Origin of the sequence: Streptomyces sp. NPDC001717 (assembly GCF_042892775.1) — a bacterium.
In the GTDB taxonomy this organism is placed as follows: Bacteria; Actinomycetota; Actinomycetes; order Streptomycetales; family Streptomycetaceae; genus Streptomyces.
Genome location: NZ_JBIAUK010000002.1, coordinates 109,377 through 165,261, shown reverse-complemented (window position 1 = coordinate 165,261; position 55,885 = coordinate 109,377). Strand labels below are relative to the sequence as shown.

Sequence of the window (55,885 nt, the reverse complement as noted above, 5' to 3'; positions counted from 1 at the left end):
TCGCGCGGCTCGCAAGGACGCTCCTGACTTCGGCCGCCGGATCAAGGAAGCCGTCGAGCGGTCCTGACCCGGCGGCGGCCGAGACGGGGTCGCGGTCCTGTCGATGTCGAGCTGATGGCCAAGTTGCCTTCCCTGGGCGGGCGATTGCACCACAGGCCACCCCATCGTTCCACCTGAGGAGTCTGCGATGGACCTGCGTCTCTCGGGCAAGGTCGCTGTTGTCACCGGTGCCGGCAAGGGAATCGGCCTCGCCGTGACGCAGGCACTCGCCGGCGAGGGCGTGAACGTGGTCGCGGTGGCGCGCGGCATCACAGGACCGCTGACGGACCTTGCCCCGCAGGTACATCCCGTGTCGGCCGATCTCACCACGGCGGAAGGCTCCGCATCCGCGGTCGAGGAAGCGGTGTCCCGGTTCGGCGGACTGGACATCCTCGTCAACAACGTCGGCGCAGTACACCCCCGTCCGGCCGGGTTCGCATCCGTCACCGACGACGACTGGATCCACGCGCTGACGATCAATTTCCTCTCCGCCGTGCGCACGACCCGGGCTGCCCTGCCCCACCTGATCGCCCGCGGCAACGCCACTATCGTCACGGTGAGTTCGGTCAATGCGTTCCTGCCCGATCCGATGGTCATCGACTACTGCGCAGCCAAGGCGGCGCTCACCAACTTCTGCAAGGCCCTTTCCAAGGAGGTCGGTCCGCGCGGGGTGCGGGTCAACACGGTCAGCCCCGGGCCGGTGTCCACGTCGCTGTGGCTGGGTGACGACGGTGTCGCTGCGACGGTCGCGAAGGCGTCCGGTGGAAGCCCTGAGGACATTGCCCGGATCGCCGCCGCGCAGTCCGCGACCGGCCGGTTCAGCCTCCCGCAGGAGATCGCCGACCTCGTTCTGCTGCTCGCCAGCGACAGGACGGACAACGTCACGGGGAGCGACTTCGTCATCGACGGCGGCCTCGTCCAGACGCTCTGAACCCCGCAGGGCCCTCGAAGACCCTGACGAAACGCGGCGTCACCTTCCCACGCTCACGCTCGTGTTCGGGGAAGACCGCACCTGATGATGCCGGGTTCGGCCGTCGGCTCCCCAGATCCCCCGGCCTGCGGCGAGACCGGGGCGGGGCCCGGCTGGTGAAGGCGAGGGCGTGCTCGTGGAGCTCCCGCTCCAGGACGCCGACGGGCTGCCCGTCGACGAAGACCTGGGCAGTGGCTCCCGTGGCGGGCGCAGGGGTCAGCCTCCGACGTGGATGCCGGGGCGGCGAGCCGGGTCGGGTTCGTTCTTGCGGATGATCTCTCGGGTCACGGGCGCGGTGTCCCCGCGCCCGAGGAGGAAGTAGCGGAACATGTGGGTCAGCGGGCTGCCTTCGGCCCAGGCGAAGTAGCAGTGAGGTTGCACGCCGGTGGTGTCGCGCAGGGCGAGGAGGATCGCGGCGATGGCGTTCGGGGCGGCGGGGGCTTCGGCGCGCAGGATCCGGTAACCGTCCACCTCGACCCCGCGGACGGTGAGGGTTTCGCTGAAGTCCGAGGGGTCGACGACGTCGATCTCCACGAACATCACATCGGCCCGACCTGGTACCGGGTTGTCGTGGCGCTGTTCGCGTTCTTTGTAGGCGTACTCGGCGCCGTCGCCTGCCTGGCGGCGGTTGGCGATGATGTTGATCGCGTTGTCGTGGGCGAGGGTGTCGGTGACGAACTGCCGGGCTGCCGGGTCGAACACGATGCGGTCGGCGCGCAGTTCGGTGGTGCGGGAAACCCGGGAGATCAGGGATACCGCGATGATTCCGGCGATGAACAGGCCGGAGATGGTGATGCCGTCCGGCTTGTCGATGATGTTGGCCACCAGCGCGTAGAGCAGCACCGCGGTGAGCAGGGTGAAGCCGGCGGTGGTCGCGCGTTGGCGGCGGCGCAGCGCCGAGACCGTGACGGCGAAGGCACCGGAGACCATCATGGCGAGGATTCCGGTGGCGTAGGCACCGGCCTGGGCGTTGACATCGGCGTCGAAGGCGAAGGTGATGATGACGCAGAGGGCCGTGTACACCAGCACGACCGGGCGAACGGCGCGGCCCCATTCGGGGGCCATGCCGTAGTCGGGCAGGTAGCGCGGGACGATGTTGACCAGCCCCGCCATCGCGGAAGCGCCCGCGAACCACAGGATCAGAATGGTGCTGATGTCATAGACGGTGCCGAATGCTTCCCCCACCTGTTCGTGGGCCAGGTAGGCCAGGGCACGGCCGTTCGCCGCGCCACCCGCTTCGAATTCCTTGTGCGGAATCAGGACCGTGGTGACGAAGCTCGCCGCAAGCAGGTAGATGCTCATGACGGCCGCCGCCGTGGTCAGCAGCTTCCGGGAGTTGCGAATGCGGGACTGCAGCCGCTGCTCGGCGTCCTCTCCCTCCGCGGCGATGAGCGGCATCATGCTCACCCCGGTCTCGAAGCCCGACAACCCCAGCACCAGGAGCGGGAAGGCCAACAGCGCAGGCCCGGCCAGGTCGCCGAACCCGCTTCCTCCGTCCACGAGCGCGTCGGTCCACGCCGACCAGGCGCCCGGCGAGGTGGCGACCTCGACGGCGCCGGCAGCGATGGTCACCGCGTTGAGCAGCAGGAAGACGGCGACCAGAGGGATCGCGACGCTGACCGCTTCGCTGAACCCGAGCAGGAACACACCGCCGAGCAGCAGCAGGAGCGCCACCGTGATGGCGACCTCGTGGCCGTGCAGGGCCTGAGGGAAGAAGGGGTTCTCCACCACGTGCACGGATGCGTCCGCCGCGGACAGGGTGATGGTGATGATCCACGAGGTTGCCACGAAACCGAGCAGGACCAGGACGAACAGCTTGCCCCGCCAGAACGGCAGCAGGTCCTCGAGCATCGCCACCGAACCGGCTCCGTGCGGACTCTCGCGGGCGACGCGTCGGTACATCGGCAGCATCCCCAACAGGGTCAACGCCACGATCAGCAGCGTCGCCAGCGGTGATACCGCGCCGGCCGCGAGCGCGGCGATCGCGGGGACGTACGCGAGGCTGGAGAAGTAGTCCACCCCGGTCAGGCACATCACCTTCCACCAGGCGTGCGGCTCGCCGTGCCCCTCGCCGGCCGCGGGCCCGACCGGCTGCACCCGATGGCGCAGCAACCACTGCCCGAGAGTGCCGGTCGGCGTCTGCTGGAGAGCGGGGCTCTCCACCACTTCCGGCACGGCCAGATCGTTCACGTCTGTCATATCCCCCATCAACCCTTCCAACCCGCCGAGCCCACCGGCTCGATGGGCCGGCAGCGATCACCGAGTATGGGGTCTGCCGGCGTCGCAGCTGCCGTCGGGGTTCCGATGAGCGGCACCACGCGCCCTGACCAGGCTGTTCGGACCGGCCGCCGACGTCGTCCCCCCAGCCACGCGGGTACCGGCATCAGGGGCTGGGGCCATCACCCCCGGGTTCAGGGGTGCCCGCCGTCGCGCCGCCGTCGCGGGGTTGCTGCTCGTGCGGACGACGACCCCGTCGTCCGCCATGAGGGGCAGCAGGGTCTGCGTGAGGAAGCACGGTCCCTTCAGCAGGACCCGGGTCAGCCGGTGGTCGAAGTCGCCCTCACGCATGTCCTCGCACAGCGCCATGTCGGCGGACCCGGCGGCGCTCACCAATGGGCGGGCGTCGGAATCCGCCGCGAGCCGTGGCAGGTACCGGTACGGAAGCCGACGGGCTGGAGCCGATGGGCGCCACCGAGCGGGCCGGCTTCGACGCCGGCCTCGTGGCCACGCGATCCGGCTGCTGCGCGAGGCGCGGGGCCTGGCCGACCTTGCCGGTGCCGCTTGTCAGGGGCGGGTTGCCTGGATGGTCCAGGTCGCCGAGGCGTAGAGGACGCCCTGGCCGGTGTCATGGGCGGTGAGGGTGGCTCTCAGATCGTCGACGGCGCGACGCCGTCCTTCGGCGTCGAGGCCGTCGAGCATCCAACCGAGCAGGCCGAGGGTGAACCGCTCCGCGTCGTCGGCGTTTTCACCGAACCACATCGCCTCGCTGCGGGGTTCCAGCCGGACGTCGGTGAATCCGGCGGCGCCGAGGACGGCCCGGACCCGCTCCGGGTCGGAGAGCGAGAACGGTCCTGGGGTGCCGGGTGAGGGTGTGGGCAGGGGGCGTCCGGCGGCCAGGGCCCGGGTGAACGAGAGGAACCAGTCATTGCCCGTCGGAGGCTGCCACACCAGCTGTACGAGACGTCCGCCGGGCCGAAGCGCGCGGCCGATGTTGCGGAAGGCGGCGACCGGGTCGGCGAAGAACATGGTCCCGGTGCGGCTGACGGCCAGGTCGAACGCCGAGGCGGGGAAGGCATGGATCTGAGCGTCAGCCTGTACGAAGTCGGCGTTGTGCAGCCCTTCGGCTGCTGCTCGCTGCCGCGCCACCTTCAGCATCGGGCCCGACAGGTCCACGCCCAGGGCCCGCCCGTTGGTCGCCCGCCGCGCGGCGTCGCGGGTGATCTCGCCGGTGCCGCACCCGATGTCCAGCACCCGGTCGACGGCGGATATCTCGGCAGCGGCAAGGAACCCGGCGCGATAGGCGCGCACCGCACGGTCGAACCGATCGGCGTGCTCGGCCCAGTACGTACCTTCCTGCCCGTCCCAGGCCCGGGCCTGCTCGATGTTGGACGGATCGACATGAAGAGTGCTGATCATGGCTGCCACCGCCTATACTGGGCATAATAGTCCCAAAGGGACTATTTACCGGATTACACCCCTGGGGTGGCGATGTCAACGGGTCCGGCGCTCACCACCACGTCCTACGCGATCCTCGGCCTGCTCTCCGTCCGGCCGTGGAGTACGTACGAGCTCGCCCGGCAGATGGACCGCAGCCTGGGCCGCATCTGGCCCCGAGCCCAGAGCAAGCTGTACGAGGAGCCGAAGAAGCTGGTCCGCCTCGGCCTGGCCGAGGCGTCGAAGGAGGCGGTGGGACGGCGCCCGCGCACCGTCTACAGCATCACCGCGGCGGGGCGGCGCGCACTGGCCGAGTGGCTGCAGCAGCCGGGCGCCGGGCCGGTGCTCGAGTCCGAACAACTGCTCAAGGTGTTCTTCGCCGACTCCGGAAACCGCGCCGACACCCTGGCCACCCTCCACGCCGCCCGGAACTGGGCCGAAGAGCGCAACCACGGCAACACGGCCGCCGCGCAGGCCTACCTCGCCGGCCAAGGCCCGTTCCAGGAACGCGCCGCCCAGACCGTACTCGTCGGCCGTTTCCTCACCGACTACTACCGACTCGTCGCCAAGTGGGCCGAGTGGGCCACCGCCATCGTCCAGCAGTGGCCTGACCATCCTGCGCAAGCGGCGCCTGACCCCACGGACATCGCCGAGACGCTTCGGCGTGCGAGCTGGAGCGCCACGGACAACGAGTGATCGTGGGCGGGGCGTCGTCCTGGCGCCCGAGGCCCCGTCATGCCGCCGGGCTGCCTCTACAGGTCGAGTTCGGCGACGATGGCAGCGTGGTCGGAAGCCTGATCGCCGGGTCCGGTCACGGTGTCGAAGGGCGTGCCGAACTCGAAGATTCCACGCCGCTCCACCTCGACTTTGTCCACCTTGGCGAACAGCTCCGGCGAGAACATCAGGTAGTCGATCTTGTCGTCGGGGTCCGTGCACTTCCCATGGGTGCCGGGCGGTCCCTGGTAACTGTCGTGGGTCATTGCGTCCTTCAGGCTGGTGGCCTCGAGGAAGCCGAGCGGCGGGCTGCCCGGGGTGTCGTTGAGGTCCCCTGCGACGACGACATGGGCCGAGCGCTGGAGCGCGGCCTGGTAGAGCTGGGCGACGCGTTCGCCCTGGAGCTTGCGCTTGTCGGCGCCTCCGCCGCCGCGCTTGCTCTTGAAGTGGTTCCCGAGGAGCCAGAGCGGTTCGCCATCGATGTCGATCTCGAATTCTGGGCAGTCCCGGCTGAAGATTTCCCGAGAATCCTTCTTGTCGAAGATGTGCGAGCGTATGGAGGTGATCGGGTACCGGCTGAACAGCCCCACGTCGATGCCGCGAACGTCGTTTCCGTCGATCAACATATTGAACGGATATGGTTCCGCTTCGAACCGGCCTGCCAGCACTTGTTCGTTGAAGCGGTGCAGGGTGAGCCGGTCCTCGACTTCGACCGTCAGCAGTATGTCGGCGTTCACCTCGGCGATCACCCTGGCGGTGTTCTTGACGGCGTCCCAGCTGAGGTCGCCCGTGACCAGTTCGGCCCAGCCGACCCAGGCGGACCGTCCTGTGACCTCGGCCCTGACCTCGATGTTCATGCCTTCGCCCTTGAGCAGCCGGGCCCGTCCGCGTGGCTCGTTCACCAGGATCGTCTGGGTGGAGACTTCCTGGGAGACGTCGACGCTGTGCTTCTTGAGGAGCTCGATGATTTTTGTCTTGTCGTTGGCTGTGTACGTGTCGTGATCGAGGATTTCGACAAGTTTCCTGAAGTCTTCTAGTACGGCATCGCGTACAGGGCCGTTTCTGATACCGAAGACGGTGGGCCTCCGGAAAAGGTTTTCACAGTTGAAAGTGGCTATGCGGATTCCCATGGCCCCTCCTCACACATCCGATTCTCCGGCGGCGTGCCATGGCTGTCGAACGGAGCAGGTCTGCTCCGGGGTGCAGTCCCGGGGCCTCAGCCGCGGAGCGGGCCGTGGCAACGGTTGTCTGCCGACCCGACGCGTGGTGACCACCGAAGGCGGCATCCCTGGATCGTTCTGACCCGGACGGTAAAGGCCCAAGGTCACCCCGAGCACCCGGTCGAGGCGGCCCGCGCCGGCTTCGCCGCCCTTCAGGGCGCTGACGACATCCGTCGTCTTCGTCTGGGCCGCACCCTCATCCTGGACGGCAAGGCGTAACACGCTGTTCGGGCTCCAAGATCACCCCGTGGTGGCTTCCGGCGGGTCCCGGTGCGAGGGTCCTTTCAGGCGAAACAGTGCCGAGCAGCTCAGCATCGCGCTGGCCCCGCCCGATAACTGAGGGTGGAAAACCCGGAGACCCCGCCGCCTCGGGAGGCACCATGGCAGACCCCGTCGTCAGCTCCGCCCCGGATTTCATCCCCCATGCCGCTGAACCCGTCAGGGAGCACCTGGCCGCGGCCGCCGCACTGCCCGACTTCCTCGCGGGCGCCGGCACCCTGACACTGGCTGAGCGCCGGCTCATCGTCGACCAGGCAGTGCTCATGCTTGATCAGAACTACGTCCACCTGCCGCTCAAGGCTGCGATGCACGCCGTCAACCCGGTGCAGCGGCTGCGGCTGCTGCGCCGCCGGCTGGAGCGGCAGACCGAGGAGACCAAGCCCCCGGAGTGGCTGTTCCACGCCGAGATGTCGGAAATCTTCCATTCGGTGCGGGACCTCCACACCAACTACCTGCTTCCCGCCCCCTACGCAGGCAAGATCGCCTTCCTGCCGTTCCTTGTCGAGCGGTACGAGGACGCCCAGGGGGAGCACTTCGTGGTCACCCATCTGGCCGAGGGTTTCTCCGCCCCGGGCTTTGAACGCGGCGTCGAGATCACCCACTGGAGCGGGATCCCCATCGCCAACGCCGTCGACCTGCACGCCGCTCGGTTCGCCGGCAGCAACGCGGCCGCTCGCCGCAGCCGGGGCATCCAGTCGCTGACCGTACGGTCGCTCGCCATGCACCTGCCCCCGTTCGAGGAGTGGGTGACCGTCAGCTACGTCGATGCCGACGGCACGGCGCGCGAGCTGCGCGAGGTCTGGCGGATCGTTGACAGCCGCCCGAAGTTCGTCACCGGGGAAGCCCCGTCGGGCCTCGCGCAGCCCGTGGGCCTGGACCTCGACATGGACGAGACCAACCGTGCCAAGGTCATGCTCTTCGCACCGAAGGTCGTCGCCCGCCAACAGGCCCTCCAAGCGGGCGATGCAGCCCCTGAGGTCCATGCCGGCGAGATCTCCACTTCGCTGCCCGACGTGTTTCGGGCGCAGGAGGTCCAGACGTCGGTCGGCCCCTTCGGCTACCTCCGGATCTTCACGTTCCACCACCCCCCGCAAGAGTTCATCCCCGAATACCTCGATCTGCTCGGCAAGATGCCGGACCAGGGATTGATCCTGGACGTCCGCGACAACGGCGGCGGCTACGTCATCAACTCCGAGTTCGCCCTGCAGACCCTCACCCCACGCCACATCACCCCCGAGCCGGCACAGTTCGTCAACACCCCGCTCAACCTGCGGATCTGCCGCCAGAACCCGGAGGAACTGGGCGCCTGGCTGCCGTCCATGGAGCAGGCCCTCGAGATCGGCGCGACCTACTCCAGCGCCGTGCCCCTCATCTCGGATGAGATCGCCAACGAGATCGGCCAGCAGTACTTCGGCCCGGTCGTCCTGATCACCAACGCCCGCTGCTACTCGGCCACCGACATCTTCGCCGCCGGCTTCCAGGACCACCAGATCGGCCCCGTACTCGGCACCGATGAGAGCACCGGCGCGGGCGGCGCCAACGTCTGGGAGCACAAGGACCTGATCAACGCCCTCAAGAACGATCCCGGCACACCATACGCGCAGCTGCCCAAGGGAGCCGGCATGCGGGTGGCGATCCGCCGTACCCTCCGCGTCGGCGCCAACTCCGGCACGCCGGTGGAGGATCTCGGGATCACTCCCGACGTGCCGTACCGGATGACCCGCCGGGACCTGCTGCAGGGCAACGCCGACCTGTTCGAGAAGGCCGGGCAGCTCCTCAAGAGCCTGAAACCGCACGCCGTGTCCATCACGAACGCAGCCGCGACCGACGGTGTCCTGCGGCTCAAGGTCAAGGCCACCAACATCGACCGGCTGGACGTCTACGTCGACCAGCGCCCGCGCGCCTCCCTCGACCTGTCCGACGGCCAAGCCGACGTCACCGTCCCCGACGCGGCCGCCGCCCGCTCCGCCCGCGTGGAAGGCTTCGCCGGCGGAGAGCTCGTCGCCAGCAGGACCGCGCAGCTCAACTAAGAGGTTGCGGTGAAGTCAGCTGCTGATCCTTTTGCCGCCCGAACCGCGACCGGCGAAGTCGGCGCGGGACGGGCAGCGCCCTTCACCGCATCCGCTCGCCTGCCTTTCGGGTCATCCCATCCCTGCCCTGGTGTGTGCGCCGAGCCAGTCCTCGTCGAACGCCTCACCGGCATCGGCCGAGAAGGGCAGCCTGCTCCTTCTTGAGTCGCCCCGAACTTGAGTCGCCCCGAAGCGCGTCGTGGCGTACTCCTTCAGCTCCGGTCCCGGGAACTGGATGACGGACTTGCACGCGCCGAACTCGCCCCATGCCCAGCGCGCCGCAGTGATCTCGTAGCCCGATACGTGGGCGCATGGTTGGAGCAGGACGGGCGGCACCTCCTCCCCGGATCAGCGGATGTTGCAATCAGTCGCGGACCAGGTTGGTTGGCCATGGAAGTTGCGATATACGCGGATTGTGGTGCCCGCGTTCGCGGGGGCAGCGATCCGACTCGCTGTCGTGTTCCGGGTGAGCGACGGTTTACCTGCCACGTTGGGCCACTCGACAACGTCTCGGGTCCACGAGCCCGTGCCGTTCGGCTTCCACCAGAAGTGGATTTCACCGTTCGCAGCCTGCGCAACGATCGATGACGTCGTACCGTCGTCTGCGATCTGGGGGTCGCCGGCGTTGCCCACGGACTGTGCAGGGCTCACTTGAGTCCAGGGCCAGCCGGGGCTCCCGTGCACGTTCCGGTAGTACCGCACACCGTTGTTCACATCGCGCGCCACGATCGCCGTGGAGGTGCTGTCACGGGCGATCGTCGGGTCTGAGGCAATCGTGCCGGCAGAGGCGACCAGATCCTGCTGCCACACGGTGTCGCCGTTTCGCTTCCAGTAGAAGTACAAGCTGTTGGCGGTTCCCCGGACAGCGATAACGGTGGTGGTGCCGTCCCGGGCGATCGAGGGAGCTCCTACGGCGAAGTCCGACGCGACCTGCTCCTTGGTCCAGGCCGGGCTCCCATGCATATTCGTGTATGTATACAAGTGCCCGTTCAGATCCGTGGCCGCGATCACTGTACTGGTGCTGTCCCGGGTGATGGCAGGGGCCGAATACGTGGTGTACTCGCCGGCAACCTTCTGGGATGTCCACGTCGGGTTGTTGTGCAGGTTCCAGTAGAAATACAGGCTGTTGTTCGGGCCCTGAGTTGCAATCACCGTGGCGGTGTTGTCGCGGGCCAGGGCAGGCGCGGAGTGCGCGCCGGGTCCCGGTACTGCCTGTCCGCGGCAGATCGGGTCTCCGTCCAGCTGGTAATAGAAGCGCAGCTGGTTGCCGTCGGCGTAGGCCAACGCGGTGGCACCCGCACTGTAGGTGATCGGCGCGGGGGACGTCGCAACCGCAGCGGCACCCGATCCGACACTGATGAAGAGGCACATGGCCGCCGCGCTCGCGATGCGCCTGGAAAGAGGTTTCACGAGAGCCCTTTCGCAAGGTTGACTGCCCAACTGCGAGCACCCGTCCGCCACAGCCGCCCTTCAGTGAACGCCAAGTTCGAGACGCGGGGCAGGGAGCGCGGAGGCACCCGGGCGCGCACGGGGGCGCGCGGAGCCCGTTCTGGCCGGTCTCCTCGGCGGCCATGGTGGACTCGCCACACTGAGTCACGGATCGGCAGGTGGGGACGGTCATGAACGGCCACGGACGGGCAGGGTGGAGAACATGAGCCCGGAACCGAGGCTCAGCCCGAGTGAGGCTGCCTCAGTCAGGGGCGACCTGATATGAGTTGATCATGAATGCTGAGACACTTGACCCGATGGAACGCCTGCTCGCAGAACGGGCTTGTGAGCGGCTGGTCGTCGAGTTCGTCCACCGGCTGGACCTCGGGGACCCGGGCTCGGTGGCGGACCTCTTCACGCAGGACGGCACCTGGGAATGGCCGGCCGGTGACCGCCGCATCTCGGGTCGCGACGCCTTGCGCACCTACTTCGGCAACCGGCCCGCAGACCGACTGTCACGCCGTATATGCACCAACATCCTGGTTGCCGTGACCTCCGCGGACACCGCCTCCGCCACCACCTACTTCACCACGTACCGTGTCGACGGCTACAGCGAGGGCCTCATCCCGCCGCGGCCCCCGGTTCAGGTGGGGCACTACGAAGACACGTTCCGCAGGGTGGACGACACGTGGCTGCTCACCACGCGGACTCTCTTCCTCGCCTTCGCCGGTCCCACGGAACGCCTCGACGGACCCGGCCAGCCATGAGAAAGGCTCCCAGCCGACCGGCCGTCAAGGGTCCGGCGCCACGAAGAGTGACACTCCGCGAAACTTGAGCCAGAGCCCGAAGTCGTGAACAAGGCCGGGCTGCCGTACCTGCTGCCCCGCCTGCACGCTGCGAGGGCTTTCGGCGGCCGGCCTGAACCGCGCGCGTCATACGCGGCGAGCCCCGGAGCGCGATGGTCCCAAGGGCGGGACAGCCCGCTTCCGCCCGACCTCGACAGGTTTCCCGGCAGATCCGGTGCCGCCCAGCTGACCGGGGCTCCGCGCTCCGCTGCTGCCGGCTGTTGTAAGCGGCGGTTCCGTGACGGCCTTGTCCGGCCCCGAGAGCCGCAAGGGCGGCCCATCACGTTGCGAGGGTTGACACGGCGCCGATGGGGCAGGGGCTGGGACCGGGGGATCGCCGGACTGGAGAACCTCCCACGACCAGGCCGCAATCGCGCCCTGCGCACGGAGAAGGACCCAGCCGGAACACGAAGGGACCGAACAGCACGGCCGGTCGCCCGACGTCGACTCCACACACACGCAAGACAACGCCGGCGCCCGCCGTCGCCGGCCAGGGGCCCAGGTCCCCGACCTGGACCCTCATCGTTGGTCCGGCCTTTCACCAACCGGCGGGCTCTAGCGCGGCGGTGTCGGCATCAGTGCGAGGCCCACCAGGTCGAGGGGGCCGCGACGGTGTAGCCCATCGACTCGTACAGCGGTCTGCCCAGCTTCGACGCGGTGAGCGTGAGCGGGAGGTCCGCAAGGGGCGCGAGGGAGCCGAGCATGACGGCCCGCCCCACGCCGCGTGACCGGAAAGACTGGGAGGTCGCGATCCAGTAGTGGCTGCCGATTCCGTCGTCCACGACGCTGACGCCGGCTCCCACGGGCACGCCGTCGTGCTTGGCGACGAACACGTCCACGCCCGGCTGCTCGATCAGCGCCGCCGGGAACAGCTCGCCGGGGCGGTACGGCTCGAATCCGGCCAGCTCGAAGCCCTCGATCACGATCCGCTCGGCGGCTTGAAGGTCCTCGGTTTGCCGTGCCCGGATCACCTCCAGTGCCGGTTCACCGACCGGGCCGGGGGGCCGCAGCATGACCGGCATTTGCCAGCTGCGCAGGTCCAGGTGGCTCAGGTCGGTCGAGCTGAACGGATCCTCGATGTTTGCCGGGCCCGGGGCCCGGCGTACCAGCTCGCTCACTTCGGTCAACTCGTCCGGGTCGAGGTCCGGCTCCTGGATCAGGATCCGCAGGCCGGCGCGCAGGTCGCCGTCGACCGCGACGAACCCGCGGCGGCGGATGACCGCATGGCCTCGACTTCGGCCGGTCGCGGCCCAAAAGGCGGCGGAGTTACGGGCCTGACGCATCGGGGCGTCGGCCAGGGTCAGGGTCACTGGCTGTCCTGCCGGCATGGATCGTGTTGTCATCGCACCGACGGTAGTGCCCAACTGCGCAGTTTCAGAGGTGGTTTTCCCTGCGGTCCCCGCAGGGCGCTCGTCTCCCGGGCCAGTCGAAGCACATCGGGAGTCGTTTCTCTTCTGCGACCGGTACGAGCCCGGATCGAGCCCACATCACCCAGACCGCCGACCCACCGCAGTTCTCCGCCGCCTCGCAGCGCCCAGGGACGTGACCGAGGGGGCGGCCGACTGCTGTGGCTCGAGCCGGCGGGGCCGGCGATCCCGTGGGCGGCGCGGGAGAACTGAGTCGTGTCTGGCCTGCCCACGGTCGGAAACGGCTGCCTCCAGCTCACACGCCACCAGCAGTTGGTGAAACAGGGGCCGTGCACTGGCCCTTTGTCGATGGCGCCGGATGGCATTGCGGTGGCAGATCGGAGATCCAAGTCGACGGGACTTGGGTCCTGGCGCCGATCTGGGGGAGCCGTCGCGGAGCGTTGCCTCGGCGTTCGATCGGGAGGCGACCGATCCGTGTGAGACCGCGTACGCCTGGCCTCCGGCCTTGGGAAGTGACGCTCATTCAGGTCTCTGTCGTCGCTGCTGCGGTCGGCTGGGGGCCGTGATGGTGCTGGTCACGCAGACCAATGCGCCGTTCTGGGACGTGTTGGTGTTCGATGGGCGCGACGGGGCGGAAGTCGAGGCGGCTACGGCCGCCTTCGGCAGGGCCGGCGAGCGGGTGACCGGCCCGGCCCTCACGCCGGGCAGGAGGATTCGAAGCGGCCCTGGCCAGGGGGTTACATGCGGCGCGCCGGCACATCCTCTCGGGCTCGCCAGAAGTCTGCGTCGTGAGGGTCGGACAGCCACCCCGTCATGCGTTCTGCGCATGCTTGGAAGGCCTGGGGCAACGAGATCTCGTCACCGACCACGAACTTGAGGACGTCGACGTCATGGGTGCCGTGGTCGGTCTCGCACCAGCAGCCCACGTTGACCGAGGCGGCCACCTCGTGCCGGCCCCGGTCCGTCCAGCCCACGTGGAGCTGGAACTCCAACCAGTCGCCTTCACCCGACGGCTGAACAACACACAGAAGGAGAATCACCCATGTCCGGGACTGGGGACCTGCGAAAGCTGCACGCTCCGGCCACCAATCCCACCCCTTGGTGACAACATCGGACAGAGTTCCGTCGATGCAACGAGCCGCGCGCTGCAGTGATTCAACGCCGGCGGCAGACACCTGGGGGAAGAGGGTGCTCACAGGAATGTCGTCGAAGGTGCCTCGGCCTACGTACATGAGCTGATCATCCGGTCCCGCCGCGCTGACGACAAGGGCTCTTTGCTGTCCCGGTAGAGGACCTCTCCTCGCGCTCCCACCGTGACACGGGCACGCCTGTACCGCCGGATGTCGTAAGCCGGCCGGGGCAGTGGCACCGCCTTGCCGTCCCTGTACGGCTCCGTGGCGCCGGAACGCCGATGCGGCGCTCACACGGTCTCTGTCCCTCCGGTGGCCGGCCCACCCGAGGGTCAGGTGTCGGTGATCGCGAACAGGGTGTCGGCGCCGGTGATGTCGAGCAGGTGCAGGAACTGGTGTTGCGGGGCGCGGAGGACGAGCTGCTTGCCGTGTTCCTCTGCGTCGTGCCGGGCCTGGATGAGGGCGTTGAGGCCGGAGGAGTCGCAGAAGGACAGGTCGGCCAGATCGACGACGATCTCGGCGGGGCGGCCGGGCCGCGTGATCGCGGTGTGCAGAGCGTTGCGCAGCATCGGGGCCCGGTCGATGTCCATCTCACCGCCGACGTGCACGACATCCGCGGGTCGGCGCTCGGCCTTCACGGTCAGCATGTTCCGCTCGACGTCGATGTCGATCGCCTCGGTGCTCACACCGGGAAGGTCGAAGGCGATCACGTACCCGTCGCCCTGGCGGTATGCATCGATCGGCATCGCGGACGGCTTCGGCCACGTCCCCGATGCACCTGAGACCTGCTGAACGATCCCACCGTCATCCCGACGCCGCACCCGTCGCTGCCCCGGCTTCCGCGCCCGGCTCGGCCCCGCACCCGGCCCTGGCCGCACTGCTGATGCTGCGCGAAATCCGCGACGAGCTCGCCGGCTGGGAAACCGGTCTCATCGAAATCGGCCGCGACCAGGGCGCGAGCTGGGCCGACCTCGCCGGCCCCCTCGGAGTCGCCAGCCGCCAGGCCGCCGAACGCCGCTACCTGCGCCAGCGCCCCGGAGCTGCCGGCAGCACCGGCGAACAACGCGTCCAGGCCACCCGCGACGCCCGCGCCGCCGACCGCACCGTCACCACCTGGGCCGGCGACAACGCAGCCGACCTGCGCCGCCTCGCCGGTCAGGTCACCTCCCTCACCGGCCTTCCCGTCAGTGCACAGGAGGCCATCGGCGAATTGAACACGGCCCTGGCCGACAGCGACGCCGCCCGTCTCCTGCAGCCGCTGGCCGACACCCGGCCCCACTTGCGGCCCCAGGACATGGAACTCGCCGACCGCATCGACACCCTCACCCGGCACACCGACCGGCTCCGCCAGGACACCCACGACCAGCGCACGACGTAATCCCCTGAACCATGGCTGGCCGCCGCACACCGACAGAAGCCGGGCAGTGACGGCATCGACTTTGCCAGGATCCGCCTCGCGCTGTCTAAGCTCCATCCGTGAACGACACGACACATGGCATACGGATCAGACCGGGCGCCCTGGCCGACGCACCAGCCGTGCTCGACATGCTCGACTCCGCGGTGGTCTGGATGAACGAGCGCGGCAACACCGAGCAGTGGGGCACGACACCGTATTCGCGGAAGCCTGGCGGGGTGGCGCGGGTCGAGCGGTACATGACCGAAAATTCACCGTACATCGCGGAGTTGGACGGGGTACCTGTCGGGGCTCTGGTGTTGGACTCCGGGCCCAGCCCCCAGATGCCGATCGCGCCGGCCGAGGAACCCGAGCGGTACGTCCGGCTGCTGGTCTCCGACCGGCGGTACGCCGGTCTGGGCGTCGGTGCGAGGCTCCTGGCCCATGCCGCAGAGGAAACCCGCCGGGCCGGTGTGGAGCTGCTGCGGGTCGACTGCTGGGCGGGTGGCGGGGGCGAACTGGTCGCGTTCTACGAGCGCAACGGGTTCATCGCCACCGACCGTTTCCTGTCAGAAGCATGGCCGGGACAGGTGCTGGCCCAACGGGTCGGGTGACGGCGTCGGCAGGCGGCGAGGAGGGCGCGCATCATGGTGTGGGTGCGGGTGGCGTGGGTGGGACGCGCCGCGTGACGGTACGCCGGTCACCCGGGCCGGGCTCCCCTCCGCACCTACTCGGATACCCCCGTACGGTCGGCCCCCTTCTGTCGAGCGCCTTCGCGGCGGAGCGGGACCGGTTGCTGAACGTCGTGGCCGGCTGCGGGGTGACCACGGGGGAGGCGAGCGCTGGTGCGGCGCCTGACGGCACGCACGCGGGATCGCCGGGCTGCGCGAGCGCATCCGGGGCGCCGGCGCAGAGCGAGCGCCCTGGCCGGCGGCTACACGGAGTCGGAGCGCTCGCGGGCGACCATGACTTCGATCCCTGCGACGAGGATGTCCAGGGCGTACGCGAAGTCCCGTTCCCAGATGGCGCTGACGTTGCCGTGCGAAGCGCGTTCGACGAGGATCTCCGCGATCGGTTCGAGTGCCTCGGTGAACCGTGGATCGTCTCGGTAGGCCTTGATCGACTCGTCGTAGAAGTCGTTCTGGGACATGCCCGCCTCGGCCGCCCGGCGCTCGAACTGCGACTCGACGGTGCCGTAGCCGTACACGAACTGGAAGACTGCCGACATCGCGCTCGGCTGCCGGTGCAGCGGCAGACCGGTGGCCGCGATGGCTTCCTGAATTTTGGCGCCGACGGCGATCGCGTGCGGTCCGATGTTCAGGTAGCGCCCTGCGCTCGGTGACATCCACGGGTGTCGTACCAGCATCCGCCGGTAGTCCAGAGCGAGGACGCGGACCCGGTCCTGCCAGTCCCCGGCGGCATCGACTGCGCCGAGGTCGATCTCCCCGTAGACCGAGTCGACGGCGTACTCGATGATGTCGTCCTTGGTGTCCACGTACCAGTAGACGGACATCGCGGTGACGCCCAGTTCGGTGGCGAGCTTGCGCATGGAGAGGCCGCCCAGTCCGTCCTCGTCCAGCATCCGGATCGCGGTAGCCACGATCCGTTCGCGGTCGAGACCGGCCGGGCCGCCTCCGCTGCGTCGGGGCCGTTGTTCGAGCCACACGCTGGAACCCGCCGGGTTGTTGGCCCGGTCTGCGGCCTTGACCATGGAGTTCCTCCGTGCGTTCACCTGTCAGCGGTCATCGGCCATGCTATGCAGCCGCGTGCCTCTTCTCGGACCGCTCCGCCCTGCGCAGCAGCGCCGCGGCGACGAGACCACCTGCGAAGACGGCTATCGCTCCGACCAGCTGGCTGGTCTGGAGCCCGGAGGCGAAGGCGCGGGAGATCTCGGCCCGTTCGGCCTCGCTTCCGGCCGCGGCGAGGGCCGCGGGCAGCGATGTCGCGATGACGGTGATCAGGGCGGCGAACCGTGCGTTGAGGACGGCACCGAGGACGGCGACGCCCAGTCCGTTGCCGAACTCGGCGAGGGTGCCGTTGATTCCGGCGCCCACACCCGCCTTCTCAGGCGGGATCGCGCTCATGATGGCGTTGGCCATGGCCGGCGACGAGACGGCGATTCCCGCGCCCATCAGGACCAGGCCCAGGAGCATGCCCCCGTAGCTGCCGTCCGTGCCGCCACCGAGCACGGCGATCGAGGTGAGGCCGCCGGAGACGAGCGTCATGCCGATCAGGACCGCGGCCGGGGTGCCGATCTTCATCACGAGCTTGGGGCCCAGACCGGTCAGGTTGAGGCCCACGATCGTCAGCGCGAGCGGCGCCATCCGCAGACCGGCTTCCAGCGGCTCGTATCCCAGGACGAACTGCAGGTGCTGGGTCAGCAGGAAGAGCGAGCCGCCCATGCCGAAGACCACGAGCAGGGAACCGCCAATGGCTCCGATGAACTTCTCGTTGCGGAAGAAGTGCATGTCGAGCATCGGGTACGGGGTGCGCAGCTCCCAGAGGGCGAAGGCGCCGAGGACCGCGGCCCCGACGGCGGCCGGGAACAGCACCTCGGTGGAGGCCCAGCCGTGCCCGGGCCCGGTGATGATCGCGTACACGACGGAGGTCATGCCGATCGTGGAGAGCAACGCGCCGAGCAGGTCGGGGCGCGCGCCCTGCGGGTTCTTCGACTCCGGTACGAGTTTGACAACGGCGACCAGGCCGATCAGTGCCACCGGGATGTTGATGAGGAAGATCATTCCCCACCAGAAGTGGTTCAGGATGGCTCCGCCGATCAGCGGGCCGCCGGCGAAGCCGAGCGAGCTGACGGTGGACCAGAGCGCGATGGCCTTGACCCGCTCCGAGTCGTCGAAGATCTGCATGACGACGGCGAGTGTCGTGGTCATCAGGAGTGCGCCGCCGACACCCATGCCGGCCCGTGCGGCGATGAGCTGCGCGGTGGAGGCGGCGAGTCCGGCGGCAAGTGAGCCGAGCCCGAAGAGCGCGAGTCCGAGGGCGAGGAGTTTCTTGCGGCCGTAGCGGTCGGCGGCGTTGCCCGCGGTGAGCAGGAGGCCGGACTGGACGAGTGAGTACGCGTTGATCATCCACTGGATGTCGGTGGTGGACGCGTGGAGTTCGGAGGTCAGCGAGGGGATCGCGACGCTCAGGACGGTGTTGTCGAGCAGCACGGTGAGCTGGGCGAGGCAGATGACGCCGAGGATCAACCAGCGCTGCGGGTGTCCACCAGTGGTGGTGGGCGATGAGGCGGCGGTCGTCGCCGTCATATTTCCCCCTTGTACGGTGTACGAGACTGTCTCGTACACCGTACAAGGGCGTGTCTGACGCTGAACAGCGATTAAATCCGGGGGCGGACCATCCGACTGCGCCGTCCCCTTCCGGCTCGTCGGCGTCTTCACCCTGCCTGCCTGAGGCCCGGCTCGGTGAGGAGGCCACACCCGTCGCCGTCGAGGCGCCGCGACGGCGGAACTTCCCACGCCCCTGCCTCTGTTCGCAGGCCATCGGCAGATGCACCGCGGCCTGACGCTCGTTCCGGTGTCGCCGGCGACATCGGCGCCGCCGCGACGTGCGCCATGGTGTGGGGGAGGGGGTGAGGGTGAAGAAGTGGAGGGTGCCGGCGAGGTCGGGTGCGCGCAGGGCGGACGGCCACGTCGAGGGTGGGTTGCACGGCCTGTGCCGCCCTCTCTTGGGGCCGCGGTCGACTCCCCGAGATCGGGGCGGAGGACGCCGTCGAGCGCGGCCCGCAGGGCCGCGCGAAGCCGGATGGGACCACCCGCACCGAGCTCCGTCAGTCACCTGCGGTGACCGCTTGGTGGTGCGGGGTCTCCCTCCAGACGTGCCGTGTACCCGGCGTCCACCCGGCCGCGGCCGCCCTACCCCCGCACCCTGGTGTTCGGCAGGGTTCCGTCAGGGGGTGCGGCGCTGTTGGCTGTTCGGCCGATCGTGTGGGATCAGGCCCGGATCTCCGTTGCTTCGTGGAGCCGGGTCAGGAGGGCCATCAGTTGCCCTTGCTCATCCGGGGTGAGTGGTGCCAGCAGCTCGGCGTTGGCGGCTTCGGCCAGAGCTCCGCAGCGGGAGAGCGTGGCGGTGCCCTCCGGGGTCACGGTAACGGCGTTCTTGCGTCGGTCGGAGGGGTGGGGTGCGCGCAGGACGAGGCCCTGCTTCTGGAGGTGGTTGAGGATGCCGACCATGTCCTTGGGGTCGATGGCCAGTCGGCGGCCCAGGTCGGCCTGGGTGACGGGCCCGTACTCGGCCGTCGCGGCCAGGACCGCGTGGTGCATGAGCTTCAACCCCTCCGCGGCGATCGCGTCGGCGACCAGACCGCGGCCACGCGCCGCAACACGGCCGACGAGCCACGTCGGCAAGGACTGGATGCGCTGGAGGTCCGCGGTCATGTGCACAGCCTATCGAAAACTCATTGGACTTCCCAATGACATTGACCCTATCGTTGGGATATCCAATGAGTCCGGATCGGGGAGGTCCTGTGCTGCGCATCCGCCATGAGGTCAACGGTGGACCCGAAATGCTGTTCGCCGAGGAGGCCGCCCCGCCCCAGGCGGGAGCCGGAGAGGTGCTGATCCGGGTCGAGGCGGTCGGGGTGACCCTGCCCACCGTGCGCAAGGTGCTGGAGGGCCGTGAGCCAATCCGGCTCGGCGGCGAGGTCGCCGGCACGATCGTCGCCCTGGGGCCTGGAGTCACGGCCTTCGGCGTGGGAGACCGCGTCACCGGGCTGTGCTTCGCCGATGCCTACGCCGAGTTCGCGGTCCTGAACACTGCCATGACCTCCCCGATCCCGGACGACGCGACCGCCGTGGAGGCGGTCGCCCTGGTCCGCAGCGGGCTGGTCGCGCGCGGCGCCTACGAGGCCGCGCGCGTGGGGCCCGGCGAGTCGGTCCTGGTCACGGCAGCGGCCGGCGCAGTGGGCACGCTCGCCCTCCAGTACGCCAAGGCCGCCGGGGCGGGACACGTCGCCGCCGCCGTCGGCAGCGCGGACAAGGCCGACTTCGTCCGAGGGCTGGGCGCCGACGAGGTACTCCTCTACGAGGACGCCGACTGGGGCGCCCCGTACGACGTGATTCTCGACGGTGTCGGCGGCAACCTCCTCGGCCCCGCTGTGCGTGCCCTGGCGACGGGCGGCCGACTGGTGGCCTTCAGCTTCGGCGGCGGCACAGTCGAGGCGTACGAACTCCTGGTCCGCGGCGCCTCGATGATCGGCTTCCAGATTCGGGCCATCGCCACCGGCAAGCCCGAACTCTACGACCGCTGGCTGAACGAACTCTGGCAGATGCGCGACGCAGGCACCCTGCGCGCCACCGTATACGCAGAGATCCCCCTCGCCGATGCCGCCCGAGCCCACACCCTCATGGAGCAGCGCCGCAACCTCGGCAAGATCGTCCTGGTCCCTTAGACGTCATCTCAGCTGATTCGGTCGGCTGTCGACCGTGGCGGGGACCGCTGAGCGGCTGGTGCCGAAGGCGCCGACGCGGCCTCGGGACGGTGGCCGGCGAAGACATGGTGACCGTGAGGTTCTGGCCGCGATCGTGTTCGTGGCCACGTCGGGCTGCACGTCCAGCCGCTGCCCTCGGCGTCGTTCGGGCCATCAAGGCAACGGCTCGCCGCAGGTGGGCGGAGTGGACGAAGGCCCGGGCGTGGGCCAAGCCGCACCGCCTGGGCCTCGATGAACCGGGCTTGCCCGGTGACCTGGCCCGGTCGGGGACGCGATCGACTCGGAGGACGTGCGGTCAGCGGGGCATCCGGCAGCGCATCGCCCGCAAGGGCGTCGAGGCCTCGTAGCGACTCGGACGACATCGGTGGACGATCGAACGCCCATGGCCTGGCTCCCGGGAGGCCGAGCGCGGGGATTCGGTCGGACCGCCGATGGAGTGGCGCCCTCGGGATGCCCGGGGCGCGGGGGAGTACCCGTCGTGCGGGGTGCGGTGGACGCCCGGATCGGAGCATCCGGCCTCAGGGAACAGTCCGCTCGCGGAGGCGTTCGGTCAGTGGTCGGTCGAGCCGACCAACCCTGCCACCAGCTCACGCGCGTACGCGGTGTCGAGCCCGTCGGGGCGGAAGAGGATGCGGTACATCATGGGGGCGATGACGCGGTCGAGGACCGTCTCGACGTCGGGTGTGGTCTCCTCGCGGCCGGCCGCGCGGTCGAGGATGACGCCGATCTGCTCGGCCGCGTAGGTGGAGCACTGGCCGGCGTTGCTGCCGTCCGGGTCACCGAGCAGGGCGTCGCGGATGTAGGCGCGGCCCGCGGTGGCGGACATCTCCTCGAGGAACTGCTCGGCCCAGGCCTCGAGGTCGGACCTCAGGCTTCCCTTGTCCTCCGGTGCCGTCTCGGGCCGCAGGCGCTCGACCGCCACGTCCGACAGCAGCTCCTGCAGATCGCCCCAGCGGCGGTAGATCGTGGACGGGGTGACTCCGGCGCGGGCTGCCACCAGGGGGACCGTGAGTGCTTCGCGGCCCACCTCTGCCTCGAGTTCGTGCACGGCGGCGTGTACCGACGCCTGCACCCTGGCGCTGCGCCCGCCGGGGCGGACCATTGGTTTTCGGCTCACGCAACCACCTTAAAGCAAATATCTTGCTTCAAGTGCTCGTCCGTGGCCCCGGCCGGTTCGGCCGGGGCCACGCGGTCGGTTCGTCATACCGCCGCCGGCCGGTGTGCGGGCCGTGTCTGCTCGTAGGCGTGGCCGACCCTCAGCAACGTCCGCTCCCCGAGGGGGCGGCCGAGCAGCTGCATGCCGATGGGCAGGCCTTTCGTGTCGTGTCCGACCGGCACGGACAGCGAGGGCACCCCGGTGATGTTGGCGGGGGCCGAGAGGCGTACATAGGCGTCGGAGACACCCTCGACGGTGCCGTCCGGCCAGGTGAGAGTGGACTGGTCCGCCTTTGCCGCGGTGGCCGGGACCGTCGGTGCGGCGATCACGTCGACCTCCTCCAGCAGGCGCGCCCAGGCCTGCCGCATGAGTGTGCGGGAGCGTTGGGCGCGCAGGTAGTCCCCGGCCGGCATCAGCTCGCCGGCTTCGAGGAGGATGCGGACGTCCGCCTGGTACAGCTCGGGGACCGCGCGCAGGGTTCGCTCGTGGTAGGCGGTTGCCTCCGGCACCATCAGGCCCCACTGGGTGGCCTGGACGTAGCGCGTCATCGGGATCTCGACCTCGAAGAGGCGCGCGCCGAGGGTCTCGAGTTCGGCGATGGCGCGCCGGACGGCGGCCTCGACCTCCGGGTCGACGTGGTCGAAGTAGTGGTTGCTCGGCACGCCGACGCGCAGCCCTGTCAGATCCGTACCCGCGCCCGGCCGGTAGTCCGCGGCGGACATGTCCAGGGAGGCGGGGTCGCGGGGGTCGTGGCCGGCCAGGGCGGTCAGGACCAGGGCCGCGTCCTCGACGGTGCGGGTGATCGGCCCGACGTGGTCCAGCGACCAGGACAGTGACGTGATGCCGTGGCGGGGGACGAGGCCGTAGGTCGGCTTGAGGCCGACGACTCCGTTGAGCGCAGAGGGCACCCGGATCGACCCGCCGGTGTCGGTGCCCAGTGCGAAGGTCGCGGCGCCCGCGGCGACGGCGACTGCGGATCCGCCGCTGGAGCCGCCCGCGATCCGATCCTGGTCCCAGGCGTTGTTGGTCTGCGGGGTGGTCAGACCGTAGGCGAACTCATGGGTGTGGGTCTTGCCGACCAGGACCGCGCCGGCCGCGGTCAGACGCGCGGCGACCGTACTGTCGGCCTCCGCGCGGTGGTCCGCGCGGACCCGGGAGCCGGCCGTGGTGGCCGCGTCCGCGACGTCGATCAGGTCCTTGAGCCCCATGGGGATACCGTGCAGCGGGCCGTGCAGGCGGCCGGCGGCGACCTCGTGCTCGGCCTCGCGCGCCGCCCGGCGTGCCCGTTCCGCGGTGACGGTGGCGTAGGACTTCAGGCGTGGTTCTGTCTGCTCGATCCGGTCGAGGACGGAGTCCACCAGCTCGACGGGGGACAGGTTGCGTGCCTGGATCGCGTCGGCGGCTGCGGCGAGGGGCAGTTCATACGGCTGCATCGCTCTTCTCCTCTCCCGCGTGGTAGGCGGCGGCAGGCGGGGTGTCCCCGAAGTCCAGTTCCCGCAGGACCGTGACGACGGAGTGGATGTGGTTGGCGGTGGCGGCCACTGCGGCGTGCCGGTCGGCGCGTAGTGGGAGCCCTGCACGGTTGGCCCAGAGGGCGGCCTCCGGGGGCGTGAGTTCAGCAGCGGACATAGGCGTTCTCTCCTGATCGAGCTGGAGCCATGGAGCAATCCCCACGCCAAAAGCTAATGGTTTGCTTTAAGGGACGCTAAGGCATACGGTGGCTTAAAGCAAACCCATTGCGTTTAGTGGAGGGAGTCTCATGTCCAGCGCCACACCGGGCGCACCCGCACAGTGCCCGTACTCGACCGCCTGCTCCGGTACGGTGAACCGCTCTGCGGCCTTCGTGCTCGGCGCGTCGGTCCTGGCCTCGCTTCTGGCGGCCTCCAGCGCGCCGACGCCCCTGTACCCCCTCTACCAGGACCAGTGGGGCCTGACCGCCCTGACGATCACGGTGATCTTCAGCGCCTACTCCCTGACCCTGCTGGTGGCCCTGCTCACCGTCGGAGCGCTCTCCGACCACCTGGGGCGGCGCCCGGTCCTGGTGGGAGCCCTGGTCCTGGAGGCAGTCTCGATGCTGGTCCTGGCCTCGGCGGACGGCGCCGGCCGGCTGATCGCCGCCCGCATCCTGCAGGGAGCGGCCACGGGCGCGGCCACCAGCGCAGCCGGCGCAGCCCTCCTCGACCTGGCGGACCCCCGGCGTGCGGGCCGGTCCGCCCTGACCAACGGCCTCGCCCCGGTCGCCGGCATGGCCGCCGGCGTACTGGTCGCCACCCTCCTCGTCCGCTTCGCCCCCGCCCCCACGGCCACCGTGTACGTGCTCCTGGCGGCACTGTTCGCCGCCCAGGCGATCGCGGTCACGTTCATCCCGGAGACGGTCCGCCCGCGCGCCGGAGCGTTGCGCTCCCTGCGGCCGCAGCTCGCCCTGCCGCCTACGGCCCGCCGCGCCCTGCCGGCGGCCGGCACCGGAGTCGTCGCCGTCTGGGCACTGGGCGGCTTCTACTCCTCCCTCGGCCCGGCGCTCGTACGCCTCGTGGCCCCGGGCGCCCCGTACGCGCTCGGCGGCATGGTCTTCTTCACCGTCAGCGCCGCGGCGGCGCTCACCGTGTGGACGCTGCGGCGAACGGCGCCATTCGCCGCAGCCACCGGCGGAGCCGTGGTGGTGATCCCGTCCGTGGCCCTGAGTCTGCTCGGTCTGCACGGCGTCGGCCTGCTCGCCGTCTACGCCGGCGCGGCCCTGGCGGGCGTCGCCTTCGGCGCCGTCTCCCAAGGCGCGCTGGGCATGATGCTCACCTCGCTCGGCGAACGGGACCGCGCCGCGACCCTGGCCGCCTACTACGTCCTCAGCTACCTGTCCATGAGCGTCCCCGCCATCGTCGCGGGCGCCGCGACCCAGCACTTCGGACTGCGGACCACCTCCCACACCTACGCCGTGGCCGCAGCCCTTCTCGCCGTCGCGGCGGTGGCAGCACTGACCGCGTCACGGCGCAAGGCGCTCCACGCCGCAGACGGCCACCTCCGCTGAAAACCACTGAAGAACAAAGGAAACGACGGACCATGCACGCCTCACCGGCCGATGAGACCACCACCATCCCCTCCTGGACCGTGGGCGACGTCACCGTCCACCGCATCGACGAGGTCCCCTTGCCGCCCGAGACCGGACCCTGGCTGCTGCCGGACGCCACCGCGGAGCTGGTCAAGCAGCAGGACTGGCTGCGCCCCGACTTCGCCGACCACGACGGCATCCTGCGCATCGACAGCCACAGCTTCGCGTTCGTCCTGGGCGGGCTGCGCATCCTCGTCGACACCGGCATCGGCAACGGCAAGGAGCGGGCCAACCCCGCCTGGCACGACCTGCGGACCGACTTCCTCGATCGCCTCACCGCCGCCGGTTTTCCCCCGGACTCCGTCGACCTGGTGATCCTCACCCACCTGCACGCCGACCACGTCGGTTGGAACACGCGGGAAGTGGACGGCGAGTGGGTCCCCACCTTCCCCAACGCCCGCTACCTGACCTCCCGCATCGAGCGGGAGTTCTGGGCCGCGTACGACATGGAAGAGGCGCGCAAGCAGATGTTCCGCGACTCCGTGATCCCCGTAGAGGAGGCGGAGCTGCTCGACCCCGTCGACGTCCCGGCCGAGGGAGTCGAGATCGCCCCGGGCCTGCGCCTGCTGCCCACGCCCGGCCACACCCCAGGCCACATCGCCGTCGAGCTGACCAGCCAGGGCGAGACGGCACTGATCACAGGCGACTGCATCCACCACCCGGTCCAGTTCGCCCACCCCTCCATCGGCGCGTGCGTCGACATCGACCCGGAGCAGTCCGAGGCCTCCCGCCGCAAGCTCCTCGGCTCCCTCGCCGACACGGAGACCCTGGTCCTCGGCACCCACTTCGCGCCGCCCACCGCCGGCCGCGTGATCACCGACGAGAACGCCTACCGGCTCGCGCCCGTCCCCGCAGCTCCGCAGACCGTCTCGCAGTGACCCGCTCCAGGCGCTTACGGGTGTACGGGACACCGAGGGCGTTCTCCAGGGCGCGCAGCGCGTAGTGCGTAAGGGACTTGACCCGGCCGAGCGCCATGCCGCCGGCAGGCATGCGACCGGGCCCCGACCCGGGGGACGGGTCGGGGCCCAAAAGGGGCAGCGCACCAGGGCGTGCGCGGCTCAGTGGCGGAAGGTGTCCTTGATGTCTTCCTTGACCTGTCGGGCGTTGCCCTTGGTCTGCTCCCCCTGGCCTTCGGCGGTCATCCGTTCATTGCCGACGGCCCGGCCCAGCATCTCCTTGGCCTTGCCCTTGGCCTGCTCGGCGTGTGCCTTGGTCTTCTCCGTGCCCGACATCGGGACCTCCTCGTGTAGTACCGGATTGGTCGTGACCGCTCATTTGCTCCGGATCAGCGACCGCAAACCCCTTTCTTGCCGCCGACCGGGCGAACCGCGTACGGCACTGCGCGGCGGGCTGCCGCTCTACCCGGCTGCGCGCCCGGGAACCGGGTAAAAGTCAGGTGCATGACCGTCGCGGAGGGGGGCAACCGATGCCTCGGAGGTTGATAACCATGGTTCCCCTGCTTCTCGTTCTCCTGCTCATCCTGATCCTGTTCGGTGCCGGGTTCGCGTTGAAGATCCTCTGGTGGATCGCGATCGCGGTGCTGGTGCTGTGGCTCATCGGCTTCGTGGCCCGGCCCAAGAACAGCAGCGGCCGCTGGTACCGCTGGTAGCCGGACGGCACCGCCCGACGCCATGCCCTGGTGGGCCGCTTCCCTCATGCGGGGAGCGGCCCACCGCCGTGTGTGGTCCTTCCGCCTGCCGGGCTTTCCCGAAGCCGGTGGGGTGGGGTGAAGGCCGTCGCAGGGGGTAGGCGCGGGTCAGCCGGCCGGTCGTCGTAACGCAGCAGGGACCTGCTCACCGCCGAAGATCGGCGGCCGCCCCGGTCCTGCCCGTCCCCAGGCCGACAGGGACCCACTGGACCGGCCGGGGTTGTGGCGCTGCGAGCTGTTCCTGCCCCTTCGTTGCGGCTTACCGCTGCGAGCATGCTGGAGGCTCTTCGGAGGGAGCGGGGCCGTGGAAGGTTCTTCCAGGGGCCGCCCTTGAGTAGGCCGGCGACGGTGACGAGGCATCAGCGGTGCGACGTGGGCTCGGGGTTTCCCAGTTCGCTGCGGGCCGGCGGGGCCGCGACCGGAGCCTGACCGGTCTCCGTCTCGACCGCCGCGAACGTGACCCGGTCTCTGCTTGCCAGGGGCTGTGGTTCGGGTGGTGCCGGCAGGCTCCCTGAGGTGCCTGCCGGGACCGACAGACCGGGTTCGGACCGCCACGGTTGACTGGCTGGTGATCTTTCTTTGCCCGGGGGTTTCCGCCCAACCGGCGGCCGGTTGTGCGTCGCATCGGCATCGGCATCGCCGCCGGCGCCGGCGTGACTGCGAAGTAGGAACAGATCACGTGCGTGTCCACCGAGCCCTCGCGGCGTGGTGACGGGCCCCGGGATGTCTGCCGGTTGGGCGGCATGGCGCAGCGCCGGCCCCTTCATCGGGGGCACCGCGTGGCTTCCTGGGCCACGCCGCAGAAGCCCGAGCGGAGGGCCACGGCCATGGCCGTGCCTGAGCGTGTGACTCCGATCCACTGCTCGCAGTTCGGTCCCAAGGCGCTGAAAATCTTATCAGTTCCTACCCGTCGGTAGGGGCTGGGTGGGCCCGGCCGTGAGCGTAATCGCAACCGCTGGAGGTGGGAGCGCGTGTCGCGTCCACCCACTGCGACCCGGTTCCCGCTGGTGGCCGTGATGGCTGCATGGGGCACGTCGACTGAGGGATTGACTGAAATTTGAGTCAGTCCCTACCTTGAGCGCAACCCGATCGGCTGTGGAAGCCCGGGAAGGCTGAACGGGCACGTGGGGCCCGCACATTGGGAGGTCACATGGGGGCAACTGCCTCGAAGGCGCAGGGTTCGGTATCTCCGGCGGGCATCGAACAGCATTCGATCGATTGGGTACCCCTCGCGGAACGGCACGGCAAGCCCTCCAGCGTCGGCGCCATCTGGTTCGTCGGCAGCCTCAATCTCACCGGTCTGGCGACCGGCGTCGTGACGCTCTCCATGGGGGCTTCGTTCGTCTGGACGGTGGTCGCCACCGTTCTCGGCGCGCTCTTCGGCACGTTCTTCATGGCCTTCCACTCGGCCCAGGGGCCCCAGCTGGGCCTGCCCCAACTCGTGCAGTCCCGCCCACAGTTCGGCTATCTGGGCGCCGCGCTCTCCGTGTGGGTGTTCGCCCTGGTCAACTACGTGGCCTTCAACACCTCCGACGCCCTGCTGTCCGGACAGGCCATGAACACGCTCACCGGGATCCCCAACGAGCTCGGCTATCTCCTGGCGGCCGCGGTCGCGACCGTGATCGCCCTGTTCGGCTACGACTGGATCCACCGTCTGAACCGGTGGCTCACCTGGCCGTTCGTCGTGATCACCGCGGCCGTCACCGTGGCGGCCCTGGTCGGCGGAGGGCTGCCGACCGGGGTCTGGGACGCCGGGCCGTTCGACCTGGCCCCGTTCATGCTCGTGTTCGTCTTCGTCGCCGGCTTCCAGCTGGGCTGGGCGCCGTACGTCTCGGACTACTCGCGCTACCTCAAACCCGACGTCCCCGTCCGCAGCACCTTCTGGTGGACCTACCTGCCCAGTGCGGTCTCCGGGACATGGGTGTTCATCCTCGGTGCCGTCGTCTCGGCCGGAGCCCCCAAGGGCACCGACCCGGTGACGGCGCTCAAGCTGGCGGCCGACAGGCTGTTCGGCGGCTTCGGCACCGTCGCGGTCGTGGTGCTGCTCGTGGGGCTGCTCTCCATCATGGCGATCAACCAGTACGGCGGCAGCCTCACCATGATCTCGATCGTGGACTCGTTCCGGCCGGTCAAGCCGACACGGACCATCCGGGTAGCGACGATCGGCATCATGCTGGTCGCCGTCGGTGCAATCTCGACCTTCGTCGGCATCGACCGCTTCAACTGGTTCTTCTCCAACGTGGTCGTCGTACTGACGTACCTGTTCATCCCGTGGACGGCCATCAACCTGGTCGACTACTTCTTCGTCCGGCGCGGCCAGTACGTCGTCAAGGAGATCTTCAACCCGCACGGCATCTACGGCCGGTGGGGCCGGCGGGGCAACGTCGCCTACGCGATCGGCCTGGCCTGCATGGCCCCGTTCATGGTCATCACCGGCCTCTACACCGGGCCCGTCGCGCAGAGCCTCGGAGGGGTCGACTACTCGATCTTCATCGGCCTGCCGGTGTCCGGCGCCCTCTACTGGCGCTTCGCCCGAAGCCTCGACCTGGCCACCGAACGCCGGATGGTCCGGGAGGAAGGGCTGCTCCTGCCGCCATCCCACTGAGCAACCGAACGCGCCTCCCGTACGGAACCCACCTGAAAAGGAGCGACTCATGAACACTCGGCACGGCGACGACAGGCAGGGCATCACCCGCAGGACGCTTTTCGCCCGATCCGGAGCGGCCGCGGCCGCACTGGCGATGGGGCCGGTACTCGGCGGCATCCAGCCCGCGCTCGCCGCGTCCTGGCGAGTGCCGGGGGAAGACGCGCGGCACAAGCGGACCTGGATGGCCTGGCCGTCCAGCTACACGATCTGGGGCAACATCCTGTCCAAGGTCCAGGCCGACATCGCCAAGCTCGCAAAGGAGATCGCCAAGTACGAACCGGTCGTCATGTGCGCGGACGGCTCCTCGGCCGCGTCGCAAGCCAGGAGCATGTGCGGGGCCACCGTCACGGTGATCAGCTCGGTTCCCGTCTCGGACTGCTGGATGCGGGACACCGGCCCGCTGTTTCGCGTCGACGGGGCCGGCGGCCTGGAAGCCTTCGGCCTCAACTTCAACGCGTGGGGCGAGAACGCCACGAGCTTCTACGGCCTCCCGGCCTCCGCCTACGACAAGGACCGCGCGGTCGCCCAGAACCTGGCGGCCTACGCGGGCGTCCCGTTCGCCAAGTCGGGCGTTGTCGGCGAAGGCGGCGGCGTGGAGTACGACGGCGACGGCACGCTGATGGCGACCGAGAGCTGTTGGGTGAACTCCAACCGCAACCCCGGCACGTCGCGGAGTCAGATCGAGGCGGAGCTGCTGTCCCGGTTCGGCGCCTCGAAGATGATCTGGCTGCCGGGGGTCACCGGGCAGGACGTCACCGACGGCCACATCGACGGCACCGCCCGCTACATCAAGCCCGGCGTGGTGATGGTTCAGCTGGCCGGCGCCGTGCGGCCGGACGTCTGGACCGTCAACGCCCAGGCCATCCACGACGTCCTGGTGAACGCGACCGACGCCCGGGGGCGCCGACTTCAAGTCCTCACCATCGAAGGCCCCGACACACTGCCCCGGATATCGAAGGGCAAGCAGGCGGCGTTCCTCAGCTCCTACGTGAACTGCACGGTCACCAACCAGGCAGTGATTACCACGCAGTTCGGCGACACCGCCAAGGACGCCGCTGCCAAGGCGGCCATCGCGGCCGCCTACGGCAGACCGGTCATCCAGCTCAACCTCGACAACCTCTACGGCAACGGCGGCGGTGGCGCGCACTGCGTCACGATGCAGGAGCCCGGCCTCTGAGCGAACGGCTCAAGCCTCAAGGGGCTGTTTCCAGGGGTTGTCGCAACCCGTGGCCCTGTTGATCAGGACGTGAACAGCTTGTGCAGACGCTCGGCTGGAGATTCCCAGCCGAGCGTTTTGCGTGGACGACCGTGGAGTCGGGCGCTACGGCGGTCAAGTCCTCACGGGGGTGGGCCGACATGCCGGTTGCCGTGGGAAAGTCCCTTGAATCGGGTGTCACGAGGAGCATTGGTGCCGCACCAGGCAAGGTTCGTGCACGGCCTGGGTGATGCCGACTCACGTCACAGGGCAGGGTTGTCGCAAGGGTCGTTCGGGAGCGGCTCGAACGGTGTCCGTGTGTGTCCCTTGGGCGAGCAGGCGGCGAAGGGGCCCTGTTTGGGGTCCATCAGCACGCGCAGGTGCGGATCGGCGTGCTGAATCCACCAGGTGGTCAAGCCGAGGGTCGGTTCGAGGCGCAGCTGCTCCCACGCGAGCCAGAGCGCGGACAGCCGGGCCCCCGCTTCGGGGTGTTCCCACCAGCGCGGGCACCATGTGGCGGACGTACCGTCCAAGGGGCGGCGGATGGTGGGGGCGAGGAAGTCGGTGACGAAGGCGAAGACGTCGGTGAAGTACAACGGGACCTCGGTGCCAGGGGGGTGGGTCTCCACCGGCGGTACAGGGAACTGCGGGGGCGCCTCGCGCTGTGGCTTGGGCGGGGGGTACGCCTTGAGCAGCGCGTCCAGGGCGTTGTCGCGGTTCCGGAGCTCCTTCAGTATCCAGCCCTGGAGCTGCTCCTGCAGTTCGGCGACCTCGGCGTAGGCGTCCGCCGCGAGGCAGTCGGTGAGTTGCCTCCTCCAGTTGGCCAACTGCCCGTCGTGGTGGCTCTCCTCGTGCGAAGACCGGGCGCCGGCCAGGAAGAAGGTCATGGTCATGTGGTCGCGCTTCCATGACGTGTCATCTGCGGCCTCGGCCGTGACCTGCGCCGCCACCCGCTGTGCGTGCTCGGCTGCTGAGCCGTTCACGGAGCCGGTGTTCTCGTTCCGTTCTTCGTTCATATGGCGACGATAGCCCATTATCGTCGCCGCGACGATAATGGGGATGCGGACATGCCTGCCCGCCGACCCCGAGACCAAGGGCGGTTCCGAGGCCACCGTCCGGATCGCGAAAGCCGACCTGGTCCCACGCGACGTCAACCTGCGGGTCCGGGAAGGCGTAGCGCGCCTGCACGAACGGGGAAACGGCGCCCGCACCCAGCGTCGGCTGTACGCCGACGGGCACGACCTCGCATCGGTCGTCACGCGGTGTCCGGAGATGACGGTCATGCCGTGAGGCGCTCCGGAGGCTCGGCCATGTCTTGTGTCCGCCGATGTGATGCGGAGGCCGAACCGGGCAGACGTGGGGCATACCGATGTGCATGTTCAGAGCGACGAACGGAGTGCGCGATGACCAAGTCCAGGAAGCACGACCAGGCCCCTACCCCTCCGTCGCATGCTCCCGGCGAGAGCGGCGACCCGGAGGCCCGCGAGGAAGCGGAGGACGCGGTGCTTCCCGACACGCACGAAGGGGAAGAAGGCGACGCGTTGACTCCGAGCAGCGATGCGCAGCGTCGGGCCGCCGAAGGGGCGAAGAGTGCCGGCCGGGACACCTGACCGAGAGCCGTAGTACTGCCCGGCCGAAGCGGCTGAGCGAACGTCCCAGGCACCAACCTGGCGCTGCGGGTTTCGGGTGGGCCCTCGGAGACTGCTTGCGGCCGGCGGTTGACGGTGCCATGGGGCCGCCCGACCAACAGCCCGACCGCCCCGGCGGCCATCTACCGGAGCGATCGGTGAGGGCCTGTCCGATTACTTCAGGCGGAGTTCGACGCCGCTTCGAGGGAGTGTGGGCATGCGGGACAGAGGAATCCCGAGGTCTTGGTCGGGGACGTCGTAGTCGAGTCGCGCCAGTTCCGTCGTGATGGCCGCGAGTGCGGTGACGGTGATGTCCTCTCCGGGGCAGCGGTGGCCGCGCGCCGGGTCACCGCCGCCTTGGGGGACGAGGTTGGCCAGCGGGTCGTGGGGCCCTTCGGGAGTGGCGAACCGGCGCGGGTCGAACCGGTACGGATCCTCCCACAGGGCCGGGTTGTGGTTCTGGCCGTACAGGTCGAGCAGGACCAGGGCGTCCTTCGGAATGCGTGCCCCGTGCCAGGCCAAGTCCTGCGCGGCGAGGCCCGCCACGAAGGGAGCGAAGGGGTAGAAGCGCCGTACCTCGTGGGCGAACGCCTCGGCGTAGGTGCCTGCGGCGTCGGCTCGCAGCAGGTCGCGGTGCTGGGGCCACCGGTGCAGTGCGTGGGCGGCGAAGGTGGCGAACCAGGCGATGGCGACCGTGGGGCGGATGATGTTCAGCAGCTCGACTGCGGCGATGCGCGGCCCAGGAGCGTTCCGTCGAGCTCGCGGTGCCAGGCCACGGTCTCCAGTGCCGAATCCTTTGAGTCCGCCTCCGGGGCCCGGCGCACGTCGATGATCAGGTCGGCGAGGGCTTGCTCCTGGCGGCGTCGTGCCCGGCGTGCGCGCAGGTGGCGGGGGCCGGGGGTGGCGAAACCGTCGACCATGGAACGACCTGGACCAGTACGGCGACCAGCTCGTCGACGCGGTCCGAGACGCGACCGGCGGCCGCGGCCCGGACGCCGTGATCGACGCCGTCGGCATGGAGGCTCACGGCGGTGCCGGCGCCAGGGCCGCGCAGACCGCGACCGGCCTGCTCCCGGACGTCCTGGCCGCAGCGCTGATGAAGAAGGCCGGAGTGGACAGCCTGGCGGCCCTGAAGCCGGCCATTGAGCTCGTGCGCCGCGGCGGCACCATTTCCCTGTCAGGTGTCTACGGTGGAGCCGCTGATCCGCTGCCGCTGCTCACGATGTTCGACAAGCAGATCCAGCTGCGCATGGGACAGGCGAACGTCCGCCGCTGGGTTGACGACCTGCGAGAAGAAGCGGGACAACATGGTCAAGGTCCTCTTCCATCCCTGACGAGCGAGCCGGTCAGGGAGCGTCGAGACCCGATGGCTCACTCCGGTGGCTCGCTGGATCGGAGCGAGGCTTACGTCGAGATCCTCTTCGGGCCGAGCCTGCCCTACCTACCCCAGGGCGGCGTTCTCGTTGTCCAGCAGGTCCAGCAGCAGTTCCCTGTGCAGAGCGGCGACTGGTTCGAGCAGGTCAGGGTGCCGCAGCAAGGGCGCGGCATCGTGTTCGTGGTCGCCGGGGCGGGTGAGCCGGGTGATCTCGCCTGCCTGGCTCCGGTCGACGAGTTGGTGGGCGTCGGTGGCGAGAGTGGGGGCAGCGAGGAGGCAGGCGGCCCAGCTGACGACGGTTTCGTCCACCCAGGTACGCCAGCCGGCGTCGGCGTCGCCGCCGTGGTCGGCTCCGGTCAGCCAGTCCAGCCGGGCGCTTCCACCCGGGCCGAGGAGGTGCAGGAGCTGAGCGTCGAGCGCGGTCGGGTACCGCAGGGCGGCAGCAACGGCGACGGCCTGGCGGGCCTGGGCTTCCGCCAGAGCCTGGCTGAACGCACCTGGAGAGGGTGGGAAGGCGGTCAGGAGCCAGCGGGTGCCGGCGGCTATGACGGGGGTGAGATCGGAGGACACAGCGGCTTCTCCGGGAGCGTGCTCGCCTTGGCCCGTGAGGGCTCGCGAGGTACGGCGCGAAGCTGCGCCGCTCCGCTCATGGGCGACCAGGCTAGCCGGAAGCGGCGGCAAAGCGGCATGACGCACGTCACCGTCCGTCCTGGATCGGCGGGCCGCCCGGATGAGAACGCGCAGGCCCGCCGTCGGGAGTGAGGGTTCAGGACTTGCCGCGGCCGGTCACGAAGTCGCGCGCCCGGTCCACCAGGCCGGCGCCTGGTGCGAGGAGTTTGCTGGCCGTCGGGGAGCTCGGTGCTGAGGGGTGCGGACGAGTCGGCGCCATCGCCTTGGCTCGGCGGATCTTGTCACCGAGATCGTCCAGCTGCTGCGGGGTGCAGGCTCGCTGCAGCATCGGGAAGAGGTTGCTTTCCTCGTCCTGCACATGGGCGGAGACCTCGTCCATGAGCTGCCGCAGGAGCGGACTCATCTGCGCGTCGTCGGTGCTCATCTTTTCCAGCTGCTTGAGGATCTTCTCGACGCGGCCGTGGTCCTCGACCTCCTTGTCGGCCATCTGATCGCCGCCCTGGACGTGCTCGCGTACCGCCGGGTAGAGGTACTGCTCCTCGGCGACCGAGTGGCGTACCAGCTCGATGGTGATCTCGTCGATGAGATCACGGAGCTCCTGCCCGCTGCCGGTCATGGCCTGGAGACGGCCGAACATCTCCTCCACCTCCCGGTGGTCGGTCATCAGCTCGTTGATCACATTTCCGCCGTGTCCCATGTCTCCTCCATACGTGTTCGGGGTGGGGCCGTTCCGGCCCGATCCGATCGGTTCCCCGCCGGGCGGGACGGAGCCCGGCCGCACGGGGGGTCTCACTCGGATGGAGGGGAGGGGGCAGCCGCCCTGTCACCCCGCGGACGCGGCGGGAAGGGGGGCGCGTGTTCCACGGTCAGCCGGTTCTGCTGGTCAGCAGCCGCTCCAGGGGCCACGTTGTGATCAACCGGTCTGCTCCCAGGCCGATGCGTGCCGCGCGCGCGTAGCCCGTGCTCTGCCAGTGCAGCTGCTCGGGGGCGTGGGCGTCGGTGTCCACAGCGAAGCGGCAGCCCGCGGCGGCGGCCTGTACGAGGAGGTCGTCCGGGGGGTCGCGGCGTTCGGGACGGCAGTTGATCTCCACCGCGGTGCCGGCCTCCGCGCACGCGGCAAAGACGGCTCCGGCGTCGAAGCGGGACTGCGGGCGGCCCCGGCCGGTGATGATGCGTCCCGTGCAGTGTCCCAGGACGTCGACGTGCGGGTTGCGCACCGCGGCCACCATGCGGGCGGTCATCGGCTCGGGCTCCGAGCGGAGCTTGGAGTGCACGGATGCCACGACGACGTCGAGCCTGCCGAGCAGGTCTTCGTCCTGGTCGAGGGAGCCGTCATCGAGGATGTCGCACTCGATCCCCGTGAGCAGCCGAAAGCCCGGGCCCATCCGGGCATTCACGGCAGCCACGGTTTCCAGCTGGCTTTCGAGCCGTTCGCTGCTCAGCCCGTGCGCGATCGTCAGCCGCGGCGAGTGATCGGTCAGAACGGCCCACTGGTGACCCAGGGCGCGGGCCGCCCCGGCCATGTCCTCGAGCGGGCTGCCGCCGTCCGACCAGTCGGAGTGCAGGTGGCAGTCTCCGGTGCTCGCGGCTGCGAGGTCCCAGCCGGTGCAGGCGGCCGGGTCGGCTTCGGCTTGCAGGCGGGCGAGGTAGCCCGGTACCGCGCCGGTCGATGCCTGGGAGATCACCTCGGCGGTGACCGGGCCCACCCCGCGCAGCTTTCCGGCCTGCGCGGCTTCCACGGGGCCCGCCGGCAGGTCGCGCACGGCGTCGGCTGCCGTGTGGAACGCCCGTACCCGGTACGGCGACGCCCCGCGCCATTCGAGGAGGAAGGCGATCCGGCGCAGAGCTTCGTCCGGGGTCATGGCAGGGGCGTTCCGCCGGTGGCGTTGACGATCTCGCCGGTGATGTAGGAGGCCTGGTCGGAGGCGAGGAAGACGTACGCGGGTGCCATCTCCGCCGGCTGGGCCGGCCGGCCCAGCGGCGACTGCTCGCCGAACTTCGTCGGGTCGGGCATCGTCGCCGGGATCAGCGGCGTCCAGACCGGTCCCGGCGCGACGGCGTTGACGCGGATACCGCGCTCGGCGAGCATCTGGGCCAGGCTGTGGGTGAAGGAGATGATCGCGGACTTGGTCATGGCGTAGTCGAGCAGATGCGGGCTGGGCCGGTAGCCCTGCACGGAAGCCGTGTTGATCACCGAGCCGCCCCGGGGCATGCGGGCCAGCGCGGCCCTGGTCAGCCAGAACATCCCGTACAGGTTGGTCTTCATCACCCGGTCGAACTGCTCCGTGGTGATCGCCTCGATCCCGTCCGGCTGGGACATCTGGTAGGCGGCATTGTTGACCAGCAGATCGATGCCGCCCAGCTCACCGACGGTCTTTTCGACCAGGGCCGTGCACTCGTCTTCGTACCGGAGGTCGCAGGCGACGGGCACCGCCGCGCGGCCGGCCCGGCGGATCAGGCGAGCGGACTCCTCCGCCTCCTCGGCTTCCTCGGGCAGGTGGGTGAAGACGACGTCGGCGCCTTCCCGGGCGAAGGCCAGGCAGACGGCCCGGCCGATCCCGGAGTCCCCTCCCGTGACCAGCGCCCTACGCCCCTCCAGCAGGCCGTGGCCCCGGTAGGTGTCCTCACCGTGGTCGGGGCGCGGATTCATCGCCTCGGTCGAGCCCGGGTGGTCCTGGTCCTGCTCGGGGAAGGGGGGCCGGGGGTGCAGTGCCACCGGATCGGTGAGGTGGGCCTGCTCGTGTGAGGGCATCGCGGTCTCCTTCCGGCGCGACCAATGGTGGGCGTCAGGTAGAGGGCGGGTACGACGCGCCCTTGAGGCGGCGCGCCAGGTGCGCGGTGTTCGCGGCGAGCGTGGCCGTCGTCGCCGCGGTCTTCTCGGGGGTCTTGTCGAGGTCCTGGTAGTCGGTGCCCTGCATGGCTTCGCCGACCCAGTAGGTGACGGCGTTCGGAGCGAGGGAAAACCCGACGTCGCCCAGACCTTGGAAGAGTTCTGCGCTGACGTGGTGGGCGCCGTCCTCGTTGCCGACGACGCACACGGCGGCGGCCTTGCCGTAGGTGAGCATGCGGCCCTCGTCGTCGCTCTCGCCCAGTTCGGCGTCGAGGCGTTCCAGGACCCGCTGGGCGACGCTGGAAGGGTGGCCGAGCCAAATGGGCGTGGACAGGACCAGGATGTCGCAGCCCAGGATCGTGTCGCGGATCTCCGGCCAGGCGTCACCGCCCCCCATGTCGACCTCGACGCCCGGTTTCACGTCGTGATCGGCGATCCGGATCACGCTTCCCGTGACGCCGTGATCGGCCAGGGCGGCCACGGTCTGCTCGGCCAGCAACTGGGAGCAAGACCGCTTCGGCGACGGGGAGAGCGTGCAGACCAGCGCGACGGCGCGCAGCGGAGTGGTTTCGGTGTTGGCGTCCATGTGATCCGGCTACCCCGATGGTCATGCCGTATCCCTCGGTACCCCCGTCGAGGTCCGGCCTGTGCCAGGGGCTACTGGTCGGCGGATCCGGGCTCCGCCATCCGGCGGTGGCCCTCTGCTTTGAGACTGTCGGGCAGGACCTTGTTGGCCATTCCCTGCGCCCTGGTCTTCAGCGATCCGGCGACGACCTTGTCCTTGCCGGCGAAGAGGGCGTCGAGTCCCTGCTTGGCCACCTGGGCTGGATCGTCCTTCTCGCTCTGGCCGACCTTGGTGTCACCCATGTCGGCGCGGCGGAAGAAGTCGGTGTCGGTGGGGCCGGGCATCAAGGCGGTGACGGTCAGGGGCGTGTCCTCGAGCTCGTTCTGAAGCGCCTGGGAGAAGGATTGCAGGAACGACTTCGAGGCGTTGTACACGGCCTGGAACGAGCCCGGCATGGTGGAGGCGATGGAAGAGGTGATCAGCATGCGCCCTTCACCCGCGGCCGCCATGGACCGAACCAGCCGCTTGGCCAGGTGTACCGTGGAGCGCACGTTCAGGTCGACGATCTCGAACTCGTCCTCCAGGTCGGTATCAAGGAAGGCGCCGCCCTCGCCCACGCCGGCGTTGAGCACGACGACGGCTACCGGGCGTCCGGTGGCGGCCACTGTGTCTACGAAGCGCTCCGCTTCCTCGTAGCTGCGCAGGTCCGAGCTGCCGGGCGAGCTCGAACCCGATACCACTGGACGCGCCGGTCACCAGCGCAAGTTCTCGGTCATGAGTCAGGTACCGCGCCTACCCGAGCTGAGCGAACCATGCTCATGCGTGCGGGCTACCGAGCGCGGCAGCCTCCACGGCACGAAGCGGCCCGAACCGTTGCGGCGTGGCCGACGCACCAAACCTCAGCCGAGGCAGGAGACTGCCTCCACGGCCACTTGTCTTCTTCCCCGGATGAAGGAAACCCGCGATGCCGCTGCCTCTCCCTCTTGACGAAGGCGTCCTCATCATCCGTGTCGCCACTACGCCGGCAGCACGCCGGTGAGTGGCGGTCGCGCTCTCAGGGGCGACCGACTTGACCGGGTGGCGGAAAGCGAGGGAGTGGGCCGCACGGCACTCATCGTGATCGACATGCTCAACACCTACGACCACGAAGACGCCGAGGTGCTGGTGCGATCCGTCCGCAAAGCCCTTCCGGGCGTTGGGGTCCTGCTCGAGCGGGCGCGGGACGCCGGTGCACCGGTCATCTACGTGAACGACAACTTCGGCCGCTGGCGTTCCCATCACGGCGAGATCCTCGATGCCGCCCTGGCCGGTCGATACTCCGACCTGGTGGAGCCGATCGCCCCTGACGAGGAATCCCTGTTCGTCGTCAAGGCGCGGCACTCCGTTTTCTTCGAAACGCCCCTGGCTTACCTGCTGGATCAGCTGGGGGTCCAGCGGGTGGTGCTGTGCGGGCAGGTGACCGAGCAGTGCGTGCTCTACTCGGCCCTGGACGCTCACATCCGCCACCTCGACGTCGTCGTCGCCCTCGATGCGGTCGCCCACATCGACGCCGGCCTCGCCGAGGCGGCCCTGCGTATGATGGAACGCAATATGTCGGCCGAGCTCCGCGCGAGCGACGAGATCCCCTTCGGGGACGTTCCTTCGGAGTGACCACACCGCATACGGAGCCGGCCGGGGGGTGAGGGCGACCGCGCGGCCTCGAACGGACGGCCGCCGTGCCGGTCATGTGGTGCCAGAGCGCAGAAGCCGCAGACGGCGCGTTCAACGCGGCCGTGGGTCGCCGGTTCGCCGAAGGCGCCGTTCTCGCCCAGCTTGCCGAGGGCGGCGGCGATGGTCTCGCCCTCCTCGTAGAGTTCGATGACGCGTGGATGGATGTAGGAGGCTCGGCACACCGCCGGTGTGTTCCCCTGGTATCCGCTGACCTCGCGCACGGCGCGCGCCACTACCCTGCCGCGGCGGGCCCGGGACGCGTCGGCGGTGCTCTCGGACACGGCGAGGGCGACCGCCGCCAGCACGGTGGCGTACCAGGGCCTGAAGTCCTTGGCCGTCACCTCCTGCCCTGACCCTTCCCGCAGGTAGGAGTTGAGGTCCTCGGCGTGGACCTGGTGCCACGCCCTGTGCTCCCAGTAGGCGAAGAGCCTCTCTCCGTCGTCCCGACGCCGTAGCAGCGCCCTGATCACGGCGTGGGCCTGCTCGTCGACGAGCGAGCGCTCGACCTCCTTGCCGGACTTCGCGGGGAAGTGCAGCCGGATCTCGCCACCGCCGCAGGAGACGTGCTCCCGCAAAAGGGTCGTGAGCCCGAAGCTCCCGTTGCATCCCGGCGCATGGGGGTTGCTGGTCCGCAGCCTCACGGCAACGTTCAGTCCGTGTCGGGATGAGCCTGCGTGCGCAGGGTCCATGCCTCGCCCGAGCAGTCGTAGGGCAGGGGAGGGAAGCGGTGCCCGCGGACGTCCGTGCTCTTGCTCCACAGATGCTGCCTGCCGCAGTCGCAGGCGTAGATGCCGCTGTCCGGCACGATCTCGCCAGGTCTCCACTTTTCGGTCTGTTTCATGCCGGGCGCCTACCCGCATGTGCCAGCGCACGCCCAGACGGCGGGGGTGCGATCAGAGCAGCGGCCGGACGCCGGGCTCTGCCCCGTCTTCCACGGCCCGGGCGCCGGACCCGTACCGGCCGACGGGCAGGACGGGCCGGCCCCGGGTGTCCTCCAGGGCGAAAGCGGTGGCGGAGTAGAGGGCCACGACGGTGAGGGCCAGACCCGCCGCCCCGGCCGCGTCCTCCCATGCGGGGGACCCGGTCAGCTGCTGGATGCCGGCGAGAGCCAGGCGCAGGGCCGCGCAGCCGACGACCGCCGAAGCCGCGAGCTTGCCTGCACCGGTCGAGGCGATCGGCACGACCAGGGTGACAGCCGTCACGAGGAGGAACAGCCCGAGCGTGTGCGCGGCCCCGGGTACGGGGCCAGCCGAAAGAAGGACCCCCTGCACAAGCCACCCCGTGGCCAACACGGCCATGGCGGTGGCGAACGCCGTGTCCCGCGCCCGGAAGCCGATCAGCGCCGCAAGCAGCTGGAGCGGAAAGGCGAAGGCCACGAGGACCGCAGCCACCGCGTGGCGCTCATGGGGCGGGATCCAGCCGAGCTGGACTGCGGAGACGAGGAACGCCCCCGCAGCCAGGCCCAGGAATCCGACGGGCAGGGGAGTGCCGAGTGGGCGAAGCACCGTTGTGGGGGTGTGCGGCATGGGCGCGTTCATGATGGTCCCGTCAGAGGGGTGCCGTTGTCCTTCGCGTCCGGGCCGGGCTCGGGCCGCGAGGCTGCGGTGGTGGGGGCCGGGGCCGGGCCCAAGGTGCTGGATACCAATGTGACGCGGGCCGCGCCCGTCTTGAACAGGGGCTGCTTCGAGGCCGGATCCCAGGAAGTGGGCGTGAGCTCGTTGGCGGCCCGGTGGTGGCCGACTCCATCAGGGGCGTCCCAGTAACCGTAGTGGAAGGGCAGGAAGACGACGCCCTGGCGGATGCCGGTGACACGCACCCGGGCCCGGACGGTACCGCGCCGGGTGGCTGCCTCGGCGAGGTCGCCTTCCCTGATGCCGGCTGCCGCCGCGTCGGGTTCCGACATCTCGATCCACATGTCCGGTGCGGCGGAGCGCAGTTCGGGAACCCGACCGGTGCGCGTGCGGGTGTGGAATTGATAGAGGGTGCGCCCGGTGATCAGCCACAGCGGATAGTCGGCGTCCGGCTGCTCGGGCGGCGGAGCGTAGGCGGCGGTGCGCAGGAGCGCCTTGCCGTCCGGGTTCAGGGACCGGTACGCGTCCTCGTCGAGGGAGCTTCCCGTGAGGAGGTCGCGGCCGTACGTTTCGCAGTCCTCGGGGCGGCTGCGGAAGTCGCCCCGGGCGTAGAGGCGCTCGGTGCCGTCGGGGTGGTCGGTCGTGCACGGCCACTGGATGCCGCCGCGGTCGCGCAGCAGGGCGTAGGTCAGTCCGCTGTAGTCACAGGGCCGGCCTCTGCTGCACTCCTTCCACGCCTCGAAGACTTCCTCGGGAGTGCCCCAGGGCAGGAGTAGCGCGTCCGACGCGTCGCGGAGGTCCATACGGCGGGCGAAGTCGAGGAAGATGTCAAGATCGGGGCGCGCGTCTCCGGGCGGGTCGACTGCCTTGAGGGAGAGGTGCACGGTGCGGTCGGCGTTGGTGAACGTGCCGGTCTTCTCACCCCAGCCCGCGGCGGGCAGCACCACGTCGGCGAGCTCCGTGGTCTCGGTGGGGAAGAGGTCCTGGACGACCAGGAACAGCCGCTCCTGGCCGAGCACGGCGCGGATGCGCCGCAGTTCCGGGAGGGAGACGGCGGGGTTGGTGCCGGAGACCCACAGCATGCGCAGGGAGCCTTCTTCGGCCAGGTGGATCATCTGCATGAGGTGGGTGGGCGGACCGTCGTGCGGGATACGGTCCGCGGGAACGTTCCAGACCTTGGCGAGTTCCTGGACGTGGCGGGGGTTGGCCCAGTTCCGGAAGCCCGGCAGGTCACCGTTGGCACCGCATTCGCGGGTGTTCTGCGCGGTGGGCTGGCCGTTCATCTGCAGGACGCCGCAGCCCGGCCGGCCGAGCATGCCGCGGATCAGGTGCAGGTTGTTGACCTGGACGGCTGCCGCCGTGGCCTGGTGTGACTGGTAGAAACCCTGCAGGACCGTGGACAGCAGCCGGTCGGCCTGGCCCAACAGAGGGGCCGCGGTACGGATCTGCTCCGCGGGCACGCCGGTTGCCGCGGCGGCGGCTTCGGCCGGGAAGAGGGACACCTGCTGTTCGAGCCGGTCGAAGCCCGCGACGTGCGCCTCGATGTAGGACCGGTCGATCCAGCCGTTCGCGATCACCTCGTGCAGCAGCCCGTTCATGAGCGCGAGGTTGGTGCCGGGCCTCGGCTGGAGATGAACGGTGGCCGCATCGGACACCGGCCCCGGACGAGGATCCACACACAGCACGACAGGTGGCTCTCCTCCGGCGAGGCGGTCAAGGACCCGGCTCCACAGCACCCCCTGGGTCTCCGCCATGTTGTGCCCGAACAGCGCGATCGTGTCGGCATGGTCGATGTCCGCGTACGAGCCGGGCTGACCGTCGCAGCCGAACGACTCCTTGAGCGCCTCGCCGGCCGTGGCCGTGCACAGCCGGGTGTTCCCGTCCAGGTGCTTGGTACCCAGCCCGCCACGAGCGAGCACGGCCAGCACGTAGTACTCCTCCAGGAACAGCTGCCCGCTGGTGTAGAAGCCGATCGAGGAGGGACCCGGGCCGTCGAGGAGAGCGCGCGTGCGCTCCGTGACGAGGGCCATGGCGGTGTCCCAGTCGGCTTCGCGTAGCGTCCCGTCCTCACGGATCAGCGGAGTCGTCAGGCGGTCGGGGGAGCCGATGGACTGCCAGCCGTACAGGTCCTTGGGGTCGAGGCGGCCGCGGTTGACGCGGTCGCGGGCCATGCCCCGGACGCCGACCAGCCGTCCGTCCCGCACCGCCAGTTCCATCGCGTCGCCGTTGGAATGCAGGTTCGAGGCGGTCTGGACCCACCGGTCGACCTCATAGTCGTCGCGATCCCCGGCGAGGTACTGGTCCACGCGAGTGGGCCAGGGATCGCCGCGCCCGTATGGGGTGCGGCGCCCCCAGGGATCGGTGATGCGCCCATCCCCCATACGTTCTCTCGTCATGCGCATCGCCTGCCCCCACCTGAGATCGCCATGCCCGCGAATGCTTTGGGTGGGCGCCCGGAGCGGAGGGACGCAACGCCATGCCGGTGGCCCTACGTGACGGAGCCGTACAGCTCGGGGCGGCTTCGCGTCAGGCGTACCCCTGGGCTCGTTGGCCGGTCCGACACCTGTTCTCCGGCTTGCCCTGCTCGCAAGGCCGGTCTCGAGGGCGTTTCGCACTCGGAAGACCTGTCCGCTCGCTCCCCGGCTCGGACCGGTGCCGCCCCTTCCGCCGCCCGGGCGCCGCCGTAGGTGGTTGACGTCGAGTTGATGGGGCAGGGGCAGCACCAGGGGATGCCTGGACAGGAGAAAGCTCATGACCCCGAAGTCCCACCCCAAGCACGGAGAAGGGCCCAGCCGATACGAAGGGACCGAGCAGCACGGATGGTCGGTCGACGTCGACTCCACGCACACGCAGGACAACCCCAGCGCCCGGCGCTCCTTCGACACGCCGAAAAAGACGCAGGGGTCCACCCGTAAGAACCGGCCCTCGCGCAAGGCCGACGAGGGTACGCCGGTCGAGTCGACTTCGCGGAGCGGAGAGGATCTGGCCGGCAAGGGCCAGAAGGGCCACCACGACCTGGGGGCCCGAGGGCGCTCACAGCGCCCCAGCGGTGGCAAGGACCCTTCCGCCTTCACCGGCGTCGACCCGCAGGACGGATCGAAGCGGCTCAGGAAGGGCTGACGAGCCCCACCACGACGCGCCCACCACGACGCCACCGCCAGACTGCGGAGTCCCAATGTCTCCCGGGAGGCAGAAAAGCGAGGCGTCTCGGCCCCTCGCGGCCACGCCTCATGTGCAGCCGTCCTGGGCCGGGCGGCGCCACGGTGGCCTCAGGCGACGGGGGCCAAATACAACGCTCATGCATGTTTCCGGCGGTGGCCCCGTGCGCAGGCGCGCGTGGTCCTGTGGCTGGGCAGGTGGAGCAGTGCGGCTGCGGGTGGCGGCCGGGGATGGTGGGATCGGTGGGGTGAGGGATCCCTTCGCTTGTGACGAGTCGGCGCTTCTGGCGTGTTCCTTGGTGGCGGCGGATCGGGGGGCCGCGACTCGTGCCGTTGCGGCGCGCGCCACCGATTCCCGAGATCTGGTGCTGCTTCTGGACATGCTCGGGCTGCTGCCCGAGGCGTTGGAGCAGCCAGAGTGGAAGGGGGAGCGCGCATGAGCAGTTCTCAGGCCATGGATGAAGCGAGGTTCTGGTGATCAGCCCGATCGCTCTTTCGGGAGTGTCCCGTGATGCCCTCCATCACCTGAAGCAGATGCGTGAGATCAACACCGTGATCCTCCGCTTCGGCGACCTTCCCGGCGTGCTGGTGCCCGAGGTGGAGGGGAACTTGACGCATGACGAGCTGATCGGTGCCCTGCCTGCTGACCAGGCGCGGCTGGTTGTCCACGAACTGGCTTTCGCCACCGCGGAGGGTGCGCGCAGACACGAACACCTGCTGGTGCTGTGGATGCCGCCGGGTGCCGGTGCGCAGGAAGAGGCCTACCTGGCGGGCTACACGGCCCTGAAGGAGTACCTGCCGGATGTGCGGGTCCATCTCACGGCCAGGCGGGTGGACCAGCTGGATTACCGGCGGCTGGTCGCGTTGGCCGGCTGAGGCTGGCTCCCGTACTGCTCCAGGGGCACGGGGGAGGGCCTGGCGGGGTGGGTCAGGTGTGGATGCGGCTGTCGGTGTCCGCTGTGGGCCGGGAGGGGAGTGTGGGTGGCGCAGGTGCCGCGCACCCGCACAGGTGCGCCGCTCTCGCGGGCGTGCTCGGTGTGGGGCTGCGGCGTACGTGGCGGGGCCCGGCCGGGTGGCTGCTTCGACCGGCCGGGCCCGCATGCGTGGACCTCTCGCCCTGTCGCCGTGACACGGGCACGCCTGAGCCGCCGGATGTCGTAGGCCGGTCGGGGGAATCGTGCTCGTGGGGTGACGAGCTGTAGAAGCCGGCTCGCCGGCCGCCTCCCGGCTCGGAGGGAGTAAAACCGGGAGGCGTGGCAGGTCGGAGAGGCTGGTGTGCCGTGGCGGACCGCCTGGCGGGCTGGAGGCCTCGGTTGCCTCCGCTTGCTGCGGGATCGCGGTACACCATGCGGCTGTCCGTCTTTGGCGGTGTCAAACGCGGCGAGGGGTCCGGTCCCGGCCCGTACCCGCCTGAAGGCGACACTCACGGCGGTCCCGGTTTGCGCAGTGTCCGGGTGATGGTGAGGCTCGGTGCGCTGACGTCGAGGCCGGAGCGCCCAGCCACGTCCGTTCTGATCGGGCTGAGCCCGGTGCAGGCAGCAGTCGAGAGCGCAGCTTGACATCCCCTCCGTAAAGAGCCTGTGGCAGAAGGCCTCCAGCGCGGGGGTCAGTGCTTGAGCAGGGTGATCGCCCCGACCGTGTCCTCGCCGGAGTGGCCCTGCTCACCATTGCTCCTGACGAGCCCTCACTCCAGGCCTTCGGCACCGGACCCGAGCGACCTCGCGGCATGGGCTCCCGCCATCCAGGCGGGCTACGCGCAGGCTACCGACGAGCACGAACGGATCGCCCCCTGGATTGATCCGCGATCCTGGTAGCTCTCCCAGACAGAGGGGACCTTCACGATTTCGGGCGGGGTCTTCGACGACGGTTTGCTTGCCGGCGATATGCGGCGTGCGTCGGCGACGGCGGTGACGCCGTTGTGGAACCACCGGAAGCCCTCGCCCATCCCGGACCCCAAGGTGTCGCCGATGGCAGTGTTCACGGCGGTCGAACCCGCGCAGTCCCGCACGTTCGACTCGAAGAGCTCCAGACGGACGACCTTGGTGTCCGACGTGATCTTGGCGGGCTCCCGGGCAGACGGTCTCACGTGGTTCTGACATCGACTCATCGACGTCGACAGGCTCCCGCTCCATTTCGGCGCCGAGCTGACGCGCCTGCCCGGCTGCCCGTGACAGCCCGGCTCAAATGGCACTGGCGTCGGGCCGAAACACCCCGGTCGGTCTGGAAGGGTTGGCCTGGCACACACCTGTGCCGGAACGCGTACGACCTCCGTCGACCGGGAGAGAAGCATGACCATCAAGGACATCGGGCCCGAACCTCAGAGTTTCGACCTCGAGCAGGCGACGCTGGAGAACACCAACTACCGCTCGGTCGCCTGGTCCGGGAAGTACCTCCAACTGACCCTCATGTCGATCCCGGTGGGCGAGGACATCGGCCTGGAGGCGCACCCGGAGACCGACCAGTTCCTCCGGCTCGACGCGGGTCGCGGCCGCGTTCAGATGGGCAGCGCGAAGGACCGCCTCGACTTCGATCAGGAGGTCGAGGACGGCTGGGCGGTCTTCGTACCCGCCGGCACGTGGCACAACGTCACCAACACCGGGGACGAGCCCATCCAGCTCTACGCCGTCTACGCCCCGGTCCATCACGCCCCGGGCAAGATCCACGCAAGCCTCGCCGACGCGGAAAGCGATGAACGGTCGGGCAACGACGCACCCCCGGCCTGGTCGGTCCAGCCCACCCACCACCCCGCGGACAAGCACGCCTGACCACCAGTGGGGACCCAGGAGAACAGACGAGCACCAGGTCGCTGACCTGGGCTCCGCTATGGAGCGGATGCCGGACCCGGATCGGCTTCCGGCACACGACCCGCTGGTCGGGTCCGGTCGGTCCTCGCGTGGCGCGCCGCCGTACAGGCTGCCGTGCCTCTGCACGTCGCGCCTATCGTGACCCCGGACCCCTGAGCCGTGCGGGTCCGTTCGCCGTGCCGAATCTCCGGACGTATCCGGTGGCGCTGATGACAGCGCACGGGGTATGCCCGGAGGTCCATCCTCTCCAGTTCCAGAGGCTTCGGGCTCCTGAGCCGGAACCGGATCCCGACCCCGATCCCGTCCGGCCCGCTGACGCCGTACGGGTCGATCGCGCACGCCGACTGTCGAGGTCGACGGGCGCGAACTCAGCCTCACCTACCTGGAGTTCGACCCTCTGGACCAACGCGGTTCACACGCGGCATGCCCTCATCTCGGGTATCCGGGGGTACGGGCACTTCGGCGACGGCCGTACCGTCGATGTCCACGTGGCCCGGCTGCGCCGCAAACTCGGCCCCGTCCATCGGGACCGCACATCCACCGTGCGCCGCGTCGGCTACGAGTACGTGCCCGACCACCGATAGCCCCAGGGCCGGCCGGCGGTGGCCTGCGGGGCCGGCGACCCGGTCCCACGAGTCGCCGGCTGCGCATCGAATGCGGCCGGACGCAGGCCGACCGAAGGAGGCTGCGGCACGGGACACGGCACTCGCGAGCTGTCATCGTCATTCGTAGGCGGCGGCTGCCTCCTTCAGCGCGCGGGTGACGACCGCTGGGTCGTAGGACGCCTGCGTACCGGGGGTGTAGGTCACCGAGCGCAGGCGGCCGGTGTAGCGGAAGCTGCGGTGGCGTACGTAGACCGGCCAGGAGATCGGGGACTTGCGGTCCACGCCCACGCTGATGCCCTGGAGCGGCGCCATGCCGATGAGCTGGTGCACGCTGTCCGACCGCCCGGTCTCCACACCGTCGATCAGGATGCGGAACTCCCAGCGCAGACCCTCCACCGCAGTGGCCGAGAGCACGACCGTCCGCCGACCCGCCGGTAGGGGGCCGCCGTCGGTCTCGTGCAGCTCGCCGTACTCGTTGTACGCGAAGCGCAGCCGCCCGTCCTCCACGTACAGGCTGTAGCCGCCACCCTGGTCGCCGTGCGAGACCAGTACGCCCTGGTCCGAGGCGGCGTGCTCGTCGAGTTCGACCGTGACGTCGAAGGAACGGAAGGAGATGAGCCGGGAGGAACGGTAGCGCTCCAGCTCGGGTGTGCCCGGCAGGAGGGTGAGGGGGCGGTGGAACCGCTCCTCGGCGGGGTTGCGCCGGGCCAGTGCGCCGCTGCCGTCGGCGAGGGGGAAGACGCCGTTGCGCCAGGCCGCCGCTTCCCACGCCGCGGCCAGCTCCTTCACCACCTCCGGGTGTGCCCCGGCGACGTCGGTGGTTTCGGTGGGGTCGGTGCGCAGGTCGTACAGCGCCCACTCGCCGTCGTCGTACGGTGCGCCCGGACGGTGCAGCGTGACCAGCTTCCAGCCGTCGCGGTAGTAGCTGCGGTTGCCGGACATCTCGCAGTACTGCTCGGTGTGGGCGCCGGGCGTCCGCCCGTCGTGCAGGACGGGGGCGAAGCTGACGCCGTCGAGTTCCTGGGCGGGCCGCGAGCGCCACAGCTCCGGGCGGCGCACGCCCGCGAGTTCCAGGAGGGTGGGGGTGATGTCGGTGACGTACTGGTACTGCTGCCGGACCCCGGAGTCGTCCGCCGCCCTGCGCAGCCCCTGTGGCCAGGAGATGACGAACGGTACGCGCACGCCGCCCGCGTAGGTCTGGCCCTTGTAGAGCCGGAAGGGGGTGTTGGAGGCCATGCCCCAGCCGCGCGGGTAGTGCACCAGGCTCTGCGGACCGCCGATGAGGTCGGTGTCCCGGTCCACGTCCTCGTTCCAGTCGTCCGGGACGGGCTGGTGGACGAACCGGCTGAAGTAGCTGCGCGTGCCCTCGGCGCCGCCTTCGCCGGTGCCGCCGTTGTCGGAGGTGAAGACGATGATGGTGTTGTCGAGTTCGCCGAGTGCGCTCAGGGTGTCGGTGAGCCGGCCGAGGTTCTGGTCGATGTTGTCGACCATGGCCGCGTAGACCTCCATGTAGCGGGCGTAGCGCCGCTGCTGCCCAGGCGTCAGCTCCGCCCAGGGGCCGACCTCGAAGCCCGCCTCCGCGTTGCGTTCCGGCAGGGCCGTCCCCTCGGGGAACAGGCCGTCGGCGATCTGCCGGGCGAAGCGGGTGTCGCGCAGGGCGTCCCAGCCTCCGTCGTAGCGTCCGCGATGGCGTTCGATGTCGGCGGGCTTGGCCTGGAGGGGGCCGTGGACCGCGTTGTGGGCGACGTACAGGAAGAACGGCTTGTCGGGGTCGTGCGCGCGCAGTGACTTGACCATGGAGATCGCCTGGTCGGTGATGTCGTCGGTGTAGTAGTAGCCGTCGGGCAGTTCGTCGATGTCCAGCGGGCTGTTGTCGCGGACCAGCTGGTGCGGGTGGAACAGGCTCGTCAGTCCTTCCAGTACGCCGTAGTACTGGTCGAAGCCCTTCTGCAGCGGCCAGTTGCGCCGGTCGTCGGCGGCGTTGGACGTCGAGTCGCGGGTCAGGTGCCACTTGCCGACGGCGTAGGTGGCGTAGCCCGCGTCGTGCAGGACCTCCGCCAGGGTGGGGATGTCCTCCCCGACTTCCATGCCGTACCCGGGGAATCCGGGGTCGAAGTTGGCGACCGTCGAGTATCCGACGCGGTGCGGGTTGAGCCCCGTGAGCAGGGCGGCACGGGCGGGGGAGCACAGGGGCATGGTGTGGTAGTTGGCCAGGCGCACGCCGCCTGCGGCCAGGTCGTCGAGCACGGGGGTGGGGACCTCCGAGCCGAACGGGCCGATGTCGCTGTATCCCATGTCGTCGACGAGGACCACGACGACGTTCGGGGCACGGCCGCCGGGCCGGCGCTGCGGCTGCCAGGAGGGCTCGGACTCGGCGAAGGTGCGGCCGACCCGGCCCGCGAAGCCGGCGTAGGGATCGCGGCGGTTCGGCGTGTCCGCAGGGGTAGGGGTGTCGGGAGTGTCGGGGGTGTGGTCGGAGGTGGTCACGGGCGGAGCTCCTTGGGAGAGGACGGGGGAGTGGACGGGGCGGTTCGGGGAACGGACCCGAGCAGGGTGCGGGTGTAGGGGTGTGCCGGGCGGGTGCAGACCTCGTCGGCGGGGCCCGTCTCGACCACCTGTCCGCGGTGCATCACGGCGATGCGATGGCTGATCTGGCGCACCACCGCGAGGTCGTGGGCGATGAACAACAGCGCCAGCCCGAGGTCGCGTTGCAGGTCGGTGAGGAGATTGACGACCTGCGCCTGGACGGAGACGTCGAGTGCGGAGACGGGCTCGTCGCAGATGAGGACCGACGGTTCGGGGGCCAGCGCGCGGGCGATGCCGATGCGCTGGCGCTGGCCGCCGGAGAACGCGCGCGGGTGGCGCCCGGCGGCCTCCGGATCCAGTCCGACCTGGCGCAGCAGCGCGGCCACCCGCTCCGCCCGTACCGCGCGGTCGCCGAGACCGTGCGCGATCAGCGGCTCGGCGATGATCTGGCCCACGGTCATCCGGGGGTTGAGCGACGAGAAGGGGTCCTGGAAGACCATCTGCACCTTGCGGCGCAGCGCCCGGGAGGTTTCCGGGGAGGCCCCGGAAACCTCCCTTCCCCTGAACCGGACGACTCCGGAGGTGGGTTCGTGGATCTGGACGAGGGTGCGCGCGAGAGTGGACTTGCCCGACCCCGATTCACCCACGATCCCCAGCGTCTCGCCGGGGTGCAGGACGAGGTCGACCCCGTCCAGGGCGACCAGTGGATCGCGGCGCCCGGCGCGCCCCCGGCCGGGGAACGTCTTGCGCAGCCCGGTGACCTCCAGCAGCGGTGTGGCGGCCCGGTCCGCGGCCGTCGGCCGGGTAGGGAGGTCCTCGGGGGGTTCCGCGATGACGACGTCCTTCGGACCGGTGACCCAGCACGCGGCGCGGACGCCGGCCGAAGCCCTGGTCAGAACGGGCCCCTGGTCCTGGCAGCGGTCCTCGGCGAGAGCGCAGCGGGGCGCGAACGCGCACCCGCCGGTGGGGGCGGCGGGGTCGGGCGGGCTGCCGGGGATACTGCGCAGCCGGGTTCCCGAGGGGGACTCCAGCCGGGGCACGGCCGCCAGCAGTCCGGCGGTGTAGGGGTGCCGGGGGTCCGCGAGGACCCGGTCGGTGGGCCCGTCCTCGACGACCGTGCCGCCGTACATGACCAGCACGCGACGGCAGGAGCGGGCGACGACGCCGATGTCGTGCGTGATGAGCACGAGAGCGGTGCCCATCTCCCGGTTCAGCCGTTCGAGCAGGGTCAGGATCTGGTCCTGGACCGTGGCGTCGAGCGCCGTCGTCGGTTCGTCGGCGAGTAGGACGTCGGGTTCGTTGGCGAGCGCGAGGGCGATCATGAGGCGTTGGCGCATGCCGCCGGAGAACTGGTGCGGGTGGTCGTCGATGCGCCGCGCGGGGTCGGGAATGCCGACCAGGTCCAGGAGTTCGAGCGTGCGGGCGCGGCGCGAGCGCCGGTCGCCGCGGCCGTGCGCGCGCATCGCCTCGTCCAGGTGCTGCCCGACGGAGAGCACGGGGTTGAGGGAGGCCATGGGGTCCTGGAAGATCATCCCGATCCGTCCGCCGCGGACCCGGCGCAGGGTCTCGTCGGAGGCGGTGGCGAGATCCTGGCCGTCGAGCAGCACGGAGCCGTCCGTGATGCGGCCGCTGCCCGGGAGCATGCGGGTGAGGGCGAGGGCCAGGGTCGACTTGCCCGAGCCGGATTCGCCCACGATTCCCAGCGTGTCCCCGGCGGCGAGGGAGAGGTCGACACCGCGGAGCGCGTGCGCGGTCCGGCTGCCGAGCGGGAACCCGACGTGCAGGCCGCGCACGTCCAGCACGGGGCGTGCGGACGGACCGGAAGCGGTGGCGCCGGTGGTGCGGGTGATGTCGGTGGTGGTGCGGGTGGTGGCCTGGGTCACTGCCGGATCCCCCGGTTCAGGGCTTCCGCGACGAGGGTGAAGCCGATGACGAGCGCGGTCACCGCGATCAGCGGTGCCACCGCGAAGGCGGGGTGGGTGCCCATGTAGCCCGTGGACTGGCTGAGGATGCTGCCGAGCGAGGGCTCCGGGGGCCTGATGCCGACCCCGATGAAGCTCATGGCGCCCTCGATGAACACGGCGACGGACAGGGCGGTGGCGATCTGGACGACGATGGGGTCGATCGCGTTGGGCAGGACGTGGCGGAACAGGACGCGCAGCCGTCCCGCGCCGCCGACCCGTGCGGCGACGGCGTACTCGCGTTCGCGCTGTACGAGGATGCCGCCCCGCAGCAGCCTGCCGAACGCGGGTGTCTCCGCCAGGGCGATGACGGCCACGACGGGCAGCCGGCCCGGCCCCCAGATGGCGGTGATGGTCAGGGCGAGGATCAGCCCGGGGAAGGCCAGCACGAGGTCGAAGGCCCGCTGCACGGCGGCGTCGGCAGCCCGGGAGGAGACGGAGAGCAGGGCGAGGGCGCAGCCCGCCACGGCGGCTATGGGCACGGCCGTCAGACCGATGGCGAGGTCGGCGCGGATGCCGTGGAGCACCCGACTGAAGAGGTCCCGACCGAGGTCGTCCGTGCCGAACGGATGCCGCGACGAAGGACCGAGCAGGGCGTCGCCGCTCTGCGCCAGCGGGTCGGCGGAGGTGAGCAGCGGCGCCAGCAGCGCGGCCAGGGCGATCGTGGACACCAGGGCGAGTCCGGTGATGCCCCGGACGGTCAGCAGTCCGCCCAGGTAGCGGTTGCGGGTGCGGAGGGAGAGGGTCGTGGTCGTCATGGTTCACTCCCACCTGATCCGGGGGTCCAGCCAGGCGTAGACGATGTCGGTGAGCAACTGGACGGCGACGAACACCGCGACCAGCAGCAGGAGCAGGGCCTGGACGACGGGGTAGTCACGGCGGACCACCCCCTGTTCGGCGAGCATGCCCAGGCCCGGCCAGGCGAAGACGGCCTCGACCACCACCGCTCCGCTGAGCAACTGGCCGATCTGCATGCCGAGTACGGTGACGCAGGAGGGCAGGGCGTTGGGCAGCGCGTGCCGCCAGACGATGCGCCGCCGGGTGACGCCGACGGCCGTGGCGGTGCGTATGTAGTCCTCGGCCAGGGCGCGCTCCAGCCCGTCCTTCAGATAGCGGCCGAGGACGGCGGCGCTCGGCAGGGCGAGACACAGAGCGGGCAGCAGCAGGTACTGCAGGCCGATGTCGGGGGCGTCGAGCACCGACTGGTACCCGCCGGCGGGCAGCAGGCGCAGGGCCACCGCGAACACCAGCACCAGCACGATGCCGGTGACGAACGGCGGCACGGCCAGCGCGGCGGTGGCGACCGCCCGCGCCGCGGCGCGCACCCCGCGACCGCGCCCGGTCGCCCCGACCATGCCCAGGGCCAGGCCGAGAGCGACCGTCAGTACCAGGGCGCCGATGGTCAGCTCCACCGTCCGGCCCAGTCCCTGGGCGATGAGGTCGGAGACCTCGCCGCCGATGGCGTACGAGGGGCCGAGGTCGCCGCGTACGAGATCGCCGAGCCAGGCGACGTACTGGGCCAACAGCGGCCGGTCCAGGCCGAGTCGGGCCCGGATCGCCTCGACCGCCGCAGGTCCGGCGTCCGGTCCGGCCAGGGTGGTGGCCGGGTCGCCCGGGATGAGGCGCAGGATCACGAAGATGACGAACGAGGCGAGCGCCAGGACGAGCAGCGCGGAGGGAACCCTCTTCAACAGGTAGGAGCGCACGGCGTCACACCAGGTACGCGTCGTCGAGGATGAGGTAGCCGAACTTGTTGAGGTCCGCTCCGTGGACCTTGGCCGTGGCGACCTCCACCTGCGCCTCCACCGCGAGGTCGATGATGAAGGCCTCGTCGAGGAGCTGGTCGCTGATCCGCTGGTAGGCCGCCAGCGCCTCGGGGCCCTCCGCGTCGTTGCGCACCCATGCCGCCCGTACCGCCTCGGTGTAGGCGGGCGAGCTGAACTGCGAGGTGTTCTTGGCCTCGTTGAAGGGGTAGGCGCTGACCGCCAGGGTGGACGGGTGGACCTGGGCGAACCCGTGGCCCATCGTCCACAGCGCCGGCATCTGCTGGGCGATCAGCTTCTTCTGCATGGTCGCCGAGTCGTACGGTTGGAGCTCGGTGGTGATGCCGATCTGCTTCAGGTCGTACTGGATGATCTGGGCGATGGCCGTCACCCTCGGGACCGACGCGTGGGCCAGCGGCAGGGACAGGCTGTCGTGCCCGGCTTCCTTCAGCAGGGCCCGCGCCTTGTCCGGGTCGTGCCGGTAGCGGGTGGCGTTGGCGTCGCTGTACGCGGGGGAGGACTTGGGCCAGGGGGCCGCGCTCGCCTGGCCGTAGCCGCCGAGGACCTGCTTGACGATGCGCTCGCGGTCGACGGCCCAGGACAGCGCCTGGCGCACGCGCTTGTCACTGGTGTACTGCTCCTGGACGTTCGCGCCGAGGTAGAGGGCGCCGGCGCCCGTGTCGTAACCCTTGATCCGGAACTGCTTGTCGTCCTTCAACTGCGCCACGTCCTGGCCCCGGACGTCGAACGAGAGCTGTGACTGGGCGGTGCGCAGCGAGGAGAGCAGCGAATCGGGCTGCGGGATGATGCGTATCTCGACCTTGTCCAGGTAGGGGCGGCCGGGCTGCCAGTAGCGCTCGTTGCGGGTGAAGCTGAGGGAGGCGCCCGGGTTGCGGCCGGTGAAGGTGTAGGGCCCGGTGCCGATGAGCTGCTTGCCGGCGACGGCGTCCTCGACGGAGTCCTTGTCGGCGATGAACATGAACTCGAAGAGGTCGAACAGGTTGCTCACGGGATGGGCGAGGCCGAGGGTGATCTCGTGGTCGCCCCGCTTCTCGAACGAGGTGACCGCGGCCGCGGTGGATCTCAACTGGGCGGCCCGCACGGGGTTCTGGAGGTTCTGCACCGCGAAGATGACGTCGTCCGCGGTGAACTTGCGGCCGTTGTGGAAGGTGACGTCGTCGCGGAGCGTGAAGGTGATGCTCTTGCCGTCCGGGGCCACCTGCCAGGACTTCGCGAGTTCCGGCTGCGGCCGCAGCTTGTCGTCGTAGCGGGTGAGGGTGTTGAACACCAGGCGGGGGACGAGGGTCATCGCGCTCACCGCGAAGAGCAGGGCCGGAGTGAAGTCGACCCCGTGCGCGACCGTCAGGGTGCCTCCCCTGCGGGGACTGGCCGCGGCGGCGGGGGCGCTGTCGTCGACGGCGGAGCGGCAGGCGCCCAGCGTCATGAGGAGGGAGCCGGCGCCCACGGCGCGCAGCAGGCCCCGCCGGGAGAGGGAAGGGAGTGTGGTCATGAGGGAACCGCCTTGGGGAGGAAGCGAGGGGAAACTTAATTGCAATCTGAGCGGAACTAATTCACCGCAGGTGGGACCGGGTGCGGCCCATCGCAGGGTGAACAGGGGGAGTCGCGGCGCGGAGATCCGGTCAGGATCGCGGAACGCGGAACGCGGGGCGGGGGGAGCGGGCGTGGCCCATGGGGGTCCCGCAGCACGGGAACGGCGGGACCGCGGCCGAGGCGGTCCGGCGTCAGGCTGACGTCGAAATCAGCGGGGACAGCCCGGCGACGGCACAGCACAGATCGCGCTGGCATGGCGACAGAGGTCGACATGCCGGCGGGAAACGAGCCGCACGGTCGGGGTCATGGGCGCAGATTGTCAGACACCGGATGATTGGTCAAACGCCACCGTTCGTAGCGGATCACCGTAGATGTTGGCCAGAACGGCCGTCCCGGCCGCGACGTCGAGTGCCCGTTCCCCCGCCCCCGGAGCCACGATCCGCTCCGGGTCGTCGCACAGGTGCGAGCGCTCGACCGCCTCCTCACGGATCGCGTCGAGGTACCGGGGATGGGCCCCGGAGAAGGTCTCGTGCACCACCACCACGTCCGGGTTGACCAGGTCGGCCAGGAGCGCCACCGCCCGGCCGATCAACCGTGCCCGACGCCGCACCAGCTGGTCGGCGCCGGGATGTCCCGCCGCCACGGCCGCGCAGAGCAGGGCGCGGTCCGGTTCGGCGATGATGCCCTGCCGAGCGGCTTCCGCGAACAGCACGGTGTCGGAGACCACCGCTTCGAAGCAACCGGTCCTGCCGCAGGGGCACTTGGCCCGGCTGCCGGGTACGGGCTGGTGAGCCACGTCGCTGGTGGCCGCACGCGGCCCGAGGTGCACCCGGCCGCCACTGCCCAGAGCCGCGTCGACCACGTGGCCCACGAAGACCGCCACGATGCTGTGCTGCGCGTCGGGA

51 protein-coding genes and 5 pseudogenes (2 of these 56 only partly in view) are annotated in these 55,885 nt (G+C 70.0%); 22 read left to right on the top strand and 34 right to left on the bottom strand.

Going from position 1 to position 55,885, the window contains the following annotated elements; translation table 11 throughout:
* Positions 1-67 carry the final stretch of an SRPBCC family protein gene (locus ACFYZL_RS05305; protein ID WP_384742655.1) on the top strand. It extends 377 nt beyond the left edge of the window, so 67 of the gene's 444 nt are visible here — the last part of the coding sequence; the start codon falls outside the window, past its left edge; its stop codon occupies positions 65-67.
* 120 nt (positions 68-187) lie between these two features.
* Positions 188-970 (top strand): oxidoreductase, encoded by a 783-nt coding sequence (locus ACFYZL_RS05300; protein ID WP_388676207.1) that lies wholly within the window; start codon positions 188-190, stop codon positions 968-970.
* A gap of 255 nt (positions 971-1,225) precedes the next feature.
* Here ACFYZL_RS05300 and ACFYZL_RS05295 read toward each other — a convergent pair whose 3' ends face one another.
* Positions 1,226-3,208 carry an amino acid transporter gene (locus ACFYZL_RS05295; RefSeq protein WP_388676204.1) on the bottom strand — a complete coding sequence of 661 codons (1,983 nt, stop codon included), beginning with the start codon at positions 3,206-3,208 and terminating at the stop codon, positions 1,226-1,228.
* Between the two features lie 585 nt (positions 3,209-3,793).
* Positions 3,794-4,645 (bottom strand): class I SAM-dependent methyltransferase, encoded by an 852-nt coding sequence (locus ACFYZL_RS05290; protein ID WP_384742664.1) that lies wholly within the window; start codon positions 4,643-4,645, stop codon positions 3,794-3,796.
* 72 nt (positions 4,646-4,717) lie between these two features.
* On the opposite strand from ACFYZL_RS05290, the gene ACFYZL_RS05285 reads away from it, so the two are divergent.
* Complete coding sequence (locus tag ACFYZL_RS05285; protein WP_384742759.1) at positions 4,718-5,359, top strand: PadR family transcriptional regulator; 642 nt, start codon at positions 4,718-4,720, stop codon at positions 5,357-5,359.
* 56 nt (positions 5,360-5,415) lie between these two features.
* Here ACFYZL_RS05285 and ACFYZL_RS05280 read toward each other — a convergent pair whose 3' ends face one another.
* A complete protein-coding gene (locus ACFYZL_RS05280; RefSeq protein WP_384742666.1) occupies positions 5,416-6,507 on the bottom strand; it encodes an endonuclease/exonuclease/phosphatase family protein in 1,092 nt (363 codons plus the stop codon).
* 470 nt (positions 6,508-6,977) lie between these two features.
* Here ACFYZL_RS05280 and ACFYZL_RS05275 point away from each other — a divergent pair, with 470 nt between their 5' ends.
* Positions 6,978-8,906 carry a S41 family peptidase gene (locus ACFYZL_RS05275; RefSeq protein ID WP_388676200.1) on the top strand — a complete coding sequence of 643 codons (1,929 nt, stop codon included), beginning with the start codon at positions 6,978-6,980 and terminating at the stop codon, positions 8,904-8,906.
* A gap of 387 nt (positions 8,907-9,293) precedes the next feature.
* Here ACFYZL_RS05275 and ACFYZL_RS05270 read toward each other — a convergent pair whose 3' ends face one another.
* Positions 9,294-10,355 (bottom strand): hypothetical protein, encoded by a 1,062-nt coding sequence (locus ACFYZL_RS05270; protein WP_388676197.1) that lies wholly within the window; start codon positions 10,353-10,355, stop codon positions 9,294-9,296.
* A 311-nt stretch (positions 10,356-10,666) separates the two neighbouring features.
* Between ACFYZL_RS05270 and ACFYZL_RS05265 the strand changes: the two genes are divergently transcribed.
* Positions 10,667-11,140, top strand: a complete 474-nt coding sequence (locus ACFYZL_RS05265) for a nuclear transport factor 2 family protein (protein WP_384742674.1) — start codon at positions 10,667-10,669, stop codon at positions 11,138-11,140.
* Positions 11,141-11,793: 653 nt separating this feature from the next.
* On the opposite strand, the gene ACFYZL_RS05260 is transcribed toward ACFYZL_RS05265, so the two are convergent.
* The 3 genes from ACFYZL_RS05260 to ACFYZL_RS05250 form a co-directional block, all read right to left on the bottom strand.
* On the bottom strand, positions 11,794-12,561 hold the full coding sequence (locus ACFYZL_RS05260) for a GNAT family N-acetyltransferase (protein WP_388676194.1): 768 nt from the start codon (positions 12,559-12,561) through the stop codon (positions 11,794-11,796).
* Between the two features lie 761 nt (positions 12,562-13,322).
* Positions 13,323-13,577 (bottom strand): hypothetical protein, encoded by a 255-nt coding sequence (locus ACFYZL_RS05255; protein ID WP_384742678.1) that lies wholly within the window; start codon positions 13,575-13,577, stop codon positions 13,323-13,325.
* Positions 13,578-14,047: 470 nt separating this feature from the next.
* Positions 14,048-14,461, bottom strand: a complete 414-nt coding sequence (locus ACFYZL_RS05250; RefSeq protein ID WP_388676191.1) for an anti-sigma factor antagonist — start codon at positions 14,459-14,461, stop codon at positions 14,048-14,050.
* 26 nt (positions 14,462-14,487) lie between these two features.
* On the opposite strand from ACFYZL_RS05250, the gene ACFYZL_RS05245 reads away from it, so the two are divergent.
* Both ACFYZL_RS05245 and ACFYZL_RS05240 read left to right on the top strand, forming a co-directional pair.
* On the top strand, positions 14,488-15,093 hold the full coding sequence (locus tag ACFYZL_RS05245) for an HSP18 transcriptional regulator (RefSeq protein WP_388676188.1): 606 nt from the start codon (positions 14,488-14,490) through the stop codon (positions 15,091-15,093).
* A 98-nt stretch (positions 15,094-15,191) separates the two neighbouring features.
* Positions 15,192-15,722, top strand: a complete 531-nt coding sequence (locus tag ACFYZL_RS05240; protein ID WP_388676185.1) for a GNAT family N-acetyltransferase — start codon at positions 15,192-15,194, stop codon at positions 15,720-15,722.
* Between the two features lie 320 nt (positions 15,723-16,042).
* Here the strand turns inward: ACFYZL_RS05240 and ACFYZL_RS05235 are convergent, their stop codons facing one another.
* From ACFYZL_RS05235 to ACFYZL_RS05225, 3 genes are all read right to left on the bottom strand, one after another.
* Positions 16,043-16,819 carry a TetR/AcrR family transcriptional regulator gene (locus ACFYZL_RS05235; RefSeq protein WP_384742687.1) on the bottom strand — a complete coding sequence of 259 codons (777 nt, stop codon included), beginning with the start codon at positions 16,817-16,819 and terminating at the stop codon, positions 16,043-16,045.
* A 43-nt stretch (positions 16,820-16,862) separates the two neighbouring features.
* Entirely contained in the window at positions 16,863-18,374 is a 1,512-nt protein-coding gene (locus ACFYZL_RS05230; RefSeq protein WP_384742690.1) for an MFS transporter, read from the bottom strand.
* 684 nt (positions 18,375-19,058) lie between these two features.
* Positions 19,059-19,502, bottom strand: coding sequence for a MarR family winged helix-turn-helix transcriptional regulator (locus ACFYZL_RS05225; protein ID WP_384742693.1), 444 nt, complete (start codon positions 19,500-19,502; stop codon positions 19,059-19,061).
* Positions 19,503-19,591: 89 nt separating this feature from the next.
* Here ACFYZL_RS05225 and ACFYZL_RS05220 point away from each other — a divergent pair, with 89 nt between their 5' ends.
* Positions 19,592-20,515, top strand: coding sequence for a zinc-binding alcohol dehydrogenase family protein (locus tag ACFYZL_RS05220; protein ID WP_388676180.1), 924 nt, complete (start codon positions 19,592-19,594; stop codon positions 20,513-20,515).
* A gap of 25 nt (positions 20,516-20,540) precedes the next feature.
* A pseudogene (locus ACFYZL_RS05215) lies at positions 20,541-20,811 on the top strand (transposase); the annotation flags it as partial.
* Positions 20,812-21,104: 293 nt separating this feature from the next.
* Here ACFYZL_RS05215 and ACFYZL_RS05210 read toward each other — a convergent pair.
* The 3 genes from ACFYZL_RS05210 to ACFYZL_RS05200 form a co-directional block, all read right to left on the bottom strand.
* A complete protein-coding gene (locus tag ACFYZL_RS05210; RefSeq protein WP_388676920.1) occupies positions 21,105-21,656 on the bottom strand; it encodes a TetR/AcrR family transcriptional regulator in 552 nt (183 codons plus the stop codon).
* A gap of 98 nt (positions 21,657-21,754) precedes the next feature.
* A complete protein-coding gene (locus ACFYZL_RS05205; protein WP_388676177.1) occupies positions 21,755-23,143 on the bottom strand; it encodes an amidase in 1,389 nt (462 codons plus the stop codon).
* Entirely contained in the window at positions 23,130-23,339 is a 210-nt protein-coding gene (locus ACFYZL_RS05200; RefSeq protein WP_388676175.1) for a hypothetical protein, read from the bottom strand. Before ACFYZL_RS05200 ends, ACFYZL_RS05205 begins: the two co-directional genes overlap by 14 nt.
* A 130-nt stretch (positions 23,340-23,469) precedes the next feature.
* On the opposite strand from ACFYZL_RS05200, the gene ACFYZL_RS05195 reads away from it, so the two are divergent.
* Positions 23,470-24,732, top strand: coding sequence for an MFS transporter (locus ACFYZL_RS05195; RefSeq protein ID WP_388676172.1), 1,263 nt, complete (start codon positions 23,470-23,472; stop codon positions 24,730-24,732).
* Between the two features lie 32 nt (positions 24,733-24,764).
* Positions 24,765-25,691, top strand: a complete 927-nt coding sequence (locus ACFYZL_RS05190) for an MBL fold metallo-hydrolase (RefSeq protein ID WP_388676169.1) — start codon at positions 24,765-24,767, stop codon at positions 25,689-25,691.
* Positions 25,692-25,871: 180 nt separating this feature from the next.
* Here ACFYZL_RS05190 and ACFYZL_RS05185 read toward each other — a convergent pair whose 3' ends face one another.
* Complete coding sequence (locus ACFYZL_RS05185; protein WP_384742709.1) at positions 25,872-26,045, bottom strand: CsbD family protein; 174 nt, start codon at positions 26,043-26,045, stop codon at positions 25,872-25,874.
* Between the two features lie 215 nt (positions 26,046-26,260).
* Here ACFYZL_RS05185 and ACFYZL_RS05180 point away from each other — a divergent pair, with 215 nt between their 5' ends.
* The 3 genes from ACFYZL_RS05180 to ACFYZL_RS05170 all read left to right on the top strand — a co-directional run bounded on the left by ACFYZL_RS05180 (position 26,261) and on the right by ACFYZL_RS05170 (position 30,285).
* The gene (locus ACFYZL_RS05180; protein WP_384742711.1) at positions 26,261-26,422 is read left to right on the top strand and encodes a hydrophobic protein; all 162 of its coding nucleotides are present in this window, start codon (positions 26,261-26,263) and stop codon (positions 26,420-26,422) included.
* 1,189 nt (positions 26,423-27,611) lie between these two features.
* Complete coding sequence (locus ACFYZL_RS05175) at positions 27,612-29,066, top strand: purine-cytosine permease family protein (RefSeq protein WP_384742714.1); 1,455 nt, start codon at positions 27,612-27,614, stop codon at positions 29,064-29,066.
* 49 nt (positions 29,067-29,115) lie between these two features.
* Positions 29,116-30,285: an agmatine/peptidylarginine deiminase gene (locus ACFYZL_RS05170; protein WP_388676164.1), complete on the top strand. Its 1,170-nt coding sequence runs from the start codon at positions 29,116-29,118 to the stop codon at positions 30,283-30,285.
* 62 nt (positions 30,286-30,347) lie between these two features.
* Here the strand turns inward: ACFYZL_RS05170 and ACFYZL_RS05165 are convergent.
* Together ACFYZL_RS05165 and ACFYZL_RS05160 are read right to left on the bottom strand one after the other, a co-directional pair.
* Positions 30,348-30,484, bottom strand: a pseudogene (locus tag ACFYZL_RS05165) (IS30 family transposase); the annotation flags it as partial.
* 82 nt (positions 30,485-30,566) lie between these two features.
* Positions 30,567-31,319 (bottom strand): DUF4913 domain-containing protein, encoded by a 753-nt coding sequence (locus tag ACFYZL_RS05160; RefSeq protein WP_388676161.1) that lies wholly within the window; start codon positions 31,317-31,319, stop codon positions 30,567-30,569.
* 43 nt (positions 31,320-31,362) lie between these two features.
* Here ACFYZL_RS05160 and ACFYZL_RS05155 point away from each other — a divergent pair, with 43 nt between their 5' ends.
* Both ACFYZL_RS05155 and ACFYZL_RS05150 read left to right on the top strand, forming a co-directional pair.
* Positions 31,363-31,593, top strand: coding sequence for a hypothetical protein (locus tag ACFYZL_RS05155; protein ID WP_388676955.1), 231 nt, complete (start codon positions 31,363-31,365; stop codon positions 31,591-31,593).
* Positions 31,594-31,706: 113 nt separating this feature from the next.
* A complete protein-coding gene (locus ACFYZL_RS05150; protein WP_388676158.1) occupies positions 31,707-31,913 on the top strand; it encodes a hypothetical protein in 207 nt (68 codons plus the stop codon).
* Positions 31,914-32,105: 192 nt separating this feature from the next.
* On the opposite strand, the pseudogene ACFYZL_RS05145 reads toward ACFYZL_RS05150, so the two are convergent.
* Positions 32,106-32,854, bottom strand: a pseudogene (locus ACFYZL_RS05145) (cytochrome P450); the annotation flags it as partial.
* 2 nt (positions 32,855-32,856) lie between these two features.
* Here ACFYZL_RS05145 and ACFYZL_RS05140 point away from each other — a divergent pair.
* Positions 32,857-33,219, top strand: a pseudogene (locus ACFYZL_RS05140) (glutathione-dependent formaldehyde dehydrogenase); the annotation flags it as partial.
* Positions 33,220-34,072: 853 nt separating this feature from the next.
* Here the strand turns inward: ACFYZL_RS05140 and ACFYZL_RS05135 are convergent.
* From ACFYZL_RS05135 to ACFYZL_RS05115, 5 genes are all read right to left on the bottom strand, one after another.
* Positions 34,073-34,633: a hemerythrin domain-containing protein gene (locus tag ACFYZL_RS05135; RefSeq protein ID WP_388676155.1), complete on the bottom strand. Its 561-nt coding sequence runs from the start codon at positions 34,631-34,633 to the stop codon at positions 34,073-34,075.
* A 169-nt stretch (positions 34,634-34,802) separates the two neighbouring features.
* The gene (locus tag ACFYZL_RS05130) at positions 34,803-35,798 is read right to left on the bottom strand and encodes a PHP domain-containing protein (RefSeq protein ID WP_388676152.1); all 996 of its coding nucleotides are present in this window, start codon (positions 35,796-35,798) and stop codon (positions 34,803-34,805) included.
* Entirely contained in the window at positions 35,795-36,688 is an 894-nt protein-coding gene (locus tag ACFYZL_RS05125; RefSeq protein WP_388676149.1) for an SDR family oxidoreductase, read from the bottom strand. The genes ACFYZL_RS05130 and ACFYZL_RS05125 overlap by 4 nt, the downstream gene beginning before the upstream one ends.
* Positions 36,689-36,722: 34 nt before the next feature.
* Entirely contained in the window at positions 36,723-37,352 is a 630-nt protein-coding gene (locus ACFYZL_RS05120; RefSeq protein ID WP_388676146.1) for a flavodoxin family protein, read from the bottom strand.
* A gap of 71 nt (positions 37,353-37,423) precedes the next feature.
* Complete coding sequence (locus ACFYZL_RS05115) at positions 37,424-37,996, bottom strand: SDR family NAD(P)-dependent oxidoreductase (RefSeq protein WP_384742736.1); 573 nt, start codon at positions 37,994-37,996, stop codon at positions 37,424-37,426.
* Between the two features lie 430 nt (positions 37,997-38,426).
* Here ACFYZL_RS05115 and ACFYZL_RS05110 point away from each other — a divergent pair, with 430 nt between their 5' ends.
* Entirely contained in the window at positions 38,427-38,981 is a 555-nt protein-coding gene (locus ACFYZL_RS05110) for an isochorismatase family cysteine hydrolase (RefSeq protein WP_388676917.1), read from the top strand.
* A 254-nt stretch (positions 38,982-39,235) separates the two neighbouring features.
* On the opposite strand, the pseudogene ACFYZL_RS05105 reads toward ACFYZL_RS05110, so the two are convergent.
* The 4 genes and pseudogenes from ACFYZL_RS05105 to ACFYZL_RS05090 form a co-directional block, all read right to left on the bottom strand.
* Positions 39,236-39,730: pseudogene (locus ACFYZL_RS05105) on the bottom strand (DNA topoisomerase IB); the annotation flags it as partial.
* Complete coding sequence (locus ACFYZL_RS05100) at positions 39,691-39,882, bottom strand: hypothetical protein (protein ID WP_384742739.1); 192 nt, start codon at positions 39,880-39,882, stop codon at positions 39,691-39,693. The pseudogene ACFYZL_RS05105 and the gene ACFYZL_RS05100, both read right to left, overlap by 40 nt.
* A 52-nt stretch (positions 39,883-39,934) precedes the next feature.
* Complete coding sequence (locus ACFYZL_RS05095) at positions 39,935-40,546, bottom strand: GPR1/FUN34/YaaH family transporter (protein WP_388676142.1); 612 nt, start codon at positions 40,544-40,546, stop codon at positions 39,935-39,937.
* A 29-nt stretch (positions 40,547-40,575) separates the two neighbouring features.
* On the bottom strand, positions 40,576-43,008 hold the full coding sequence (locus ACFYZL_RS05090; protein ID WP_388676139.1) for a molybdopterin oxidoreductase family protein: 2,433 nt from the start codon (positions 43,006-43,008) through the stop codon (positions 40,576-40,578).
* 355 nt (positions 43,009-43,363) lie between these two features.
* On the opposite strand from ACFYZL_RS05090, the gene ACFYZL_RS05085 reads away from it, so the two are divergent.
* Complete coding sequence (locus ACFYZL_RS05085) at positions 43,364-43,732, top strand: hypothetical protein (RefSeq protein WP_388676136.1); 369 nt, start codon at positions 43,364-43,366, stop codon at positions 43,730-43,732.
* A 512-nt stretch (positions 43,733-44,244) separates the two neighbouring features.
* Positions 44,245-44,646 carry a hypothetical protein gene (locus tag ACFYZL_RS05080; RefSeq protein ID WP_388676133.1) on the top strand — a complete coding sequence of 134 codons (402 nt, stop codon included), beginning with the start codon at positions 44,245-44,247 and terminating at the stop codon, positions 44,644-44,646.
* A gap of 874 nt (positions 44,647-45,520) precedes the next feature.
* On the opposite strand, the gene ACFYZL_RS05075 is transcribed toward ACFYZL_RS05080, so the two are convergent.
* Positions 45,521-45,751, bottom strand: a complete 231-nt coding sequence (locus tag ACFYZL_RS05075; RefSeq protein ID WP_388676130.1) for a hypothetical protein — start codon at positions 45,749-45,751, stop codon at positions 45,521-45,523.
* A 307-nt stretch (positions 45,752-46,058) separates the two neighbouring features.
* On the opposite strand from ACFYZL_RS05075, the gene ACFYZL_RS05070 reads away from it, so the two are divergent.
* Together ACFYZL_RS05070 and ACFYZL_RS05065 are read left to right on the top strand one after the other, a co-directional pair.
* The gene (locus ACFYZL_RS05070; RefSeq protein ID WP_388676127.1) at positions 46,059-46,535 is read left to right on the top strand and encodes a cupin domain-containing protein; all 477 of its coding nucleotides are present in this window, start codon (positions 46,059-46,061) and stop codon (positions 46,533-46,535) included.
* Positions 46,536-46,783: 248 nt separating this feature from the next.
* Complete coding sequence (locus ACFYZL_RS05065) at positions 46,784-47,158, top strand: winged helix-turn-helix domain-containing protein (protein ID WP_388676124.1); 375 nt, start codon at positions 46,784-46,786, stop codon at positions 47,156-47,158.
* A 138-nt stretch (positions 47,159-47,296) separates the two neighbouring features.
* On the opposite strand, the gene ACFYZL_RS05060 is transcribed toward ACFYZL_RS05065, so the two are convergent.
* The 7 genes from ACFYZL_RS05060 to ACFYZL_RS05030 all read right to left on the bottom strand — a co-directional run.
* On the bottom strand, positions 47,297-49,666 hold the full coding sequence (locus ACFYZL_RS05060) for an arylsulfatase (RefSeq protein ID WP_388676121.1): 2,370 nt from the start codon (positions 49,664-49,666) through the stop codon (positions 47,297-47,299).
* Positions 49,663-51,555: an ABC transporter ATP-binding protein gene (locus ACFYZL_RS05055; RefSeq protein WP_388676914.1), complete on the bottom strand. Its 1,893-nt coding sequence runs from the start codon at positions 51,553-51,555 to the stop codon at positions 49,663-49,665. Before ACFYZL_RS05055 ends, ACFYZL_RS05060 begins: the two co-directional genes overlap by 4 nt.
* A 29-nt stretch (positions 51,556-51,584) precedes the next feature.
* Complete coding sequence (locus ACFYZL_RS05050) at positions 51,585-52,424, bottom strand: ABC transporter permease (RefSeq protein WP_388676118.1); 840 nt, start codon at positions 52,422-52,424, stop codon at positions 51,585-51,587.
* A 3-nt stretch (positions 52,425-52,427) separates the two neighbouring features.
* Positions 52,428-53,372 carry an ABC transporter permease gene (locus ACFYZL_RS05045; RefSeq protein WP_384743010.1) on the bottom strand — a complete coding sequence of 315 codons (945 nt, stop codon included), beginning with the start codon at positions 53,370-53,372 and terminating at the stop codon, positions 52,428-52,430.
* A 4-nt stretch (positions 53,373-53,376) separates the two neighbouring features.
* Positions 53,377-54,939 (bottom strand): ABC transporter substrate-binding protein, encoded by a 1,563-nt coding sequence (locus ACFYZL_RS05040; RefSeq protein ID WP_384743008.1) that lies wholly within the window; start codon positions 54,937-54,939, stop codon positions 53,377-53,379.
* 249 nt (positions 54,940-55,188) lie between these two features.
* Positions 55,189-55,287, bottom strand: a complete 99-nt coding sequence (locus ACFYZL_RS05035) for a putative leader peptide (RefSeq protein ID WP_328740532.1) — start codon at positions 55,285-55,287, stop codon at positions 55,189-55,191.
* Positions 55,288-55,299: 12 nt separating this feature from the next.
* On the bottom strand, positions 55,300-55,885 hold the 3' end of the coding sequence (locus ACFYZL_RS05030) for an ROK family protein (protein ID WP_388676113.1). It continues 638 nt past the right edge of the window; the window shows 586 of its 1,224 coding nt (coding positions 639-1,224); its start codon lies beyond the right edge, outside the window; its stop codon occupies positions 55,300-55,302.

Coding starts and splice junctions, on each gene's coding strand:
- ACFYZL_RS05185 (WP_384742709.1), bottom strand. CDS start 26,045: ATGTCGGGCACGGAGAAGACCAAGGCACACGCCGAGCAGGCCAAGGGC.
- ACFYZL_RS05235 (WP_384742687.1), bottom strand. CDS start 16,819: ATGGTCAAGGCCGCAGACCGGGCCAACAACCCGGCGGGTTCCAGCGTG.
- ACFYZL_RS05160 (WP_388676161.1), bottom strand. CDS start 31,319: ATGAACGAAGAACGGAACGAGAACACCGGCTCCGTGAACGGCTCAGCA.
- ACFYZL_RS05135 (WP_388676155.1), bottom strand. CDS start 34,633: ATGGGACACGGCGGAAATGTGATCAACGAGCTGATGACCGACCACCGG.
- ACFYZL_RS05250 (WP_388676191.1), bottom strand. CDS start 14,461: ATGCCGATCGATGCATACCGCCAGGGCGACGGGTACGTGATCGCCTTC.
- ACFYZL_RS05125 (WP_388676149.1), bottom strand. CDS start 36,688: ATGCCCTCACACGAGCAGGCCCACCTCACCGATCCGGTGGCACTGCAC.
- ACFYZL_RS05090 (WP_388676139.1), bottom strand. CDS start 43,008: ATGACGAGAGAACGTATGGGGGATGGGCGCATCACCGATCCCTGGGGG.
- ACFYZL_RS05210 (WP_388676920.1), bottom strand. CDS start 21,656: ATGGTCCGCCCCGGCGGGCGCAGCGCCAGGGTGCAGGCGTCGGTACAC.
- ACFYZL_RS05225 (WP_384742693.1), bottom strand. CDS start 19,502: ATGACCGCGGACCTCCAGCGCATCCAGTCCTTGCCGACGTGGCTCGTC.
- ACFYZL_RS05265 (WP_384742674.1), top strand. CDS start 10,667: ATGAATGCTGAGACACTTGACCCGATGGAACGCCTGCTCGCAGAACGG.
- ACFYZL_RS05180 (WP_384742711.1), top strand. CDS start 26,261: ATGGTTCCCCTGCTTCTCGTTCTCCTGCTCATCCTGATCCTGTTCGGT.
- ACFYZL_RS05175 (WP_384742714.1), top strand. CDS start 27,612: ATGGGGGCAACTGCCTCGAAGGCGCAGGGTTCGGTATCTCCGGCGGGC.
- ACFYZL_RS05170 (WP_388676164.1), top strand. CDS start 29,116: ATGAACACTCGGCACGGCGACGACAGGCAGGGCATCACCCGCAGGACG.
- ACFYZL_RS05070 (WP_388676127.1), top strand. CDS start 46,059: ATGACCATCAAGGACATCGGGCCCGAACCTCAGAGTTTCGACCTCGAG.
- ACFYZL_RS05190 (WP_388676169.1), top strand. CDS start 24,765: ATGCACGCCTCACCGGCCGATGAGACCACCACCATCCCCTCCTGGACC.
- ACFYZL_RS05245 (WP_388676188.1), top strand. CDS start 14,488: ATGCACCTGAGACCTGCTGAACGATCCCACCGTCATCCCGACGCCGCA.
- ACFYZL_RS05295 (WP_388676204.1), bottom strand. CDS start 3,208: ATGACAGACGTGAACGATCTGGCCGTGCCGGAAGTGGTGGAGAGCCCC.
- ACFYZL_RS05035 (WP_328740532.1), bottom strand. CDS start 55,287: ATGACCCCGACCGTGCGGCTCGTTTCCCGCCGGCATGTCGACCTCTGT.
- ACFYZL_RS05155 (WP_388676955.1), top strand. CDS start 31,363: ATGCGGACATGCCTGCCCGCCGACCCCGAGACCAAGGGCGGTTCCGAG.
- ACFYZL_RS05290 (WP_384742664.1), bottom strand. CDS start 4,645: ATGATCAGCACTCTTCATGTCGATCCGTCCAACATCGAGCAGGCCCGG.
- ACFYZL_RS05260 (WP_388676194.1), bottom strand. CDS start 12,561: ATGACAACACGATCCATGCCGGCAGGACAGCCAGTGACCCTGACCCTG.
- ACFYZL_RS05085 (WP_388676136.1), top strand. CDS start 43,364: ATGACCCCGAAGTCCCACCCCAAGCACGGAGAAGGGCCCAGCCGATAC.
- ACFYZL_RS05195 (WP_388676172.1), top strand. CDS start 23,470: ATGTCCAGCGCCACACCGGGCGCACCCGCACAGTGCCCGTACTCGACC.
- ACFYZL_RS05275 (WP_388676200.1), top strand. CDS start 6,978: ATGGCAGACCCCGTCGTCAGCTCCGCCCCGGATTTCATCCCCCATGCC.
- ACFYZL_RS05150 (WP_388676158.1), top strand. CDS start 31,707: ATGACCAAGTCCAGGAAGCACGACCAGGCCCCTACCCCTCCGTCGCAT.
- ACFYZL_RS05200 (WP_388676175.1), bottom strand. CDS start 23,339: ATGTCCGCTGCTGAACTCACGCCCCCGGAGGCCGCCCTCTGGGCCAAC.
- ACFYZL_RS05280 (WP_384742666.1), bottom strand. CDS start 6,507: ATGGGAATCCGCATAGCCACTTTCAACTGTGAAAACCTTTTCCGGAGG.
- ACFYZL_RS05120 (WP_388676146.1), bottom strand. CDS start 37,352: ATGGACGCCAACACCGAAACCACTCCGCTGCGCGCCGTCGCGCTGGTC.
- ACFYZL_RS05040 (WP_384743008.1), bottom strand. CDS start 54,939: ATGACCACACTCCCTTCCCTCTCCCGGCGGGGCCTGCTGCGCGCCGTG.
- ACFYZL_RS05065 (WP_388676124.1), top strand. CDS start 46,784: ATGACAGCGCACGGGGTATGCCCGGAGGTCCATCCTCTCCAGTTCCAG.
- ACFYZL_RS05285 (WP_384742759.1), top strand. CDS start 4,718: ATGTCAACGGGTCCGGCGCTCACCACCACGTCCTACGCGATCCTCGGC.
- ACFYZL_RS05205 (WP_388676177.1), bottom strand. CDS start 23,143: ATGCAGCCGTATGAACTGCCCCTCGCCGCAGCCGCCGACGCGATCCAG.
- ACFYZL_RS05130 (WP_388676152.1), bottom strand. CDS start 35,798: ATGACCCCGGACGAAGCTCTGCGCCGGATCGCCTTCCTCCTCGAATGG.
- ACFYZL_RS05300 (WP_388676207.1), top strand. CDS start 188: ATGGACCTGCGTCTCTCGGGCAAGGTCGCTGTTGTCACCGGTGCCGGC.
- ACFYZL_RS05050 (WP_388676118.1), bottom strand. CDS start 52,424: ATGACGACCACGACCCTCTCCCTCCGCACCCGCAACCGCTACCTGGGC.
- ACFYZL_RS05230 (WP_384742690.1), bottom strand. CDS start 18,374: ATGACGGCGACGACCGCCGCCTCATCGCCCACCACCACTGGTGGACAC.
- ACFYZL_RS05100 (WP_384742739.1), bottom strand. CDS start 39,882: ATGAAACAGACCGAAAAGTGGAGACCTGGCGAGATCGTGCCGGACAGC.